Here is a 45,531-nt window from a genome sequence, read left to right as displayed (position 1 = left end):
GGTGCCGCCGCCTGCGCCGTTGCGGCGGGCTGCGGGGCGGGCGCGGCTTCGGGTGCGGCCGCAGCGCGCGCGGGCGGATTGTCGATGCCCGTCGCCACCACGGAGACGCGGATGCGGCCGTTGAGCGAGGTATCGATGGCGGAACCGAAGATGATGTTGGCGTCTTCCGCCACTTCCTCACGGATGCGGTTGGCCGCCTGATCCACCTCGAACAGGGTCAGGTCCTCGCCGCCGGTAATGTTGATCAGCAGGCCCTGCGCGCCCGCCATGGACGTATCTTCCAGCAGCGGGTTGGAAATCGCGTCCTCGGCGGCGGCCACGGCGCGGTTTTCGCCCTCGGCCTCGCCCGTGCCCATCATCGCCTTGCCCATTTCCGCCATGATGGTGCGGATATCGGCAAAGTCCAGGTTGACCAGCCCCGGCGCCATCATCAGGTCGGTCACGCCACGCACGCCCATGTACAGCACGTTGTCCGCCATCTTGAAGGCGTCTTTCCAGCTCGTGCGCTCATTGGCCAGCCGGAACAGGTTCTGGTTGGGAATGACGATCAGCGTATCGACAAACTGCTGGAGTTCGGCAATGCCCGCTTCCGCCGACTTGGAGCGGCGCTGCCCCTCGAACGTGAAGGGCTTGGTCACCACGCCCACCGTCAGGATGCCCCGCTCGCGCGCCATGCGGGCGATGACGGGGGCCGCCCCGGTGCCGGTGCCCCCGCCCATGCCGGCGGTGATGAACACCATATGCGCGCCGTCCAGATGGCGTGACAGTTCATCGCACGCTTCCTCGGCGGCGGCGCGGCCGATCTCGGGCTTGGCGCCGGCGCCAAGCCCCTGCGTCAGGTGGGGGCCAAGCTGGATGCGGCGGTCGGCGCTGCTGTGGGAAAGCTGCTGCGCATCGGTGTTGGCAACAACGAATTCTACCCCCTGCAACTGCGAATGGATCATGTTGTCCACCGCATTGGTACCACCGCCGCCAACCCCGATCACAGTGATGCGGGGCGTGAAATCGGAATGATTCTGTTGCGGGATGGTCAGGTTGAGGGTCATGCTTGGCTCCCGATGGATTGGGGTAGGCGTGCGGGCATTCTAGTAGTCAAAGTACAATAAATGGTTTCCGTACAAGTTTATACCCTGTCACGGATGAAATCTACAAAACGTCTCACAAGGCTGTCAGGCCGCGCGTCGCGCGTGTCGGGTTCGCCCATTTCATCGGCGGCACCGGCCGCCCAGGCCAGCAGCCCCGCCGAGGTGGAGAACATCGGCCACGTTGCCGGGTTTTCCGGCAGGCCCACAATCCGGCGCGGGCGGCCAAGCCGGACCTGACGGTTGAGGATGCGCGCCGCCATCGGCCCGATTCCCTCCAGCAGTGAGCCACCCCCCGTCAGGATGACCCGCCCGTCGGATGCGGGGCCGACTGCGGCCATTTCCAGCCTGTCACGTACCATTTCCAGGGTTTCCTCGACACGGGGGTGGATGATCGAGACAATCTTTGCCCTTGGAATTTTGACGTAATGATGGTCGTTGTCCCCGATCAGCTGCACAAGGATCGGGTCATGGTCGTCGCCCGCCAGCAGTTCGGCCGAGCCGTGGATGGTCTTGAGCCGCTCGGCATTGTCGATCGAGGTGGACAGCCCGTGGGCGATGTCGCGCGTGATGTGCAGCCCGCCCACCGGAATCGTCGCGGTATGGAGCAGCCGCCCCTCGCCAAACACGCCGATGGAGGTGGTGCCGCCGCCCATGTCCACCACCGTGGCGCCAAGGTTGCGTTCGTCCTCGTTCATCACCGCAAGGCCGGAGGCAAGCGGGGAGGAGACCATGCCCTCGATCTTGAGTTCAACGCGCGAGAGCACCGCCTCCAGGTTGCGCAGCGCCGTGGTGTTGGCGTCGATCACATGCAGGCGGGCCGAAAGCAGGTCACACAGGTGGCCACGCGGGTCGAGCACTTCCTGCGTGTCGTCCACCGCGTAGTCCAGCGGCAGGGTATGGATGGCCGAACGCCCTTCGGACAGGGCGCGGGCGCGGGCTTCGGCAATGATGCGGCTGACATCGGTTTTCGTGATCTCGCGCCCGCCTATGGGCCAGCGCGCGTTGATGTGCCGGCTTTCGGGATGGCCACAGGACAGGTTCACGAAAATGGAGTCCCGGCGTTCCGTCGCCATGTCCTCCGCCTGCGCCACGGCGGCGCGGATGGCGCTTTCCGCCTCGCGCAGGTCCACGATCCCGCCCGAGCGCACCCCGTGCGAACGCCGCCACCCGTGGCCCAGGATGCGGATGGTATTGTCAGGCTCCCCCCGCCCGATCAGGCAGACGATCTTGGTCGAGCCGATATCAAGCACGCTGAACGGCCCCGTCCGCAACCTGCGCGTGGGCGCGCGTTCGGTCGCGGGCACAAGGGCTGTGGCCGCACGGGCACGGGGTGCGCGCGCGGGCAGGCCGCCCGGCCCCTTTATGGCTGGTACGGGGGGTGTGGCTGCCGTGCGTGTTGCGGGAAGCCCCGCCTTGAGCGGTCCCGGCGCTGGATAGGTCATGCCCGCCTCCGTCTTGGGCCGGTATCAGGTGAAGAAAGCCATGGCGCATCAGGCGCCTGCAGGCCCGTCGGGTCCGCCTGTGGCTGCGAGTCGCCCTTGTCGCGCTCATTGTCGTTCGGGGCAAGGGGGGATTCGCGTATGATCAGGCGGTCGGGCAGGCGCATGTCGATGGCGATGACCGGCCGATCCAGTATTTTGATATTTTCCTGCAATTGTGCAAGCCGCTTCAGGGCCGCGACTTCCTGCCCCTCGGGCAGCAGCACGGTGGTGCCGTTGCGCAGGGTCAGGTTCCACCGGCGCTGGCCCACGCGTGATGCCGCCACCACATGGGCGCGGACTTCCGGCTGGGCGGAGAGTTCATCAATCAGGGCGGCGGCGGCCGTGTTGGCGTCCGGCCCCACCACCAGCGGCAGCTGCATGAAGGCTTCCGCATCCTTGCCGGTCATGCCCTGGTCGCGCACCTGTCGGCCCTCACGGTCGATCAGCATGAAGTGACCATGGTTCTGCCATACGGCAAAGGGGCTGCGTTCGAACAGGTGGATGATGATGGTGCCCGGCAGGTGCCGCTCCACCACGGAATGGTCGACAAAGGGCAGCGCATCAATGCGTTCGCGCGCGGCGGTGATGGAAAAGCCCAGGATGAAATCCCCCGTCCGCACCCCCAGCGCCTGCTGGAGTGCCGCCTGACTGGTCAGCACGCAGCCGGTCACGTCAATTTCGGTAATGCGCAGCGGCAGCATGTTGATGATGCGCGCGCGCAGGGCGGCGAACCGCTCATCGGACCCGACATGCCGCAATGCCGTCATCCCTCCGGCCCCCAGCGCCACCACCGCCACCAGCACCAGCAGCGGCCGCAGCAGGCGCTTCTGGCGGCGCAGGAAGATGGAAAGCCGCGATGGGCGGTCATTGCTGTCGGTCGGTCGCCTCATGTACGGCAGGTCGCGTGGTCGATCATCCACTGGCACAGGGTGGCGTAATCCATGCCGCAGTATGCTGCCTGTTCCGGCAGGAGGGACGTGGGCGTCATGCCCGGCTGCGTATTGGTTTCCAGGATGACCAGCCGCCCCGGCGCCTCCGCGCCCGCCGTGTCATCATAGCGGAAATCGGTGCGGCTGGCCCCCCGGCAACCCAGGGCGCGGTGGGCGGCCAGTGCCAGGTCGCAGGCCCGGGCGAAGGCTGCGGGATGGATTCGCGCGGGCAGTTCGTGGCGGGAGCCACCGGCGGCGTATTTGGCCTCGTAGTCATAGAAGCTGGGGCCACTGGCGGCGGGCGTGATGTCGGTTACCGTCAGGGCGCGATCATCCAGCACGCCCACGGTCAGTTCCCGGCCGGGAATGTATTCTTCCACCAGCACATGCGGGCCATGGGACCAGCCCCGTGCAATCGCGCCGCGGCGGTTGCTGCCCGCATGCACGATTTCCACCCCCACCGACGAGCCTTCATTGACCGGCTTGACCACATAGGGCGCGGGTAGCGGGTCGGCAGGTTCCAGTTCCGCCGGGGTCAGCAGCATGCCGGTGGCTACGGGCAGGCCAGCGGCGGCAAACACGGTGCGGGCGGCATCCTTGTCCATGGCCGTGGCCGAGGCGCGCACGCCGGAATGGGTGTAGGCAATGCCCATCCAGTCCAGAACGCCCTGGATCGCGCCGTCCTCGCCCAGGCGGCCATGCAGCGCGTTGAACACGGCATCCGGCCCGTAATCGCGCAGGTCGCGCACGATGGCCAGCAGGTCGGCGCCCGCGTCGATGCAGCGGACATCGTGGCCCAGCCCGCGCAGGGCCTCGGCCACGTTGCGCCCGCTGTTCAGGCTGACGTCGCGTTCGGCCGACAGGCCGCCCATCAGCACGGCAATCCGGCGGCACGTCATGCGGGTATTCCCTGCGTGGCGGGGGCCGGGCGGCCGATGCGCCGGATTTCCCAGCGCAGTGTCACGCCGGTATGGGCGTGCACGCGCTGGCGCACCGCGTCCCCCAGCCCTTCCAGGTCGGCGGCGGTGGCGTTGTCTGTGTTGAGCATGAAGTTGCAGTGTTTTTCACTCATCTGCGCGCCCCCCAGCCGCAGGCCGCGACAGCCCGCGGCATCAATCAGTTCCCATGCCTTCCGCCCCGATTCGTCGGGGTCGGGATTGCGGAAGGTGGACCCGCCGGTGCGCGCGCGTACCGGCTGGGCGGCCTCACGCGCGGTGCGGATTTCGGCAATGCGCTGGCGGATCACGGCGGGGGACGCGGGCAGTCCCGCCAGCCGTACCCGCACCACCACCGATTGCGGCGGCAGGGTTGCGTGCCGGTAGCTGAAATCCAGCGAGGCCGCGGGCAGGCGCAGGAGCCGCCCGTCGCGCGTGACCACTTCCACCCAGTCCAGCACCGCCGCCATGTCCGATCCGTAGGCCCCGGCATTCATGGCCACCGCCCCGCCAATGGAGCCGGGAATGCCCGCCAGGAATTCCAGCCCCGCCAGCCCCGCTTCCGCCGCGTGTTCGGCCACCGTCATGTCCAGGCAGGCGGCCCCCGCAACCAGCCCGTCACCCTCACGCGTGAGGGTGGCAAAACCGCGCGCCAGCCGTACCACCAGCCCGTCAATCCCGCCATCGCGCACGATCACGTTGGAACACGCACCCAGCGGCAGGACCGGCACCTCCAGCGGCAGGCACTGCATGACCTGCGCCAGGTCCTCGGCGCTGGCGGGCTGGAACAGGAGTTCCGCAGCCCCGCCCACGCGGAACCATGTGCGCGCGCCAAGGGCGGCCTGCGGCGTAAGGCGACCGCGCGGGCGGCAGGCATCCGTGTCCAGGGCCCGGGCCCATTGCGGCAGGGGGGCGGTGTCGGTCATGAATGGGCATCCGCCTTCTGGGCCGGGGCATGGGCAATGCCCTGCAGTTCCGCCAGCTGGGCCGGCAGTGCCTGCGCCCAGTTGGTGATGCTGCCCGCCCCCAGGCAGACCACGAAGTCACCGGGCCGGGCAATGGCGTTGATCATCTCCGCCAGGTGTTCCGGGCCGGGCAGCGGCACGACGGAGCGGTGGCCCCGCTCGCGCAGGCCCTCGACCAGTGCATCGCGGTCAATCCCCTCGATCGGCGATTCGCCCGCCGCGTACACATCGGCAATGATCACGGTGCCCGCGTCGTTCATGCAGGTGCAGAATTCATTGAACAGGCTTTTCAGGCGGGAATAGCGGTGCGGCTGCATCACCGCGATCACATTGCCCGCACCCGCCTGGCGCGCGGCCTTCAGCACGGCCGCGATCTCGACGGGGTGGTGGCCGTAATCATCGATGATGGTGATGCCCCCGGTCTCGCCCGTGCGGGTGAAGCGGCGCTTGACCCCGCGGAAGGCGGCAAAGGCCGAGCGGATGGTCGCGTCGTCTATTTCCATCTCGGTGCCCACCGCAATCGCGGCCAACGCGTTCTGCACGTTGTGGTGGCCCAGCATGGGCAGCCGGAACGGCCCCGCCCGGCGCGAACGGTTGCGGTTGCGGTTGGTGATCACGACCTCGAACGTGGCCCCCAGCTTGTCGGTAATCACCTTTTCCGCCCGCACGTCGGCCTGGGGGGAGAAACCGTAGGTGATGATGCGGTGGTCCGACAGGCGCGGGATCATCTGCTGGACGGCCGGGTGGTCGATGCACAGCACCGCGAAACCGTAGAACGGGATGTTGGAGACAAACTGGTCATACGCCGCCTGCATGGCCTCTTCCGTGCCCCAGTGGTCCAGGTGCTCGGGGTCCATGTTGGTCACGACGGTAATGACGGAGGGCAGGCGCAAAAACGAGCCATCGCTCTCATCGGCTTCCACCACCATCCAGTCGCCCGAACCCATGCGGGTATTGGTGCCGTAGGCTTCGATAATGCCGCCATTGATGACGGTGGGGTCCAGCTTCGCCGCTTCCAGCACGGCGGCGACAAGGCTGGTGGTGGTGGTCTTGCCATGCGTGCCGCCAACCGCCACCGACCAGCGCAGGCGCATGAGTTCGGCCAGCATCTCCGCCCGCCGCACCACCGGGATCAGGCGCGCGCGCGCGGCCACCACCTCGGGGTTGTCGCGCTGCACGGCGGTCGATGTCACCACCACCTGCGCATTGCCCAGGTTGGCCGCGTCATGGCCGATGGTGACCGGAATGCCCGAGGCACGCAGGCGGGCGACATTGGCGCCCTCGGCAATGTCGGAACCCTGCACGGCATAGCCAAGCATGTGCAGCACTTCGGCAATGCCGGACATGCCGATGCCGCCGATGCCGACAAAGTGAATGGTGCCAATGGAAAGGGGCAGGGCTCTCATGGGGTCAGGTCTCCGTATTCGGGCAGGCGGGATCAGGCGGCGTGGGGCAGGTCAGGCAGGCGGGATTCGATCATGTCGGCCAGACGGGCGGCGGCATCGGGGCGGCCAAGGCGGGCGGCGGCCTGCGCCGTGCGGGCCAGCAGGTCGCGGTCGGCCAGCAGGCTGACCAGCCGTTCTGTCAGGGTGGCGGCGGTGAACCGGGGCTGGCGGATCATCCATGCCGCCCCCGCATCGACCAGCGCCTGTGCGTTCGCACCCTGCTCGTCACGTGCGGCAATGGGCAGCGGCACCAGCAGCGACGGGCGGCCCGCCACCGTCAGTTCCGCCACTGATGACCCGCCGGCGCGGCCAATCACCAGATGCGCCGCATGCAGCCGCTCGGGCACATCGCTCAGGAACGGGGCGACGATGGCGGGAATGCCGGCTTCCCGGTAGGCGGTGCCGACACGCTCCACATCCTCGGCGCGGGCCTGCTGGGTCACCTGCACGCGCGCGCGCAGGGCGGGCGGCAGGGCGGCCAGGGCAGGGGGCACCACGTCGCTGAACACGCGCGCGCCCAGCGACCCGCCCCAGACCAGCAGGTTGATGACTCCGTTGGAGGGGACATAGCCCTCCCCACCCAGTGCCGCGATGTCGCGCCGCACGGGCATGCCCGTCTCGGTGGCGGGCACGCGCGCGGGTACGCCGGCCACCACGGGGAAGGACGTGGCGATCCCGTCCATCCTGCCCGCCAGGAAGGCATTGGCCTTGCCCAGTACCGCATTGCCTTCATGCAGGAACAGGAGGGGCCGCCGGCCTTTGGGCAGCAGGCTGCCCGCCAGCAGCGGCGGCACGGACGGATACCCCCCGAAGCCGATGATGGCGGCGGGCCGCAGGCGCGCCAGTATGCCCCGTGCCTGCATCGTGCCGCGTGCCAGCGCCAGGGCGGCGCGCGTGGCGCGCACCACCCCGCGCCCGGCAATGCCCGCGCCGGGCAGGACAAACTGCTGGCGCCCGGCAAAGACGCCCGTCCTGCGCGTACCGGCCCGCCGGTCGGTCATGAGGATGATGTCATGCCCCCGGCGCACCAGTTCACAGGCCAGGGCTTCGGCGGGAAAGAAGTGGCCGCCGGTACCACCGGCCGCGACGGCAATGCAGTGACGGGTCATGACGGGACTTTCTGCGATGGTGGTGGAGAGGAGGCGGAGCCGAACAGCAGGTCATCCCCCACCCGGTTGCGGGTCAGGGCCAGCACCATGCCGATTGTAAGCGCAACCGACATGGCAGAGGAACCACCATAGGAAATGAAAGGCAGCGTCATGCCCTTGGTCGGGATAAGGTGCAGTGTCGAACCCATGTTGACGAAGGCCTGCAGCCCGAACCCCGTGACCAGCCCCGCCGTGGCCACCGCGATGAAGGGGTCCTTTTCATGCAGCAGCTTGAGCAGCGTGCGGATGACGATGGTGGCGAACACACCGATGATGAACAGGCACACCAGCATGCCGAATTCCTCCCCCGCCACGGCAAACACGAAGTCGGCATGGGCGTCGGGCAGCAGGTCCTTCACCCGCCCCTCGCCGGGGCCACGGCCCAGCAGGCCGCCATTGCCAAAGGCGCGCAGCGCGGTATCGATCTGGTAATGGTCCCCCACGGCGGGGTGCAGGAAGCGTTCCACGCGCGAACGCACGTGCGGAAAGACCATATACGCCCCCACGAACGCCGCCGCCATGCCGGCCACCCCGGCCCCCACCAGGAACAGGCTCATCCCGTCCAGGAAGAGCTGGGTCAGGAACACCGTGGTGATCACGCTCAGCATGCCGATATCGGGCTGGGACTTGAGCAGGAACAGCACAAGCCCGAACAGCCCGAGGGAGATGGCCATGCCGGGAAAATAGGCTTTCACCCCGCGCCGGGTCAGGAGCCAGGCCGTGATCACGGCAAAGAACGGCTTGAGGAATTCCGACGGCTGGATCGACATCATGGGCAGCGCGATCCATCGCCGCGCGCCCTTGATCTCGATGCCATGCACAAGGGTCAGGAACGTCGCCCCCAGCGCCAGCACGAATCCGATCCACGCCGTAAGCCGCACCCCGCGCAGGGACAGCAGGGACGTAGCCATGACGATAAACAGCGCAAGGACCAGGAAGCAGACCTGCTTGAAGATGAACATGTCGCGCGAGGCACCGATGCGCACCGCCACCGCGGGGCTGGCCGCCAGCATCAGGATATAGCCGAACCCGATCAGGATGCCCACGCAGATCAGCGTGACCCGGTCGATGCTCCGCCACCACTTCGCCACCCATGAGGTGTTTATGCGCGACAGGCCGCTCATGCGCCCGTGGGTCCGCCCGCCGTGCCGTCCAGATCCCGCACCAGTGCCGCGAAATGCGCGCCGCGTGCCTCAAACCCGCTGAACTGGTCAAAACTGGCGCAGGCGGGAGAGAGCATGACCACATCAACCCCCAGTGCCCGCGCAGCCTCCCGCGCTTCGGGCACCGCGCGTTCCAGCGTGTGGACGATGCGATGGGGCACGCCATGGCGGGTCAGGGTTGCCGCCAGAACCGGGGCGTCGCGCCCGATCAGCAGCGCCAGCGCCACATGGCCGAACAGGGGGGCCAGTTCCTCTATCCCGCCCGCCTTGGCCGTGCCGCCCGCAATCCAGACCAGCCGGTCGTGGCAGGCCAGGGCGCGCGCGGTCGCATCGGCATTGGTGGCCTTGCTGTCATTGATGAAGCGCACGGTGCCAATCCGGCCCACCAGCTTCTGCCGGTGGTCCAGCGCGCTGAATGTGGCAAGCGCGCCCTCCACCGCCGCGCGCGGCATGCCCAGATGCAGCGCCATGGCCGTTGCGGCGGCCGCGTTCTCGCGGTTATGGGTGCCGGGCAGGTCGGTGGCACCGTCCAGGCCGGCGATCACGCCGCTATGGTCGCACAGCGCATGGTCCGTGCAGTAATAGTCGCACTGTTCCACATCCGCCCCGCTTACGCAGGCAATGCGCACGCGGGTTGCGGCCAGCCCGCGGTGGATGCGTGCGTAATCGGGCAGGGTCGCGCCCAGCACCGCCAGGTCGCCCGCGTGCTGGTGGTCGAATACATGCAGCTTGGCTGCGGTATAGCCCGCCATGTCGCCATGGCGGTCAAGGTGGTCGGGTGTCAGGTTGAGCAGGCAGGCGGCACTGAAATGCAGCTGTTCCAGGCGTTCGAGCATGTAGCTCGACATTTCCAGCACGTACACCCCGTCATCGGGCAGGAGCGGCAGGGCAAGGGCGGCGGGGCCAAGGTTGCCACCCGCCGCCACCGGTATGCCGCAGCAGGCCAGCATATGGGTCAGCAGGACCGTGGTGGTCGACTTGCCATTGGTGCCGGTAATGCCCGCGAACCGTGCCCGGCTGCCCGCCGCCCGCACGGCGCGGAACAGCAGTTCCGCATCCGACACGATCGGCACCCCGGCCTCCACCGCCATGCGCGCCAGCGGGTGCGGGCTGGGCAGGATGTGGGGAATGCCCGGCGAAAGGACCAGACCGGCAAGCCCGACCATGCCGGTGAAGGGGGCAAGCGTCAGCCGCTCATGGGTGGGCAGGGCATCACGGCTGGCGGCATTGTCATCCCATGCCTGCACGCTGGCCCCCATGGCCAGCAGGGCGCCCACGGCCGCGTTGCCGTTGCGGCCCAGCCCGGCCACCCCGTAATGGTGGCCGGCGAACAGGGTGGGGGGGAAGGACGTGCTCACCGCAGTTTCAGCGTGGCCAGACCACACAGCCCCAGCACGATGGACACGATCCAGAACCGGATCACGATCTTGGATTCCGCCCAGCCCTTTTTCTCGAAATGATGGTGCAGCGGCGCCATCAGGAAGACCCGCCGCCCGGTGCGCTTGTACCAGAACACCTGGATGATGACCGACAGTGTCTCCACCACGAACAGCCCGCCCACGATGCACAGCACCAGTTCATGCTTGACCGCAACCGCTACCGCCCCCAGCGCGCCGCCCAGCGCCAGTGATCCTGTATCGCCCATGAACACGGCGGCGGGCGGCGCGTTGAACCACAGGAAGCCAAGCCCCGCGCCCACAAGCGCCGAGCAGAACACCCCGAGTTCCCCCGTGCCGGGCACGGCATGCAGCTGCAGGTAATCGGCAAAGACGTGGTTGCCCACCAGGTAGGAAATCAGCGCAAACACAAGGGCCGCCACAATGACCGGCACGATGGCCAGCCCGTCCAGCCCGTCGGTAAAGTTCACGGCATTGCCGAATCCCGTAATCGTGATCATCGCGAATAGCGGGAAGGCGTAGCCCAGCGGCAGCAGCAGGTCCTTGACGAACGGGAAGGCAAGGTGGTTGGCAAGCTCCGGCGGCATCATGTGTTCCAGCCAGATCCCGCCAAGCAGCGAGGCCCCGAACTCGCACCCCAGCCGCATCCGCTTGGATACGCCATCGGTATTGCGGCGCGAGAGCTTGAGATAGTCATCGGCAAAGCCCACCGCGCCAAAGGCCAGCGTGACCAGCATCACCGCCCACACGAACCCGTTGGTCAGGTCAGCCCACAGAAGGGTGGAGCCGAACAGCGACAGCAGGATCAGCACGCCGCCCATGGTGGGGGTGCCCACCTTTTCGATCAGGTGGCGCTCCGGCCCCAGCGCGCGGATGGGCTGGCCGCCACGCTGGATGCGGCGCAGCTGCGCGATCAGCGGGTTGCCCAGGCACAGGCTGATCACCAGCGCGGTCAGGCACGCGGCCCCGGCGCGGAAGGTGATGTAGCGGAACAGGTTGAACACGGATGTATGGGCCGTGGCATGATGCTGGAACAGGTCATACAGCATCAGGCCGGTCCCACCCGGGCATCATCGGCCTGCAGGCTGGCAACGACGTGGCGCATGCGGCTGCCAAGGCTGCCCTTGACCATGACCGTGTCACCCGCGCGCAGGGCCGCGCGCACCAGGGGGGCAAGCTGTCCGGAATCAGGGGTCCATGCCCCCCGCAGGGAAGGAGGCAGGGTATCGAAGAGTGTTTTCATATTCGGGCCGCAACAGAAGACGATATCCGCGTTCGCGCGGACGGCAGGGAGAAGGGAGACATGCTCATGCCCCGCAAACGCGCCCAGTTCAAGCATGTCACCCAGAACGGCAACGCGCCGCCCCGGCGCCACCAGGCCCAGAAGATCCAGCGCCGCCTGAACGGATGCGGGGGAGGCATTGTAGCTTTCATCCAGCAGGGCAACCTTGTCCTGCATCACCTTTGTCATGGCGCCACGCCCGGCACCGGGGCGGAAGGTGGCCAGCCCCGCCACCGCGCGCGCCATGTCCGCCCCGGCCGCACACGCCGCCCCCAGTGCCAGCATGGCGTTGGCGGCCATGTGCCGGCCCGGCGCGCTGACATGCGCCTCCCCCGCCCAGCCGGGCAGGCGCAGGCTGAAATCGCTGCCTGTTGCGGTGGCCCGTACGGGACCGGGCACGATGGCGCAGCCTTCACCCGTGCCCGCCCGCCACAATGCCGCGCCGACCCGGGCCGCATTGCGCTCAAAATGCGCCTGGCCACTCACCCCATCGGGGATGATGCCGATGCCGCCCCTGTGCAGGGCCAGCAGGATCTCGGCCTTCTCGCGCGCTATGGCCTCCACGCTGCCCATAAGCCCGAGATGGGAGGAGGCAACCGTGGTCACCACCGCCACGTCGGGCCGCACCATGGCGGCCAGCGGCGCGATCTCGCCTGCGTGGTTCATCCCGATCTCGCACACGCAGTAGGCCGCACCCGCGGGCAGGCGCGCCAGCGTAAGCGGCACGCCCCAGTGGTTGTTGTAGGATGCCACGGCGCAATGCGTGGGGCCGCAGGCGGCCAGTGCCGCGTGCAGCATGTCCTTGACCGATGTCTTGCCCACGCTGCCGGTCACGGCCAGCATGCGGCCCCCAAAGCGCGCGCGGGCGTAACGCGCCATGGCCTGCATGGCGGCCAGCGTGTCGTCCACCCGCAGGATGCGCGGGTCCGTGCCACAGTCCTCATGCGCCACCACGCAGGCGGCTCCGGCTTCCAGTGCGCGGGCCACATGGTCATGCCCGTTGCTGTTTTCGCCCCGCAGCGCGATGAAGATGTCGCCCGGATGTAGCGTGCGCGTATCGATCGAGACGCCGGTGCCGGCAATATCGGCGCCGGAGGCGGCTGCGAAATGCCCCGATGTGGCGGCCAGCAGGTCCGCGCGGTTCCATAACAGTGTCATTCGGTCCCCAACAGGTCACGGATTACCGTGGCATCATCAAATGGCAGCACGTCGTGGCCGATCGTCTGGCCCTGTTCGTGGCCCTTGCCCGCCACCACCATCACGTCGCCCGGGCCCAGCAGTCCCAGCCCCGCCGCGATGGCCTGCCGCCGGTCATCAATCTCGACCGCACCGGGGGCGGCGGCCATGATGGCGGCGCGGATGGCGGCGGGCTGTTCCGTGCGCGGGTTGTCATCGGTCACGATCACCCGGTCGGCCAGGCGGGTCGCGATCTCGCCCATGACCGGGCGCTTGCCCCGGTCGCGGTCCCCGCCCGCGCCCATCACGATCACAAGCCGGCCCGGCGTGTGGGGGCGCAGGGAGCACAGCAGGCGTTCGATGGCATCGGGCGTGTGGGCGTAATCGACATAGGCGGCGGCCCCGCTGTCCAGCACCGCCGCCCGTTCCATCCGCCCGCGCACGCCATGCAGGCGGGGCAGCAGGCTGACGGCGTGGTCGGCCGCCCCTTCATCGCGGCCCGCCATGGCGCAGGCCAGCAGCATGTTGTCCACCTGGAAACGGCCGACCAGCGGCACTTCCATTTCCCGCGCGCCCGCCGGGGTCATGACATGCAGGACCTGGCCTGCGGGCGTGGGCCGCGCATCCAGCAGCCGCAGGGCCCCGCCCCGCAGGCCGGTGGTGCGCAACACCAGACCGCGCCGGGCGGCAATCGCGCGCAGGGCGGCGCAGGTGGCGTCGTCCATGTCGGCATTGAAGGCGGCAATCCCCCCTTCGGGCAGCACCGTGTCGAACAGGCGCAGCTTGGCCGCGCGGTAGTGTTCCGTCGTGCCGTGATAGTCCAGGTGGTCGCGCGTCAGGTTGCTGAAACCCGCCGCGTACGGGGCCAGACCGTCCAGCCTGCGCTGTTCCAGCCCGTGCGAGGATGCCTCGATCGCCACATGTTCCACCCCCGCCTGCGCCATGGCGCCCAGCAGGGCCATAAGCCCCACGCTGTCCGGCGTGGTCAGCACGGGGCCGCAATCGGGCAGGGGGCAGGGAGCCACGGCCCCCAGCGTGCCGATGGTGCCCGCGGGCAGCGCCTGCACTGTCCAGATCTGGCGCAGGAATTCCGCCGTGCTGGTCTTGCCGTTGGTGCCGGTGATGGCGGCGATATGCGCGGGCACGCGGGGTGTCAGCGCGCGCGCGATGCGGGCAAGGGCCGCGCGCGCATCCACCGCCACAAGGTACGTCGCGTCCGGTGGCGGGGTAAAGCCCGGGTCGGCCTCCAGCAGCACGGCCGCCGCCCCCTGCGCGTGGGCCTGCGGGATATAGGCGCGCCCGTCCCGGTGCGTGCCGCGCAGGGCGGCGAAGATCATGCCCGGCCCCGCCTGGCGGCTGTCGGCCGTAATGCCGTGGATGTCACACGCGCGCGCGGTTGCGGGCAGCGCGATGTCCAGGCCCGCGCGACGGAGGAGTTCAGGCAGCAGCATCCGTTTCAACCCCTGTCATGCACGCGGTGGCCGGGCGGGCCGGGCAGGTCGTTGGCGGCATGTTCCGTATGGCCCGCAAGCTGGGCCGCCTGTGCCGCGTCATGGCTGCGGGCGGCGTGGCCGCGCGGGTGGGCTGTGGCCTCGGTTTCGCGCTCATGTTCATGCAGGCGGGCGGTGCCGGGGTCATTGCCCGGCCCCAGCGCGCGGTAGCCGCGTGGCACGGCGGGCTTCATGGGAATGGCCAGCGCGGCCTCGATGGCGGTCTCATGCTGCGTATCGGGGAACAGCCCCAGCATGGGCGCGATGCGCGTGATCATGTGCGATGCCGTGGGGGCCGCGTTCCATCCCGCCGTGGTCCAGCCGTGGGTCTGGGCGGTGGGCTTGGGGCTGTCCAGCATGACATAGATGGCATAGCGCGGCGCGTTCATGGGGAAGATACCGGTAAAGGCCGAGACGTTGACATGCTTGAGATAGCCGCCATGCGGGCCGATCTTTTCCGCCGTGCCGGTCTTGCCCCCTACATAATAGCCCGGTGATTCCGCCTTCTGTCCCGTGCCCTTGGCCACGTCCAGCCGCAGGATCTTGCGCAGGATGTCGGAATTGGCGGCCGAAATCAGCCGCTCCGCATCGGGGGGGATGGTCTGGCCGGCATCGGGCGCGCCATCGGTGGCATCGGCGCTGGCGGCCTGGCCTGCCACCAGCGTGGGCCGGAGCAGGAAGCCGCCATTGGCCGTGGCCGCCGTGCCGCGCACGATGGAAAGCGGCGGCTCGGCCACGCCATGGCCGAACGCCACGGTCATGGTGGTGGACACGCCCCAGTTGGCGACAGAGGGGATGATGGGCCGCCCGGCTTCGGGCAGTTCGATCGGCACGCGCGAGAAGAAGCCCATCCGTCGCAGCCAGTCCTGCTGGCGCGCGGCACCCGCGTCCAGGGCGATGTGGGCGGCGGCGGGGTTGGAGGAATAGGCCATCACCTCGGGCAGGGTCAGCCACGGGTCGAAATGGTCACTTTTCATGTCCGAGATGGTGAAGCGCCCGATCTTGATCGGCGTGCTGGAAAAGCGGTCCCAGATATGGGCCACCCCTTCCTGCAGCGCCATGGCGGTGGTCTGGAGCTTGAAGGTCGAGCCGGGTTCGTACATGCCCGTCACGGCGCGGTTGAAGCGGGCATCGGGTGCGGCGCGGCCAAAATCGTTGGCGTCGTAATCGGGCAGGCTGACCATGGTTATGATCTCGCCCGTATGCACGTCCATCACGATGGCGCAGGCGCCGATGGCCTGGAACATGTCCATGGCGGCCTGAAGCTCGTCATGCACCACGTTCTGCACGCGCACATCCACCGACAGGCGCAGCGGCGTGCGGTCCGCGTCCAGCCGCCTGTCAAAGAAGCGCTCGACCCCCGCCACGCCGTGGTCGTCAATGTCCACCCCGCCCAGGATCTGCGCGGCAACCCGGCCCATGGGGTAGCGGCGGCGCTCACCGGGTTCGAAATAGATGCCGGGAATGCCCAGGTTGTTGACCGCCAGTTCCTGTGCGGGGGAAATGTCACGCGCCAGGTACACGAACTGCTTGTTGAGCGACAGCCGCCGCCGGGTCTCGGCTTCGTCCAGCGTGGGCAGCGCGCCCTTCAGCTTATGCGCCGCATCCGCCGCGTCGATCATTTCCTGCGGGTTGGCATAGACCTGCGCCACGGGCAGCGACATGGCCAGCACCTGCCCCGTGCGGTCGATGATCGAGGCCCGGTGCACCTGCGGCAGCGCCACATCCCCCGCGATCATCCCCTTGGGGTCGCTTTTGGGAATGGGGGGGACCTGCGGGGCGATCTGCTGCTGCTGGGGCGGCATGGGCCGGATGATGGTGGCGACCGTAAGCTTGATGCCAATGGCCAGGAACAGGATACAGAACACCCCCGCCACAACCAGCAGCCGCGCATGCATGCGCTGCTGCGCCAGGCGGGCACGCATGCCTCCCGTTACGGGCCGGGAAGCCTGCGCGCCCTGGGCGGTTGGGTCATGGGGGAAGAGGTTCATTTATGTTCCGGGCCGACAAGCCGGTCGAGGGGTGGGTATCAGTTGCTGACGGGCACCGGGGGCGGCAGGGCGGTCACATGCGGCGTGCCCAGCGAACTGCCGCCCATCAGGCGCGGGGCCGCCGGGTGCCACGCCGCATCCGCTATGTTCGCGGCACGCGGATGGTAGCTGGCGGTGGTCACATGCGGGGTGGGGACAAGACTGTCACGCAGGCTGGGGGCGTGGGGCGTGTCCACCGCCGCCACGCGCTCGGGCGGGCGGGGGTGTTCCACCACGCGCGGGGCGGGGCGGATGTCGTTCTGCGCCAGCGCGCGGGCCGGCGCGTCATGCGCCACGGGCTGCGGTTCGGCATGGCGGGGGGCAGGAGCGGGGACCGGCGCGCGGGCCACCTGGACGGGTGCCGGGGCCGGGGGCACGGCGGGGGGCGCATGTACGGGCAGCGCCACGGCGGTCTCGTGCGGCGTTTCCTGTACATGGTCAGCCGCCAGCGTCGCCACCATGGTGGCGCGCGGCGCGGGGACGGGCCGGACGGACGGGCTGCCCACGGCGGGCAGGTGATCGGTCAGGGCGGACATCTGCACGAACTGGGCGGGCGTGACCGGCTGCAGCCCCCTGTCGTAACGGCTGGCAAGCGTGCCCAGGCGGTCGGGCTGGTTCAGCATCGCCCATTCGGCGCGCAGCATGGCCGTCTGGGAACGGGTATGTTCCGTCTGTTCCACGATCTGGGCAATCTGGTGGTCAAGCGCGGTGGTCTGCTGCTTCTTGTCGTACAGAAACAGGCCAGACACCGCTGCCACCATGGCAAAGAAGAGGGTGACTAACCGACTCATCCGGCAGGGTCCGATTCTGGCAGGGGGAGGGGGGCAATGCATTCCAGCGCGCGCAGTCTTGCGCTGCGTGCACGCGGATTACGGCGGGTTTCTTCTTCTCCGGGCCGGATGGGGCGTCCGGTCAGGAGCCTGAAGCCTGTTGGCCCCGCGCGCTGTGTCATGGCGCGGGGGTCATGGCGGGAGGGGGCGGGGGTGCGGCCCGCGGCAAGCGCCATGGCCTGCTTGACCAGCCTGTCCTCCAGCGAATGGAACGACACGACGACCAGCCGCCCGCCCGGGGCCAGCAGGCGCGGGGCCTCTTCCAGCACGCGCCGGATCTGGCCCAGTTCGTCATTGACGTGAATGCGCAGCCCCTGGAACGTGCGCGTTGCCGGGTCGATGCCCGAACGGTCGGGCCGGACGACCGAGCGCACGACATCGGCCAGCTGCGTGGTGCGCAGCAGCGGGGCTTCGGCGCGGGCGGCCACGATGGCACGCGCGACCCGGCGCGAGAGCCGTTCCTCCCCATAATGGTAGATGATGTCCGCCAGTTCGTCCTCGGGCAGGGTGTTGACCACATCGGCCGCCGTGGGGCCGGTATCCCCCATGCGCATGTCCAGCGGCCCGTCCATGCGGAAGGAGAAGCCGCGCTCCGCCTGGTCGATCTGGTAGGACGACACCCCCAGGTCCAGTACGATCCCGTCCACCCGCGCCACGCCCGCTTCCGCCAGCAGGGCCGCCATGTCGGCAAAGCCACCATGGAGCAGGTGCAGCCGGGGCGTGCCATCGGGGGCCGTACAGGTGTGGGCGAGCGCCTGCCCGCGGGCGATGGCGGCGGGGTCACGGTCGATCCCCCAGAGCTGGCAGGCGCATGACGCCAGGATGGCGCGCGCATAGCCGCCGCCGCCAAACGTGCCATCGACGTACCGGCCACCGTCGCGCGGGGCAAGGTAGTCCATCACCTCGGCCAGCATCACGGGCACATGTCCGGGGTCATGGGGGGGGAAGGCCGCATTCATGATGGCGTATCCGTCCGTACGGCGCCGCGGCCCGCCGTCAGGGTGCGGGCGCGGGCGCGGGCGGCGGTGCGGCGTTCCTCCGCCGCCTGCGGGTTCCAGATCTGGAACGTGCGGCCCAGCCCCATGAACGTGACCTGATCGGTCAGGCCGGCATGGCCGCGCAGGGATTCGGGCAGCAGGATGCGGCCTTCCCTGTCCGCCTCGAACGGGTAGGCATCGGCGTAGAGCGCGGTGGCGAGGTCGTCATGGTCTTCGGAAAAAATGTCCATTTCATCCAGCGGGCGGGTCAGTGCGGCAAAGGCATCGGCGGGCCATGCCTCAAGGCAGGGATGCAGATGGGACGGACGCAGGATGGCCAGCGGTTCGCCCGATTTGGCCCTGGCACGCAGCGCCGTGCGGAATGCGGAGGGGATGGAAACCCGTCCTTTTGCATCCAGCCGGTTGAGGTGTGTGCCCAGGAATACACTCACGCTGCGCGATGCCCTCCCTTGGCATGAATTTCAGGAGCCGTGGATTGCGTGCCTGCGAGGACCGCCCGTGGGCCGCAGCCATCCTTATCCGGCATGCGCATGGGATAACATGGGATTTCATGGGCGGTCAATTAAAGATGTAGGAAAGATGGCTGAAAACTACTGCTATTTCAGCACAGACACGCCGCATGGCAGGTAAAGAGCCCAACTGGCATGCAATATGGCAGCAATGTGCCGTGTTTATGGTTTGTTCTTTATTGTTAATACTTGTAAACAACTCTGGGTAGAGTAGCCCTGTGGCGGGCCGATGCGATGGAAACAGGAAAAAATGCCAGACGGTCTGTAAGCCGGGTTCTGTCCGCCCTAAGGCGGGGCGATCATTCCTCTGAGATGGGCCTTGCGGCACACCTTGCGCGACCAACCCGAACGACGGGGCGGAAAACCCCTGATGGCACCCTGCGGCCCATCCGCCGTTCCTATTCGGTCTTGCTCCCGGTGGGGTTTGCCCTGCCATCCATGTTACCATGCATGCGGTGCGCTCTTACCGCACCGTTTCACCCTTGCCCCCAACGCCACCCGCATTGCTGCGGGCACCGCCGTGGGGGCGGTCTGTTTTCTGTGGCACTGTCCCTGGGGTCGCCCCCGCCGGCCGTTAGCCGGCACCGTTTTTCCGTGGAGCCCGGACTTTCCTCCATCGCGTGGCGCAAACCACCCGACAGCGACCGCCCGACCGTCTGGCATGCGGAAACTGGCGGTGCATGCGCGCAGCGTCAAGCGATAAATGATACGGCGGCGTTCTGGTCATGCCCGCGCGCCCCTTTTTTCCTGCCGGAGTGCCCATGCCCCAGCCCACGCCCCCCTCACGCCCCGGCCTGCTGACCCGCCTGCTGCTGGGTGGCATGAAATGGGCGGCGTCGCGTCGCCATGACGAAACCCCGCATACGCTGGAGGACATGCGCCGCAAGCTTGACCGCCCATGTTTTCCCATGGGGCTGTCGGCCCTGCAGGTCCGTCGTGTGATCGACTGCCGTGTGCCGGGCCATGCGGGCCTGCTGCCCGCGCGGTTATACGTGCCCTATGGCCGGGTGCATGGGGTGGTGCTGTTCATGCACGGGGGCGGGTACGTGCATTGCGGGCTGAACTCGCATCACGGCATATGCTGCAGGCTGGCGCGGCAGTCGGGTGCCGCGGTGCTGTCCATTGCCTACAGCCTGGCGCCTGAAAACCGTTTTCCCGTCGCGGTGGAGGACTGCTGGGCCGCCCTGCGGTGGCTGGCGGGGGAGGCCCATCGCTGGGGCGGGCCGATTGCGGTGGCGGGCGACAGCGCGGGCGGCACGCTGGCCGCCGTGCTGGCGCAGATGGCGCGCGACCGGGGCGGGCCGGAACTGGCCATGCAGCTGCTTTATTATCCCTCCCTCTATGGGGAGCGTGACGTGCCTTCGCGGGCGGCCTATGCCCATGGCTACGTGCTTTCGACCCGGCTTATGGAATGGTATGCGGAGCAGTATATCCGCACACCCGCCGACCTGTCCGATCCAAGGCTTGCGCCCATCTGCGCCCCCTCGCTCGCGGGGTTGGCGCCTGCGGTCATCGGGCTTGCGCAGTGTGATCCGCTGCATGACGAGGGCACGGGTTATGCCGCCGCCATGCAGCAGGCCGGCAGCCCGGCCCGGACCCGCACATGGCGGGGCACCGTGCACGGGTTCCTGAATTTCTATTCCGTCCTGCCCGCCGGGCGGGAGGCCATCCATTATGGCGCTGGCGCGCTGCGCGCCGCGCTGCGGGCGCGCGGCAAGGCTAGTGGGGCAGGGGGTGGAACACGCCCGGGCTCTGCCAGTCCGTCAGCGCCTTCTGGTCAATCCGGTCGATCTGGAGCGTGAACAGCTTGGGCAGGGTGTTGCGGTCACCGGGGCAGGTGCCGGAATGCTTTTCCATCACGTCGATATGCGTGGCATCGGGCGGGTCGTTGCCGTTGAGCACGAACAGCAGGCAGTTGCCCGGTACGGCCGTCATGCCGTTATGGGTGACAAGGGTGCGGTAATGTTCGACCAGGGCGGTGTTATCGAACCAGCTTGTGCGTGAGAAGGTGAGCCTGTCCGCCGCCTGGTCCAGCCAGCCCATGCGGCCGACCACGAAAACAAGGGCCGCCATCGGCACGATCATGAGCACCCGGCGCACGATGCGCTGGCGCAGCGTGACCGGCCCGCGCCTGCGGGTCAGGCGCGGTGGCGGGGTGGGGGATGATGTGGCCATGGGGCTAGTTCTTCATGTCCTCATGCCACAGGTGCCCGGACTGGGAGAGCAGGTTGCGCGCCCCCTCCGGCCCCCATGTGCCGGCGGCATAGGGTTCCAGCGGGGCCTTGTTTTCCTTCCAGCCCTGCAGGATCGGGTCGATCCAGCGCCACGCGGCGGCTACCTCGTCACGGCGGATGAACAGGATCGGGTCACCACGCACCACGTCCAGCAGCAGCCGTTCGTAGGCATCGGGGTAGCGGATGTTGAACGCCTTCTCGAACTCGATGTTGATGTCGGCCTTGCGCAGGGCCAGGCTGTCGGTTGGCGTGGGGTCCTTGGTCGAGACCGAGAGCATCATCCCCTCATCGGGCTGGATGCGGATGATCAGGCGGTTGGCGTCGGGCCGGTTGGCGAAGATCGACCACGGCGCGCCACGGAACTGGATCACGATCTCGCTTGACTTCTCGGCCATGCGCTTGCCCGAACGCAGGTAGAACGGCACCGTGCCCCACCGCCATGTCAGGATCTCGGCCTTCAGCGCGACAAAGGTTTCCGTCTCGCTGGTCACACCTTCGCCCAGGTCCTCCAGGTAGCTGCCGACCGTGCGCCCGCCAATGGTGCCGCGCATGTACTGCCCGCGCGCGGTATAGATGGCCACGTCATTCGCCTCGATCGGCTTGAGGGCGTGCAGCACCTTCAGCTTTTCATTACGCACGCTGTCGGCCGCCAGTGATACGGGCGGGTCCATGGCCACAAGGCAGAGCACCTGCAGCAGGTGGTTCTGGATCATGTCGCGCAGCGCGCCGGAGCGGTCGTAATAGGGGCCGCGGTTTTCCACGCCCACGGTCTCGGCCGCCGTGATCTGTACGTAATCGATCGCATCGCACGACCACAGCCGCTCGAACACCGGGTTGGCGAAGCGCAGGGCGATCAGGTTCTGCACCGTCTCCTTGCCCAGATAGTGGTCGATGCGGAAGATCTGGTTTTCGGGGAAGTGGCGGCCCACGCTGTCATTGATCGCTTCCGCGCTGGCAAGGTCGGTGCCGATCGGCTTTTCCAGCACCACGCGCGACTGGGGCGTGATCAGGTCCTCGCGGCTCAGGTTCTCGCAGATCTGGCCATACAGGGCAGGGGAGGTGGCCAGGTAGTAGACCCGGATGCGCCCCGGCGGCACGCTGCCCAGCAGGGTCTGGAGCGTGGGCCAGTCGCTGTCCGCCTCCGCCCCGTTCAGGCTGACGTAATGGACCATGTTCACGAAGCGGGCGACGGTTGCGTCATCCAGCGCCTCGGGCTTGACATGTTCATGCAGGGCCGCCGTGGCGCGCTGCTGGTAGTCAGCGCGTGAAAGGGCGGAGCGCGCCGTGCCGATGATGCGGGAATCATCAGGGATCTGGCCGTCACGGTAACGGTGGTAGAGCGCAGGCAGCAGCTTGCGCATGGTCAGGTCACCTGTTCCGCCGAAAACGATGTAGTCAAAGGTCTCAACGGGGGGAAGATGTGCCATGGAAGGTGGCCTCCTGCCTGTATCGGTGTGCCATGACTGCCGGTGGCACGCATGGGGATGGGGCATGCCGCAAAAGCTGCATACCGGCTGCCGCTTCGATTACGGCCCGGCTCTCCGGCCTGTCAAGTTGGCATTGACCATCGGGCGGCGGCGCGATAATCCCGCCGTTCCACCCCATCGCCTAGTGACATTCCCTTCATGTTGCTGATGGGCGCCTAACGGGACAATCACGATATCTGGAGACATCTGCCATGAATGCTGACAATTTCGGGGCGGACGATACGTCTGCCGCTGTCGGTGGTATCGCAGCCGATCGCCTGCGCAGCATTATCGAGCGCGTTGAACGCCTTGAGGAAGAACGCAAGGCGCTGGCCGGCGACATCAAGGATATTTTCACCGAGGCGAAGTCCGCCGGTTTCGATGTCAAGGTGATCCGCCAGATCATCCGCCTGCGCAAGCAGGAACCCGCGGAAGTGGAAGAGCAGGAAACCCTGCTTGACATCTATCGCCGCGCGCTGGGCATGTAACGGTACGGCCCTGTCATGCCCTGATGGCGCGGGTGGCAGCGGCCCGTGCCGCCGGGTAACTTCAGTTCAGGGTGCATAGGTACATGCTGTCGTCCCTTTTTCCGCAATGGATGCCGCCATGGGCACAGGCCGTGCTGCTGGTGGGGGGCATCCTGTTCGCGCTGGTCTGGCTGTTCGTGCCCTTTGCGGTCTTTGGCGTGAAGGGGCGGCTGGACAGCCTTGCCATCCAGCTTGATGACCTGCAGGCCGAACTGCGGGTCATGGCGATGGGGCTGAATACGCCACCCGCGCCATCCGCCAATCCCGACCCGGCCCCCGCCGCCCGGCCGCCCGAACCCGCGCCCGTGTGGGAGCCGGAACCCGCATCCCGCCCGGCCGCGCGTCCCGTGCCCGATCCCGATGCGGACGGGCATGACATTCCCGCCTATGAACGCCGCGCCACCCGCGCGCCGCAGTCCGCCCCCGTGGCACCGCCCCGGCAGCCCGACCCGCCCCCCGTGCGGGTGCGTGAGGATGGCGATGAATGGCCGCCGCGCGCCGGTATCCGCCCGGCTGCCGCCCCCGCGCCCCGCCCCGGGCGGGAAGACGAAGCCCCCAGCCTGTCGGAATGGAGCCGTGGCGCGTCGCGCGCGGCCCCAGAACCCACGGGTCACCGCCCGCTGCGCGCGTCCGTCTGGCCGCCTGAACGCGGGCAGCGGGCGGAACCGACCCTGCGCTGGCCGCCCCGCCCGGATGCGTGAAAAGCTGGTTTCGTAAAGCGTGGAAGGACGCCGCCTTTTTGGAAAAAGGCGGCCCCGGAAACTTTTATTGTCTTGAGTGCAGTGGTTCAGTCGGTAGCGGATTCCGCGCGGGTGAACAGCACCAGGTCATCGCGGTGAATCACCTCATCCGTGCCCTGCCAGCCCAGGCGGGACTCGATTTCATCCGACCGGCACCCCGCGATCCGGCGCGCATCCTCCGCCGCATAGGCCGCCAGCCCGCAGGCCACCCGGCGGCCATGGCGGTCCAGCACCGCAATCAGGTCGCCCCGGTCAAAATCCCCCGCGACATCACTCACGCCCGCGGGCAGCAGGGAAGACCCCTGCATCAGCGCCACAAGCGCGCCGTCATCAATCACCATGTGGCCTGACGGCGTCAGGCTGCCCGCGATCCAGTTCTTGCGTGCCGAACGGGCATCGGTCGTGGGCAGGAACCAGGTGCAGCGCGCGCCATCGCGCAGGCGGCCAAGCGGGTGCAGGTCCTGGCCGCGTGCGATCACCATGGCGCAGCCCGCCTGGGTTGCGATGCGGGCCGCCATGAGCTTCGTGCGCATGCCGCCCGATGAATAGCCCGGTGGCGGCGCGCCGCCCATGGCCTCGATACTGTCGGTCAGGGCGGCTACGACCGGCAGGTGCCGCGCATCGGGGTTGCTGCGCGGGTCGGCCGTATAAAGCCCGTCAATGTCGGACAGCAGCACAAGCTGGTCCGCATTGATCATTTCCGCCACCCGGGCCGCCAGGCGGTCGTTGTCGCCAAAGCGGATCTCGGTCGTGGCGATGGCGTCGTTCTCGTTGATGATGGGAACGCAGCCCAGTGCCAGCAGCGTGTTGAGCGAGGCGCGGGCGTTGAGGTAGCGGTTGCGGTTTTCTGTATCATCGGGGGTGAGCAGAAGCTGGGCGGCCGTCAGGCCCAGGCCGGACAGCGCATCGGTCCAGGCCTGCGCCAGCCGGATCTGGCCGACGGAGGCGGCGGCCTGCTTTTCCTCCAGCCGCAGCACGCGGCGCGTCAGCCCCAGCTGGTGGCGGGCCAGGGCAATTGCACCGGATGAGACCACAACCACTTCCGTTCCCTGCGCGCGCAGGTCGGCTATGTCCTGCGCCACGCTGTCCAGCCAGGCCTGCCGGGGCGCGGCCTGCTCGGGGTCCACGATCAGGGCGCTGCCAATCTTCACGACAACCCGCCGGGCCGTGCGCAGGTGGGGCAGGGGGACGGTCATGTCGCGGGGGTCTCCGCCTCTGCGGCCTGCGCGCGTTCGGCACGGTCGCGGGTGACGAAATCCTGCAACCGGCGCAGGACCGCATCCACATTCATGTGGGCGACGGAGGACATGGTCATGACATCCTGCCCGCTGGCCTGTTCCAGGGCGGTGCGGCGTTCGTCAATTTCCTCGGGCAGCAGGGCGTCGATCTTGTTCAGCACGATGATTTCGGGCTTGTCCGCCAGTCCGCCGCCATATTCCGACAGTTCATGGCGGATGGTGCGCCATGCGCCCACCACCTCCTCTACCTCTGCCGTGCCATCAATCAGGTGCAGCAGTACCGCGCAGCGTTCGACATGGCCCAGAAAACGGTCGCCCAGCCCGCTGCCCTCATGCGCGCCTTCGATCAGGCCGGGAATGTCGGCAATCACGAATTCTTCCGTAACCGACAGCCTGACCACGCCAAGCTGCGGGTGCAGCGTGGTAAACGGGTAATCCGCGATCTTGGGCCGTGCCGCCGATACGGTGGACAGGAAGGTGGACTTGCCCGCGTTGGGCAGGCCGACCAGCCCGACATCGGCAATCAGCTTGAGCCGCAGCCAGACCCAGCGTTCCTCCCCCGGCCAGCCCTTGTCCGCCCGGCGTGGGGCGCGGTTGGTGCTGGTCTTGAAATGCGCGTTGCCGCGCCCGCCATCACCGCCCCGGCACAGCAGCAGGCGCTTGCCCGCCACGTCCAGGTCGCCCAGCATGGTCTCGCGGTCTTCATCGAAGATCTGGGTGCCGATGGGCACCTTGATCACAACCGTCTGGGCCGCGGCACCCGTGCGGTCGGACCCCGCGCCATTGCCGCCCTTGCGCGCGCGGAAATGCTGGGTATAGCGGAAATCGATCAGGGTATTGAGGTTATCGACCGCCTCGAACACGATATCGCCGCCCCGGCCGCCATTGCCCCCGTCCGGACCGCCAAATTCGATATATTTCTCACGCCGGAAGGCAACGACCCCGTCACCCCCATCGCCTGATTTTACATAGATTTTGGCCTGGTCAAGAAACTTCATTGCCTGCGATCCGGTGGGGGGTGCGGCACAAGCGCGCCCTGTGTGCGTGCATGATACCAGAGAATACGCCCCGGCATCATACGAAAAAGGGGGCGGCCAGAATGACCGCCCCCCCTGAATATAGGGTAATCCCGCAGTGTTGAAGGCGTTGGGCCTTATTCCGCTGCCAGCGGCAGGGCCTGCACGGATACATGCACCCGGCCTTCCGCACGGCGTTCGAACTTCACATGTCCGTCCACCAGCGAAAACAGGGTGTGGTCGCGGCCAACGCCAACGTTCACACCGGGCTTCATCTTCGTGCCGCGCTGGCGGACGATGATGTTGCCTGCGATGACGCTTTCGCCACCAAACTTCTTGACGCCAAGACGGCGCCCGGCGCTATCGCGCCCGTTACGGGACGAACCGCCTGCCTTTTTTTGTGCCATTGCCTGAACTCCTTAAAACTGAAATCTCTGATCGAACCTGCCCGGCCTGTGGCCGGGCGGGGATCAGGCGGCGTTGATCGCGGAGATGCGCACCACGGTCACCGGCTGGCGGTGGCCATTCTTGCGGCGGCTGTTCTGCCGGCGGCGCTTCTTGAAGATGATGACCTTCGCCAGACGGTCCTGCGCGATGACGGTGGCCGTGACGGTGGCACCCTTTACGGTGGGGGCGCCGATGGTCGTGCCGCCTTCGCCGCCAACGGCCAGGACCTGGTCGAAGGTGATCGTGGCGCCGGCTTCGCCTTCCAGCTTTTCAATCTTCAGGACGGCGTCCTTGGCAACGCGGTACTGCTTACCGCCGGTACGGATAACTGCAAACATGTCTCTATCTGTCTTTCCGATCTCTTGGCGTGTGCGGCACCGTGGGTGGTGCAGGCGACACGGCCCAGTCGCTTTTTTATATTGGCCGCAATTGCAGCGGCGCCCCGTCCGCGCGGGGTGAGTGCGGGCTTTTACTGGCTGGGGGGGCGCAGGTCAATGTTTTTTATGGGGTGCGGCCAGCGGCAAAAAGACCCCTTGCGCCCGTCCGCGCACGCCCCTATAAGCCGCTGCATCACCGCGTGCAGATGGAGAGGTGCCGGAGCGGTCGAACGGGGCGGTCTCGAAAACCGTTGTGCGTGCAAGCGTACCGTGGGTTCGAATCCCACCCTCTCCGCCACTGCACCGCGTGTGTATTTCCCCAATTCAGGTCATTAGCCTGCCGTCGCAATCATGCGCTGGACATGATTGCCCGGGTGGTCACGGCATGGCGTATGGTTTCCGCCTTACGCCCCGGCCCTGTCGCGGTCATGTGCCAGGCGCCCGCCCACATAGGTGGCGCGGATGCTGCGGTCATCGCCCAGCATCATGAGTGTGAACATCAGGTCCGCCGTGCTGTCGCACATCTGCGTACGCAGCGCCTGCAGGGGCGTGGCCGCAGGGTCCAGGATGCACAGGTCCGCATCCATGCCGGGGGCCACCGTGCCGATCTGTCCATCCAGGTGCAGGGCGTGCGCGCCGCCTGCCGTGGCCAGCCAGAAAGCCTGTACGGGGTGCAGCGTGTGGCCGGTCATCTGTGCGATCTTGTAGGCTTCGTTCATGGACTGCAGGTGCGACAGGCTGGTGCCGGCCCCCACATCCGTGCCCAGGCCCGTGCGCACCGGCCGCGCGGGGGCCAGGGCGTCGAACAGCCGGAACGCGCCACTGCCCAGGAACAGGTTCGAGGTGGGACAGTGCGCCAGCGCGCAGCCGGTGGCGTGGCAGCGCCGCATGTCGTGTTCATCAATATGGATGGCGTGTCCCATCACGCTGCGCGGGCGCACCAGTCCCGCGCGGTCATAGACATCCAGATAGGAGCGGCTGTCGGGGAACAGTTCGGCCACCCAGGCCACTTCCGCCCGGTTTTCGGCCAGATGGGTCTGCATGAACAGCGTCGCGTCACGCGCCAGCAGGCTGCCCGCCGCTTCAAGCTGCGCGGGGGTGCTGGTGGGGGCGAAGCGTGGGGTGACGGCGTAATGCTGGCGGTTTTTTCCATGCCAGCGTTCGATCAGCGCCAGCGACTCATCGTAACCCTGCTGGGCCGTGTCGCGCAGGTAATCGGGGGCGTTGCGGTCCATCAGCACCTTGCCCGCGACCATCAGCGTGCCAAGGCGGGTGGATTCGCTGAAGAACGCATCGACCGATTGCGGGTGGACGGTGCAGTACACCGCAGCCGTAGTGGTGCCGCAGCGCAGCAGCGTGGACAGGAACTGCCGGGCGATGGTGGCGGCATAGGCTTCATCGGCAAAGCGGCGTTCGGTAGGGAAGGTGTAGCGTTCCAGCCATTCCAGCAGCTGTTCGCCGTAAGCTGCGATCATGGGCAGCTGCGGGTAATGGACATGGGTATCCACAAACCCTGCCGAGATCAGGCAGCCGCGGTAATCCGTCACCGCCAGATCCGGCGGCAGGTGGGCCACCGTCCGGTCATACGGGCCGACATGGGTGATGCGCCCCGCCTTTATGATGACCAGACCATCTGGTTCATCAACCAGCGCCGCATCGGGCGGCATGAGGAAGGGATTGCCGCAAAAGGTAATGACATGGCCGCGCAGGGCGGCATCGGCGGGAAGGGGGGAAGGGGTCATGTCTGGCTCCGTTTCCGGGTCCGCCGCGTGTCAGGCCACGTTCATGACACGTCGCTTGCACGATAGGGCTGGGAGGCATCAAGGAAGGCTGCGTTGGCCCCCAGTTCATAGGAAATGACCAGCAGATAGGCAATGGCGCGCGTCATCTCGATGCGCGAGGTGATGTTGGCTTCCGCCGCTTCCAGCCTGCGCAGGCTGCGGGTGGCCCCGCGCGCCACCCGCGCCGTGCGGCCAAAGCGGCCGTAGCGGCCGCTGAACTGCGACATGCGGGTCAGGAACAGCTCGATGGCGCGGTGGGCGGCGGGGGGTAGCTGCCCGCGTTCCAGCACCACGCGCAGGCGGATGATGTTCAGCCCGATGGTCATGGCCGAAAGCGTGCCCTGCAGATAGGCCTCGATGGTGGGCGTGGGCGTGGGACCGGCATGGCGGATCAGGCGCGAGAAACGGTCGGTATTGCGCCCGATCCACGACTGGGTGCGCGGCATGGGCTGGGCGGAAGCCAGGTGGCGCAGGTCATGCAGCGTGCGGTTGCGCATGCGCCAGCGTTCCTCGTCATTGTCAAACGGCAGCACCGCGCGGAAGATCAGCACCGCGAAGCCGATGCTGCACAGGAGCGCGAAGGAGGCGTTGAAATACGCGATCTCGTTCAGGCGGCTCTGGTTGCCCGGCCCCACCAGATTGGGCAGGAACAGGGAATAGGACGCCGCCGCCCCCGCCGTTGCCGGATTGCGCGCGGCAAGGCCGCCCGCGATCATGGGCAGGGCAAGGACGGCTGCAAGCATTTCGAATTCCGCCGGTCGCGGCAGGAACAGCAGTACCAGGAAGCCCGACACCAGTACCGACCAGCATGCCCCGCGCAGGAAGCTCATGGTGCCCACCACCGGATTCTCACGCGTGGCGAACAGCCCGCATGTGACCGCGACCATGGTGATGAAGCCGATGCCGTTGGCCCAGGCCGTGACCTCCCATATCAGGGCCGAGGTGCCGATGGCCACGGCGGCGCGGATGCCGTTATAGGCCGCTTCCTTGAAGTCACGATGCGCTTCGATGCGGAAATGGAAGTGGTCGCCCCGGATCTCGTGCTGGCTGGCGTCGAATTCCTGGATCGCCTGTTCCAGTTCGCCCAGCAGTTCATCCAGCGCGTTATGCAGGATGCGGCAGTTGAGCAGGTCGTCCACCTCGGCCGTTTCCGTGGTGGCGCCACTGCTGATTTCCTGCGTCAGCGCGTCGATGATACGCTGGCGGCACACGCCGCGCAGGTCCTGCAGGTCCTGCTGGATATGCGGGATCTCGGCATCGTTCTCCAGCCGGGTGGATACGCCCAGCAGGAAGGTGCGGGTCAGCAGCGAGGTCTCGGTAAACTGTTCGTTGCTGGTTTCCAGCGCCTTGATGCGCGCCATCATGCCCAGCCCGCGTGACAGCAGGACGGACACGGCCGCAAGGGCTGCGCGCGCGTGGTCGCCCTCATGCCCGTGGGGACCCATCTCGACTTCACTGAACTCGATCTGGTCATTGATGGTCAGGATCGTGCCGAACAGCGCGCGCGAGCGGATGAAGGCCGCTTCATCCCCCGCCAGCAGGTTGGCCACGGCGTCGGTGGCGCTGCTCAGGGCCATCTGGATCTTCTGGCGCATGTTGCGCCGGGCGCTTGCGGCCAGATTATGCGCGAACAGCACCGCCACCAGCGTCTCGCAGGTGATGCCCAGCACGATATAGGTCGTGCGCGACATGGTGATCATGAAGATGTTGTCCGGGTCGCGCGTGGCGGCCAGCGCGATGATGGCGCAGGTATAGCCCGACAGCACCAGCGCATAGGACCGGAAGTTGCGCACCAGGGTTGCGCACATGCAGCACAGCCCGATCCACAGGCTGATGGCCGGGAAGAACAGCCACGGCGCCTGCGGGAAGGAGCAGACCAGGATGACGGCGCTGATCGCCCCCACCGCCGTGCCCACCAGCCGCCACCGCGCCTTGGACAGGCTTTCCCCGCGTGAACCCTGTGCCACGATCCACACGGTCATGGCCGCCCATGGCGGGTCGTCCAGTTCCATCCACATGGCGATGGTCAGTGCCATCAGTGCCGCAACCGTGGTCCGCACGGCAAAGGCCAGGGCTTCAGGCGTGGGGGCGTAAAGCCATTTCAGCCCGCTCATCCGCGCGTAGCCGGGCGCGCGGATGGTGGGAAAATGCTTTCCACTGAACAGGCGGGTCAGGAAGGAGGGCAGAAGATTCAGGTCAGCAGGCACGATATGCGGCTTCCGGCGACAAGGGGCGCGTTATCCATAACGCATCTTGCCATCACGTAATGGTGCCACGCATGCATATCTGGCATCGGCTTTCCTCGTGGCGGGTCAGGGGGTGGCCGGGGGCAGGTGCGACGCCGCCAGCCGCAGGTCGGCTACGAAGCGGTCATATTCGCGCGTCCGCGCATCCGCGTCGGGCAGGCGCAGCAGGTAGGAAGGGTGTACGGTCACGACCCCCGTGCTGCCGTCGTCCTCCATCGGGATGGGGCGGGAACGCTCGTGGCCAATTGTAACGCTGCGGCCCAGCAGGGCGGATGCCGCCGTGGCGCCCAGCATGACCAGTACGCGCGGGCGGATGATGCGCCGCTCGGCCGCAAGCCATGGCGCGCAGGCCGCTATCTCCTCCCGCCCCGCCTTTTCATGGATGCGGCGGGTGCCGCGGCGGATGAACTTGAAGTGCTTGACGGTATTGGTCACATACGCATCCGCGCGGTCGATGCCGGCTTCCGCCAGCGCGCGGTCGAACAGCTGCCCCGCCGGGCCGACGAAGGGGCGGCCGGCCTGGTCCTCGCGGTCACCGGGCTGTTCGCCCACGAACATCATGCGCGCGGTGGGTTCGCCCTCGCCAAACACCGTCTGGGTCGCATGGCGGGCCATGGGGCAGATCAGGCAGGTCCGGGCGGCCAGATAGGCCGCGCGCAGGCTGGTGATCTGGCCGATGTCCAGATCCGTCACCAGCGGCAGGGCGGGCGGGGGCAGGGTGTTCAGCGCCAGCGGGCGCAGGGGGGCGGCCGGACCATACAGCAGCGTCTCGCCCGTCCAGTGCAGCATGCGCCCCGGCAGGGAAAGCCGCCAGGGCGCCAGCGAGAGCTGGAGGGTGATGAAGCGCGCATTGCTTTCGGGCGCATGGGTCCGGGCGGGGAAGGTTGCCTCGCGTGTCGCGCCCGGCTGCATCAGGGCCAGCAGGTTGCGGCGCAGTTCTTCGGTTTCCGCGCGCACCGCTGCCGCCGCCGCCTCGATACGTTCAAGGTCCGCAGGGTCGGGCGTGGTGGCGGTGACATGGGCGTAGATCAGGCCATAGGCCAGCGCAAAGCGGTCGGCCAGAGTGGACTGGATCGTGGCGGCGGCCAGGCGCATGGTCTCCCGCGGGATGGAAAAGCCCGGCGCGTCCGATGGGGCCGGTGGCGGGGATGCCTGCGTTCCGTCAGGGGCGACCTGCCAGGTAATGGCGGCGGGCGGGACATGCCGGGCCACAAGCGCGCGGGTCATGGCGCGCCATGTCGCGAAATCAAGCGGGTGGGCAAGCGTTACGGTGGTCTGCTGCATGGCGGCGGAGGTCCGGTCATGGGCGCGGGGCAACGGGCGGGGATCAGGCAAGGCCCAGCGCGCGGGCGCTGCGCCACATCATGTACAATGCCACAAGGAAGATCAGGCACGCAAAGATCAGGCGCAGGTGCTGCGGCCGGCTGCCCAGCCGACGCGCCAGCAGGGTGCCCCCCATGCCCCCCGCCACGCCGCCCGCCACCAGGATGCCCACCATGGGCAGGTCCACCATGCCCGCCATGGCGTAGCTGGCCGAGGTTGTCAGCCCGAAGGCGCATACGGCCACGAGCGAGGTGCCGATGGCATTGAGCATGGGCATGCCGGTGGCCGCCAGCAGGGCCGGCACGATCAGGAAGCCGCCGCCAATGCCGAAGAACCCGGAACAGAATCCGGTCGCGATGCCGTAGCCCAGCACCGGCAGCGGGCTGTCGCGTTCCGGTCTGGCCGCCGCCTGCGCCGGCATGCGGCAGCCACGCAGCATGAGCGCCCCCACCCCCAGCATGACCAGGGCAAACAGGAACAGGAGCCGCTGCCCGTTGATGATCTTGCCGCAACTGGCGCCCCCCAGCGCGCCGATCACGCCCGCGCCGGCAAACACGGTGGCGCATTTCCACCGCACGTTGCCCGTGCGCGCGTGCTGGGCCAGGTTGGACAGGGCATTGATGGTCACGGCCAGCGCGCTGGTGCCAATGGCCCGGTGCGGGTCGGGCATGCCCACCACATACAGCAGCAGCGGCACCGCCAGGATGGACCCGCCGCCGCCCACCAGCCCCAGCGTGAAGCCGATCACGCCCCCGCTGCACAGGCCCAGCAGCCCCTGGATCAGGTCAGGCACGCCGGCACCGGGCGCGCCGGGGCGGCATTGGGGTGGCGGGCAGGGGGCGTGTCATGGCGTGGTTCCCGATATGGGTATGGCATATGATTATTTAATTATTTATTATATTATGTATATGTTTTGGCAAGCCCCTGCATCGTGATGCGTGTGCTGTCGGCCATCAATGGTGGTTGGCAGGGCGTTATGGTACGATGGGGCGATATGTTTGAGGGGAATTGAGTCAATGCCCAACCTGCCCAGAACGCGTGAAAACGCGGAAGGCCTTGTGCAGCGGCTGCGCCTGCTGGCACAGCCGCAGCGCCTGATGGTGCTGGCCTGCCTGCTTGATGGTGAAAAGAGCGTGGGTGAGATCGAGGCCCGCACCGGAATAGGCCAGCCCACATTGAGTCAGCAGCTTGCGGAACTCCGGCGTGCGGAAATTGTTGTAACACGCAAGGAGGCCCGACAGGTCATATACAGCATCAGGGACGGAATGGAGGAGATGCGCCTGCGCCTGATCTGCGCCGTCTGTGACCCGGATTTTGACATGGAAAACCTGGGCGGCCTGCTGCGCGGCCAGAAAACCCCGCCCCCGCCCGAGCGCGAGGTGGACGCCGCCTGCTTTGCCCGCATCGGGCTGGATTCCTGAGCCGGGTCAGGGGATGTGTGGCGGAATTAAGAAGTTTTGTATCAATTTCATACAAAACAATACATTTTGACTAACGGGTATTATTTAATACTATTCTGCGAAAAGAAATAGTTAAATATTGTATCGCGCCAATAGGAAAATGTTCCGCGATTGATGTTGTAAATATTGATGTGCTGGTATATGAACCTGCCTTGATGGTTCGTGAATATATCACGGCTATTGGTTGATATGGAGACACGGAATACGTTATGTCTGATACCGAGCAGGATTTTTCATGTCTGGAACTCACGACACAGATCGTGTCGGCGCATGTTTCCAACAACAGTGTCGCGGCGGATGTGCTGCCTGACCTGATACGGCAGGTGTACCAGGCGCTGGCCAATGTCAGCCGCCCGGTCGAGGAACCCGAGAAGCTCCAGCCTGCCGTGCCCATCAAGCGTTCGGTGTTTCCTGACTACATTGTCTGCCTGGAAGATGGCAAAAAGCTCAAGATGCTCAAGCGCCACCTGCAGAGCGCCTATGGCATGACGCCGGAACAGTACCGTGAGCGCTGGGGCCTGCCCGCGGAATATCCTATGGTCGCCCCCAATTACGCCGAACGCCGCTCCAGCCTTGCGCGTGAGATCGGGCTGGGCCGCAAGATCACCGCCGCGTCTGCCGGCATGACCGCCAGCGGGGGGGATGCGCCCGCCCGGCCGGGCCGCCGCCGCAAGGCCTGATGGCCCGCATGCCCTGAATCCTGCCTTCGGTGTTTACGGTATCCATGATATTGCACCCCCATGGATACTGACCCAGACATATGCCTGCGCGCCACGTCGCTCCACCGCCGCCTGCTGTTATGGCGGGGTGGGGCCGTGGCTTTTTTTGTCCTTGCCTGCATCGTGGCCTTCGGGCGTGCGTCCGGGGGTGGGTGGACGGGCCATCAGGCGCCGCATCTGGTGCATCTGAAGGTGCAGGGGGTCATTGGCGCCGATGAGCACGAGAATGTCGAGGCCCTGAACCGGGCGCGCGATGACGCGGCGGTCCGGGGGCTGCTGCTGGAAGTGAACAGCCCCGGCGGCGCCGTAACGGGGGGCGAGGTGCTGCATGATGCCGTTGCCGCCTTTGCGCGGCGCAAGCCGGTGGTCGTGTCCATGGGCAGTGTCGCGGCCTCGGCGGGGTACATGGTGTCAACGCCGGCCAGCCGCATCTTTGCCAATCGCTCGACCCTGACCGGCTCCATCGGGGTGATTCTGGAATCGCCCGATGTCTCCCCCCTGCTGGACCGGGTGGGGGTGCGGGTGGACCAGCTTGTCTCCGGCCCGATGAAGGGACAGCCTTCCGTCGTGAAGCCCCTATCCCCCGAAGGGCGCGCGATGCTGCAGGGGGTTGTGTCCGATCTGTACGATTTTTTCGTCACTGTCGTTGCACAGGACCGCCACATGCCCGCCGGGCGCGTGCGGGAACTGGCCGATGGCCGTCCCTTTACCGGCCAGCAGGCCCTGCCGCTTGGCCTGGTGGATGAGATCGGCAATATGGACGACGCGCGTAAATGGTTGGTCAAGAAGGCGATTCTGCCCGATGATGCGAAGGTGACCGATATCGGCCCCGCCGCCACGCGTACCCGGTGGCAGCGTCTGCTCTCGGGCATTCTCTCCGTTGTGCCGGGTGCGGAATTCGTGCTGAAGGGAAGCAGTGCGCTTGACGGAGCCGTTGCGATCTGGAAACTTTAATTTCTTGTTTAAACAGGGGAACAGGATGACCAGGTCGGAACTGATTGCTGAACTTGCCGCTGCCCGTCCCCATCTTCCGGTCCGGGAAGTGGAACGTATTGTCCAGGTCATTTTTGCTGAAGTCAGCAATGCCCTGATGCGGGGGGACCGGGTGGAACTGCGGGGCTTTGGCGCGTTTACCGTCAAGAAGCGCGATGCGCGCACCGGGCGCAACCCCCGCACGGGGGAGACCGTCTCGGTTGATGAAAAGGTCGTACCGTTCTTCAAGGCAGGCAAGGAACTGCGTGAGCGCGTCAATCGCGCCCATGGCACGAAGGAATAACCATCCGCCTGCCACGCATGGCCCGCCATGCATTATCCCGGTTCAATCAGGGCCAGGATGTGGGCCGCGCCGGCCGCCACGGCCGGAACCGGACGCGGGGCGGGCCGGGCGGGGCCTAGTGGCGGGCGTTGATTTCCGCCAGCAGGAAGTCGCGGAAGACAGCCACGCGCTTGGACGTGCGCAGTTCTTCGGGATAGACGAAATAGGCATCCACCGTGGGCAGCGGCACTTCGGGCAGGATCTTGACCAGGTTGGGATACTGTGACGCCGCGTAAAGCGGAATCGACCCGATCCCGATCCCGGCCGCGATTGCCCCCGCCATGGCCGCCAGGCTGTTGACTTCCAGCCGCGCCTGACGCCGCTCATCCGACGGCACGCCGGTTTCCGCCAGCCAGTTGATATGCGGCACCGGCGGGTGATAGCCGCCGAACAGCACCAGCTTGTGGGCGTTCAGTTCCTCAAGCGTGCGGGGGGTGCCGTAATCATTCAGATACGACTGCGAGGCATAGATCGGCAGCGGGAAATCGGCCAGGTGGCGCTGGATCAGGTCCGGCTGGCGGGGCGGATGCATGCGCACGGCCACGTCCGCCTCCCGCATGCCCAGATCCAGGTCGTTATCTTCCAGGATCAGGGTGATCGAAATGTCTGGATTGGTTTCCATGAACCGGTGCAGCCGTGGCGTGAGCCAGCAGGTGCCAAAGCCGGTTGTTGTGGTAACCCGTAGCCGTCCGGCCGCCTTTTCCTTGCTTTCCGTCAGCAGGGACTGGGTCATGGCCAGCTTGGAGAAGACTTCCCGAACCGTCTGGTTCAGTGTCTCCCCCTGTTCGGTCAGGATCAGCCCCCAGGCATGCCGGTGGAAGAGGGGAACCTGCAGTGCCTCTTCCAGGGCTGAAATCTGCCGCGATACCGCAGACTGGCTCAGGTTAAGCACGTCGCCGGCATGGGTGAAGGACCCAGCCTCGGCTACAGCATGAAATATCCGGAGTTTATCCCAGTCCACGCGTTGACTCCGCTTTGCTATCTAAATAAGGGCGCGCCAGATGTTATGACACTATTCGTTGTGGTGAAGGAAATAACGGTGCAGGTCAAGGACTCTTACTGGTCCATTACGGCGCTGCGGCAAGAAAACGCTCGGCCTCCAGCGCCGCCATGCAGCCCGTCCCGGCTGCGGTTACCGCCTGGCGGAATATCTTGTCCTGCACGTCTCCCGCGGCAAAGACGCCTGGCACCGAGGTGCGCGTGCTACCCGGTGCCGTAATGATGTAACCGTCTGTATCGATCTCCACCACATCACGGAAAATTGTGGTGGTGGGGGCATGTCCGATGGCAACGAACACGCCATCCACGGCGATATCACGGGTTGCGCCCGTTTTCGTGTCGCGCAGTTCCAGCCCGGTTACGACCGGGGGCGTGCCACTGCCGGTTATGCGCTCTACCGCGCTGTTCCATATGACGGAAACCTTGGGATTGGCGTGCAGCCGGTCCTGCAGGATCTTTTCCGCCCGCAGGCTGTCACGGCGGTGGATCAGGGTGACGTGGCTGGCGTGATGGGTCAGGTAGAGCGCTTCCTCCACCGCCGTGTTGCCGCCGCCAATCACGGCGACATGCTTGCCACGATAGAAAAAGCCATCGCATGTGGCGCAGGCCGAAACGCCGGAACCCTGGAATTCCTTCTCCCCCGGAACGCCCAGCCATTTTGCCTGCGCGCCGGTAGCGATCACCACGCTGCGTGCTTCGTACAGCATGCCGGAATCGCCGGTGGCGTAAAAGCGGCCCGTGCCGTCCCTGCGGCTGAAATCACAGGACACGATTATGTCATCCATCAGCCGCGTGCCGACATTGCCCGCCTGTTCGGCCATCTGCATCATCAGGTCCGGCCCCTGGATGCCCTTGCCAAAGCCGGGGTAGTTCTCGACATCGGTCGTGATCATGAGCTGGCCGCCGGGCTGGAGTCCGGCCACGAGCACGGGCGAGAGGTTGGCGCGCGCGGCATAGATGGCGGCGGTGTAGCCTGCGGGGCCGGCACCGATGACAAGCAGGTCGGTAGAACAGGTCTGGGGCATGAGATCCTAAAAACCCTATGGTCGGAATTTCCTTTGGTATGGTCGTCCACTGGCGTCCGTGCAAGGGTTGGAGTAGGTAGGGCTGGATTATTGTGGCGCGGAAAGACCCGTTTCGCGCCTTTATCGAGAGATGGAACACGTATGGCGGAACGGATGGCTGATCTTGATGCGATTGACCGTCGGATTGTGGCCGAGCTTCAGCTGGACGGACGCATGACGAACGTGGAGCTGGCCCGGCGCGTGGGTATTTCGGCCCCGCCCTGCCTGCGCCGCATGCGCCGGCTGGAGGAAGACCATGTGATCCGTGGCTACCACGCCGATACGGATGGGGCGCGGCTGGGCTGGTCGATCACGCTGTTTGCCCTGATCGGGCTGGACAGCCAGAAGGAGACCGTGCTCTCCGCCTTCGAGACCCAGGTCTCGGCCTGGCCGGAGGTGCGTGAATGCCATATGATCCGGGGCGGGGGCGATTTCCTGGTCCGGCTGGTGGCGCGCGACGCAACCCATGAGAACCTGCTGACCCGCCAGCTGACGGAAGCCCCGCATGTGGTGCGCGTGCAGACGCTGCAGACCATCCGCACCAGTCTCAACCGCCCCGGCGTGCCTGTGTGAGTGCCGGATACAGCCCGCGCCGGTGGCTGTATCCGCTTGGACTGCTGGCCTGTGTGCGGCTGGCTGTGGCGGGGTGGCTGCCACTCTCGCCCGATGAAGCCTATTACCGTGTCTGGGCGCTGGCCCCGGCCGCCAGCTACCTGGACCATCCGCCCATGGTGGCCGTGTGGCTTCGGCTGGGCCTGCTGCTGGCGGGTGACAGCCCGCTTGGCGCGCGGCTGGTGGGGGTGCTGGCCGGGTGTGGCCTGTCCTTTTTCATAATCCGTGCGGTGCGTGACCTTGTGCCCGATGGCGGACGGGAACGGGGCTGGCGGGCGGCCTTGCTGCTGCAGGCGACTCTGGCGCTGGCAATTCAGTCAGTTGTCATAACACCGGACATGCCGGTGCTGTTTTTCGTGGCCATGCTGCTGTGGTGCATGGGGCGCATCGTGGCGGGGGCAGGGACATGGTGGTGGGGACTGGCCGGTCTGGCCGCGGGACTGGCCTTTGACAGCAAATACACCGCCATCCTGCCTGTGGCGGGAATCGGGCTGTGGCTGGGCCTGCAGGCGCTATGGGGCCGGTGGGCATGGGTGCGCGGGCAGGCGGCCGGCGTGGCGGGCGCGCTGGGGCTGGTGGCGCTGGTCGTAGCGCCGGTGGTGTGGTGGAACGCACGGCATGACTGGGCCAGCTTTGCCCGGCAGGGTGGCCGGACAGCGGACTGGCATCCCGCGCGCGCGTTCCAGTACCTGACGGAACTGACGGTGGGGCAACTGGGGCTGATGACCCCGGGCATTGCCGTTTTTTTTGTGTGGGGGCTTGTGTGCCTGCTGCGCCGTGCCCGCAATGATCCGGGCGCGGCCCTGCTGGCCTGCATGACCTGCGTGCCCGCCTGCGTGTTCGTGCAGCATGCGCTGGGGGACCGGGTGCAGGCCAACTGGCCACTGGTCATCTATCCCCTGCTGGCCGTGGGCACGGCGGTGCTGGGCTGGCGGTGGGGGCGCTGGGCCGTGGGTGGTGGCATGGCGATGGGGGCCATGGTGTATGCGCAGGCCCTGTTCGCGCTGCTCCCGTTATCCGCCCATACGGATGTGGCGCTGCGGCAGATGGCGGGATGGCGGGATCTGGCCGCCCGGATCAATGACGTAGCCCGTCCGGGAGAATTCATCGCGGCATGTGATTACGGCACGGCGGCGGAACTGGCCAGTGTCATGCCCGGCCGGGTGGTGGTGGGCATGGAACCACGCTGGGCGCTGTTCAGCCTGCCCCATGGTGTGGCGGGGGATGGGGTGATGGTGTGCAACCCGCGCCGTGAATTCGAGCGGGCGGACTTTACCCTTGTGCAGCCCCTGGGCGTGGTGATGCGGGGCCGCCATGGCCGGGTGGCGGAACCGGTCGGCCTTTACCGGGTACACATGCGCGAAGACCTGCCTGCCGCCCGCGTGCAGTCCATCGCTCGGTTGCCGGTTCCCCCGTAATCGTAAGAAAGTTTTTGGTGAAGCTTTTTTCAAAAAGCTTCGAAGGATGAGCCCCTTTTTGAAAAAAAGGCACCCAAAAACTTTTATTATTTGAAAACGGTTCTCAGTTCGGCACAGGCACCGCCTGACGCACCTGTTCCAGCAGGGCTTTCATGCGGAAGGGTTTTTCCAGCAGGGGCAGGGGGGCGTAACTTGCCAGCCGGTCCGGGTCGCCGCTCATGGCAATGACCTGACTGCCCCGTGCGCGCGCCGCCTGGATGAAGGCATCGGGTTCCCCATCGGGCAGGGTCAGGTCAACCAGCGCAAGCGTGTAGGCAGTGGTTTCGATGCGGTGCATGGCATCCGCCACGCTGGGGCTGATGGTGGCGGCAATGCCCTGGGTTTCCAGCATGGTTGCCACCAGTTCGGCTATCGTGGCCTCGTCCTCGACAATCAGGGCGGAAATCTGGGTCATGACAGGATGCTTTCGGGCCGCTGTGCGGTGATGGTGTTTTCAGGCATGCGGGTCTGCTGCGCGACGGGCCACGGGGCAATCCCGCGCGGGGAAAGGGCCAGCGCCCCCAGTTCGGGCAGGCCGGGGCTGAAGGCCGCCGGATTGGCATGGACCTGGGTCATGTCAAACCAGCCCACATCGCAGGCATCATCGCCTGCCCGTATGGCGGTCCAGCCGTTATCGTGGCATTTCACCGCGACAATCAGGTAGTGGAAGCGGATCTGTCCATGCCCATCGCGGTCAATCAGGTCAAAGGCGGTCAGCGTGCCTTCGGCGTGGGTTTCAAAGCCGGTTTCCTCCCGCAGTTCGCGCACGGCCGCGGCCAGATAGCTTTCACCATGTTCGATGCGGCCGCCAGGAAAGCCCCACAGCCCCTGATCGGGCGGATTGCGCCTGCGCACCAGCAGCATGCGTCCGTCGCGCACCACAATGGACAGGACCGCCCCGGCAAGTGTCGTTCTGTCAGACATACAGGGAATATAGAGGATCAGGCCCGCGCATCCATGCCAATGTCAGACCGGCCTGTTCCCGATTGCGTGAACGCCTTGTCCACGCGGGGGGCGGCCTAGCGTTTCAGCACGATATGGGCACGGCAGCGCGGGGTGCCGTACGTGCCGACTATGGTCCTGCCTTCCGGGTGGGCTTCGAACACCATGGGAAAGGGCGCGCCGGAGGGCTGCTGGATCAGCGCTTCGGCATGGTAGTGGGCATAGCCCTTTTCCGGCACGCCGGTCAGCAGGATCGAGCCGTCGGCAGGGGTGAAGGTGATGTGCCTGGTCTCGATCTGGAATGTGGAGGTGTCGCGGGTTTCATCATCACAGCTGCCCCGGTCGGCAACAAGCCGGCCGGTCCATAGTCCCAGCGGGCTTTCGGCCATGGCCGGAAACGGCAGGGCGCACAGGCAGGCAAGCAGGGCAAGGAAGGCAGGCGCAGGCAGCGCGGAATGGCGCGTCGTCATGGAACAATCCCGGGGTCCGGTTTTATGTGGGCAGGGGCACGGGGCGGCCTGCCGTGATGCCGTATATTGTGCTATCCGGGCACGAAAGACTATCCCGCCCTTGCACTCTGTTGCCAGATCATGCTGGAAGCCTAGCCTATCGATAATGCCGCGACCGAAAGACACATGATGACCGATACCGTGAAGACCGCCCCCCCGGCAGCCCTTGATGAAGCCCTGCACGAGGATCGGATCCTGATCCTCGATTTTGGCAGCCAGGTCACGCAGCTGATTGCCCGCCGCGTGCGCGAAAGCGGGGTGTATTGCGAAATCTGGCCGTATTCCGCCAGCGCGGAAAGAATCCGTGCCTTCGCGCCGAAGGGGATCATCCTGTCCGGCAGCCCGGCCAGCGTGCTGGATGCGAATGCCCCCACCATCCCCGATGTGGTCTTTGCGCTGAATGTGCCGGTACTGGGCATCTGTTACGGCCAGCAGGCCATGTGCCGCCAGCTTGGCGGGGCGGTTGAATCGTCCGAACACCGCGAATTCGGTCGCGCGCATATCGATATCGTCAAGGACTGTGCCCTGTTCCGTGGCACATGGGCACGCGGCGGGCGCGAACAGGTCTGGATGAGCCATGGCGACCGCGTGACAAAACTGCCGCCGGGTTTCCAGGCCGTGGCCGTAAGCGAAGGCGCGCCGTACGCGATCATCGCCGATGAAGGCCGCCGGCTGTACGGCATGCAGTTCCACCCCGAAGTGGTGCATACCCCCCACGGTGCGGCCCTGCTGCGCAACTTTACCCATGATGTGGCGGGCTGCCGGGGCACATGGACCATGGCGGGCTTCCGGGATATGGAAATCGCCCGCATCCGCCAGCAGGTGGGCAAGGGGCGGGTGATCTGCGGCCTGTCGGGCGGTGTGGATTCATCGGTTGCCGCCGTGCTGATCCATCAGGCGATTGGCGACCAGCTGACCTGCATCTTCGTCGATCCCGGCATCCTGCGCGCGGGTGAGGCGGATGAGGTGATCCGTACCTTCCGTGACCGCTTCAACATCCATCTGATTCACCGTGATGCGTCCGATCTGTTCCTGAATGCGCTGGAAGGGGTGAGCGACCCCGAAATCAAGCGCAAGACCATTGGCCGCCTGTTCATTGAGGTGTTCGAGGAAGAAGCGGCCAAGCTGGGGGGGGCCGACTTCCTGGCGCAGGGCACGCTGTACCCCGATGTGATCGAGAGCGTCAGCTTTACCGGTGGCCCGTCGGTGACCATCAAGTCGCACCACAACGTGGGCGGCCTGCCGGAACGGATGAAGATGCAGCTGGTCGAGCCGCTGCGCGAACTGTTCAAGGATGAAGTGCGCGAACTGGGCCGCGAGATGGATATTCCCGAAGCCATTGTCGGGCGCCATCCGTTCCCCGGTCCGGGGCTGGCCATCCGCATTCCCGGTGCCATCACGCGTGAAAAGCTGGCCCTGCTGCGGCGCGTGGATGCCATCTTCCTGGAGGAAATCCGTTCGGCCGGGTTGTACGATGCCATCTGGCAGGCCTTTGCCGTGCTGTTGCCCGTGCGCACCGTGGGCGTGATGGGGGATGGCCGTACCTATGATTATGCCTGCGCCCTGCGCGCCGTTACCAGCACGGATGGCATGACGGCGGATATCTACCCGTTTGACATGTCATTCCTTAACCGCGTGGCGGGACGGATTGTTAATGAAGTGCGGGGAGTGAACCGTGTAACCTATGATATTACTTCCAAGCCGCCTGGCACGATTGAGTGGGAATGATCCCGCGTCTGGCATAGGGTGGCACCACCCGGCATGGAAGTGCCTTAAAGCCCGCAGAAATGCGGGCTTTTTTGTTTTTGGGCCCGGCATTGTCTGGCACCAAACGGTATCGCCAAGCAGTTATTTTTTATGGCATAGTGCGTGGCACTGACTGAGTCTGATGCCATGATTTTTGTTGATACCATGTCAGGCACTTTGCGGGTGTCATGGTATCAATTGTTTATAACCAATTGAATAAAAAGAGATTTCTCTGATTATTTTGGTGGTTTTTGATCATGGTATCGTTGTGTGGATGCCACGAACCGATGCTGACCGATACCAAACTGCGCAACCTCAAGCCTGCGGATAAGCTCTACAAGGTAAATGACCGCGATGGGTTATACGTCGCAGTAACACCGGCGGGGAGCATTTCGTTTCGCTACAACTACGCGATCCACGGCAGGCAGGAGACTTTGACTTTCGGACGGTACGGCGTTGGAGGCATCACTCTGGCCGAAGCCCGTGAGCAATTAGGAGAGGCTAAAAAGCTGATTGCAGCAGGTAAGTCACCTGCGAAGGAAAAAGCTCGCGAAAAGGCGCGTATCAAGGGCGTGGAGACGTTCGGAGCGTGGGCCGAGAAGTGGCTGCGCGGATATCAGATGGCGGACTCAACTCGTGACATGCGCAAATCCGTCTACGAGCGTGAGCTGAAGCCTAAATTCGCCAGTCAGAAGCTTGTGGAAATTACCCATGAAGACCTGCGGGCGCTGACTGACGCCATCGTCGAACGTGGCGCTCCGGCAACTGCGGTCCACGCAAGAGAGGTGATGTTCCAGGTCTACCGGTGGGCTATCGAACGAGGGCAGAAGGTCGAAAATCCGGCTGAACTGGTTCGTCCGATCAGCATAGCAAAATTTGAGCCAAGGGATCGCGCTCTGACGCCTGAAGAGATCGGCCTGATGTATCAGTACATCGAGCGCATTGGCACGACCCCCTCGATCCGGGCCGCAGCCAAGCTGCTTTTGTTGACGATGGTCCGAAAGAGCGAGTTGACCAATGCAACGTGGAGCGAGGTCAGTTTTAGTCAGGCGCTTTGGACGATCCCTAAAGAGCGGATGAAGCGGCGTAATCCCCATTTAGTATTTCTGTCGCGACAGGCGCTCGATATTTTCATCGCCCTGAAGACGTTTTCCGGTGGCTCAGATTACATATTGCCGTCCCGCTACGACACCGATCAGCCGATGAGTAGCGCAACGCTCAACCAAGTACTCACGCTGACCTACAAGCTCGCTCAGAAAGAAGGAAAGCCGCTCGCAAAATTTGGTCCTCATGATTTGCGCAGGACGGCAAGCACTCTGCTGCATGAGGCCGGCTACAATACCGATTGGATCGAGAAGTGCCTCGCCCACGAACAGAAAGGCGTAAGAGCCGTTTACAATAAAGCTGAATATCGTGAGCAGCGCACCGCTATGCTGCAAGACTGGGCTGACATGATTGATGAATGGACACTCAGGCAGCGATGACATTGGCGTTATTCGGCTGATTTCTTGGCGCGTCGTCTGATAGCTGCTGAAACTGCCTGGCGAGATACGCCAAGGTGACGCGCTATTTCAGCCTGATTCATAGTCCCTTGAGTTAGAAAATCGCCGATCATGCTGGTGGGCGATTTAAGGGCCTGAAGTTGGCGGCGAGCTTCTCTCCTGACGTGAGCATGGCTTTCAATATCCCATGTTGGGTGAGAACCGGCGTTAATGACTTGGCTCCAGATTTTCTCAATGAAATCATGATACTCTAGTATGAAGCGTCTATCTCGCTGGTAAGCGCGACGGGCATCATCGCTGCGTCTTGGATTATGTGTTTCGCAATAGAGCTTGCTGGGTTTTGCATCTCCGTCCGTCTGCCCCAGTAGTCTAGTGGTCCAAACGGGCTCACCATGCCGAGCCCATTCTGCAAATAGCATTTTTCTTTCAATTTGTTCTCGAAAGCCATCTACAGATCGACCTCCCTGCATTTCAGGAATATCGCAATAGTGCATCAACATGCGGGCAGCCTCATAGGGGCCAAATTTGCCTTCGCATGCCTGCTCATAACGCAAGACTAATGCATCAGCTCTTTCCTGAGCAGCGACATATATAGTCTCTCTCTGCGATACAACTTTGGCATTTCTTCTTTGGAGGCGTTTAACGACCTTTGGTGCCTCTAAAATTGCTGAATATTCAGTAGGTTTTTCGCAGAATTCGCAGAAACACCATGCATAACTGTCACTGAGCTTGGCTTTGATGCGACGTGAGGAAGTTTCAGACTGTGAAACCATACGTTCAAGATACGGATCAAAAGCGTCCTGCATCTTCATGCTCTTTTTCATCGTTCCACTATATCCTGAATGACAACTAGTGTCCTGATCGAGAAGTTTATATGATTATCCTGATGGCAGGGGTAATCGAATGGGACGTGTAGCGGTTGCGATTGAACTGACGGCATTGGAGCGT

General features: G+C 65.8%; 43 protein-coding genes, 1 tRNA gene and 1 other RNA gene. 12 read left to right on the top strand and 33 right to left on the bottom strand.

The window, feature by feature from the left end; genetic code table 11:
- The 17 genes from ftsZ to rnpB form a co-directional block, all read right to left on the bottom strand.
- Positions 1–1,046, bottom strand: a 1,046-nt coding sequence (ftsZ, locus tag CFR78_RS12985; RefSeq protein ID WP_110581250.1) for a cell division protein FtsZ, incomplete at its 3' end; no start/stop codon positions are given.
- Positions 1,047–1,123: 77 nt separating this feature from the next.
- On the bottom strand, positions 1,124–2,527 hold the full coding sequence (ftsA, locus tag CFR78_RS12980; protein WP_034930762.1) for a cell division protein FtsA: 1,404 nt from the start codon (positions 2,525–2,527) through the stop codon (positions 1,124–1,126).
- Entirely contained in the window at positions 2,524–3,456 is a 933-nt protein-coding gene (locus CFR78_RS12975) for a cell division protein FtsQ/DivIB (protein WP_034930764.1), read from the bottom strand. The genes ftsA and CFR78_RS12975 overlap by 4 nt, the downstream gene beginning before the upstream one ends.
- Positions 3,453–4,394, bottom strand: a complete 942-nt coding sequence (locus tag CFR78_RS12970; protein ID WP_034930767.1) for a D-alanine--D-alanine ligase — start codon at positions 4,392–4,394, stop codon at positions 3,453–3,455. Before CFR78_RS12970 ends, CFR78_RS12975 begins: the two co-directional genes overlap by 4 nt.
- Positions 4,391–5,356 (bottom strand): UDP-N-acetylmuramate dehydrogenase, encoded by a 966-nt coding sequence (murB, locus tag CFR78_RS12965; RefSeq protein ID WP_007400176.1) that lies wholly within the window; start codon positions 5,354–5,356, stop codon positions 4,391–4,393. Before murB ends, CFR78_RS12970 begins: the two co-directional genes overlap by 4 nt.
- On the bottom strand, positions 5,353–6,801 hold the full coding sequence (gene murC, locus CFR78_RS12960; protein WP_007400177.1) for a UDP-N-acetylmuramate--L-alanine ligase: 1,449 nt from the start codon (positions 6,799–6,801) through the stop codon (positions 5,353–5,355). Before murC ends, murB begins: the two co-directional genes overlap by 4 nt.
- 32 nt (positions 6,802–6,833) lie before the next feature.
- On the bottom strand, positions 6,834–7,949 hold the full coding sequence (locus CFR78_RS12955; RefSeq protein WP_034930770.1) for a UDP-N-acetylglucosamine--N-acetylmuramyl-(pentapeptide) pyrophosphoryl-undecaprenol N-acetylglucosamine transferase: 1,116 nt from the start codon (positions 7,947–7,949) through the stop codon (positions 6,834–6,836).
- Positions 7,946–9,112, bottom strand: coding sequence for an FtsW/RodA/SpoVE family cell cycle protein (locus CFR78_RS12950; RefSeq protein WP_034930772.1), 1,167 nt, complete (start codon positions 9,110–9,112; stop codon positions 7,946–7,948). The genes CFR78_RS12955 and CFR78_RS12950 overlap by 4 nt, the downstream gene beginning before the upstream one ends.
- Entirely contained in the window at positions 9,109–10,509 is a 1,401-nt protein-coding gene (murD, locus tag CFR78_RS12945) for a UDP-N-acetylmuramoyl-L-alanine--D-glutamate ligase (protein WP_034930775.1), read from the bottom strand. The genes CFR78_RS12950 and murD overlap by 4 nt, the downstream gene beginning before the upstream one ends.
- On the bottom strand, positions 10,506–11,597 hold the full coding sequence (gene mraY / locus CFR78_RS12940) for a phospho-N-acetylmuramoyl-pentapeptide-transferase (protein WP_007400181.1): 1,092 nt from the start codon (positions 11,595–11,597) through the stop codon (positions 10,506–10,508). Before mraY ends, murD begins: the two co-directional genes overlap by 4 nt.
- Entirely contained in the window at positions 11,597–12,988 is a 1,392-nt protein-coding gene (locus tag CFR78_RS12935; protein WP_034930777.1) for a UDP-N-acetylmuramoyl-tripeptide--D-alanyl-D-alanine ligase, read from the bottom strand. Before CFR78_RS12935 ends, mraY begins: the two co-directional genes overlap by 1 nt.
- Positions 12,985–14,457 carry a UDP-N-acetylmuramoyl-L-alanyl-D-glutamate--2,6-diaminopimelate ligase gene (locus CFR78_RS12930; RefSeq protein ID WP_034930779.1) on the bottom strand — a complete coding sequence of 491 codons (1,473 nt, stop codon included), beginning with the start codon at positions 14,455–14,457 and terminating at the stop codon, positions 12,985–12,987. Before CFR78_RS12930 ends, CFR78_RS12935 begins: the two co-directional genes overlap by 4 nt.
- Positions 14,458–14,462: 5 nt before the next feature.
- Entirely contained in the window at positions 14,463–16,487 is a 2,025-nt protein-coding gene (locus tag CFR78_RS12925; RefSeq protein WP_007400184.1) for a peptidoglycan D,D-transpeptidase FtsI family protein, read from the bottom strand.
- Positions 16,488–16,525: 38 nt separating this feature from the next.
- Entirely contained in the window at positions 16,526–17,317 is a 792-nt protein-coding gene (gene ftsL / locus CFR78_RS12920; RefSeq protein ID WP_034930780.1) for a cell division protein FtsL, read from the bottom strand.
- Positions 17,314–18,315: a 16S rRNA (cytosine(1402)-N(4))-methyltransferase RsmH gene (gene rsmH, locus CFR78_RS12915; RefSeq protein ID WP_034930783.1), complete on the bottom strand. Its 1,002-nt coding sequence runs from the start codon at positions 18,313–18,315 to the stop codon at positions 17,314–17,316. The genes ftsL and rsmH overlap by 4 nt, the downstream gene beginning before the upstream one ends.
- The gene (mraZ, locus tag CFR78_RS12910; protein WP_007400187.1) at positions 18,312–18,785 is read right to left on the bottom strand and encodes a division/cell wall cluster transcriptional repressor MraZ; all 474 of its coding nucleotides are present in this window, start codon (positions 18,783–18,785) and stop codon (positions 18,312–18,314) included. Before mraZ ends, rsmH begins: the two co-directional genes overlap by 4 nt.
- Before the next feature lie 327 nt (positions 18,786–19,112).
- An RNA gene (gene rnpB, locus CFR78_RS12905) (RNase P RNA component class A) lies at positions 19,113–19,523 on the bottom strand.
- 101 nt (positions 19,524–19,624) lie between these two features.
- Between rnpB and CFR78_RS12900 the strand changes: the two genes are divergently transcribed.
- Positions 19,625–20,665 (top strand): alpha/beta hydrolase, encoded by a 1,041-nt coding sequence (locus CFR78_RS12900; RefSeq protein WP_034930826.1) that lies wholly within the window; start codon positions 19,625–19,627, stop codon positions 20,663–20,665.
- Here the strand turns inward: CFR78_RS12900 and CFR78_RS12895 are convergent.
- A complete protein-coding gene (locus tag CFR78_RS12895) occupies positions 20,583–21,038 on the bottom strand; it encodes a hypothetical protein (protein ID WP_034930786.1) in 456 nt (151 codons plus the stop codon). The genes CFR78_RS12900 and CFR78_RS12895 overlap by 83 nt on opposite strands.
- A 4-nt stretch (positions 21,039–21,042) precedes the next feature.
- Positions 21,043–22,524 carry a glucose-6-phosphate dehydrogenase gene (gene zwf / locus CFR78_RS12890; protein ID WP_110581249.1) on the bottom strand — a complete coding sequence of 494 codons (1,482 nt, stop codon included), beginning with the start codon at positions 22,522–22,524 and terminating at the stop codon, positions 21,043–21,045.
- A 251-nt stretch (positions 22,525–22,775) separates the two neighbouring features.
- Between zwf and CFR78_RS12885 the strand changes: the two genes are divergently transcribed.
- On the top strand, positions 22,776–23,051 hold the full coding sequence (locus CFR78_RS12885) for a DUF2312 domain-containing protein (protein WP_007400192.1): 276 nt from the start codon (positions 22,776–22,778) through the stop codon (positions 23,049–23,051).
- Between the two features lie 83 nt (positions 23,052–23,134).
- Positions 23,135–23,791 carry a hypothetical protein gene (locus CFR78_RS12880; protein WP_034930789.1) on the top strand — a complete coding sequence of 219 codons (657 nt, stop codon included), beginning with the start codon at positions 23,135–23,137 and terminating at the stop codon, positions 23,789–23,791.
- Positions 23,792–23,877: 86 nt separating this feature from the next.
- Here the strand turns inward: CFR78_RS12880 and proB are convergent, their stop codons facing one another.
- From proB to rplU, 4 genes are all read right to left on the bottom strand, one after another.
- Positions 23,878–25,026, bottom strand: coding sequence for a glutamate 5-kinase (gene proB, locus CFR78_RS12875; RefSeq protein WP_034930792.1), 1,149 nt, complete (start codon positions 25,024–25,026; stop codon positions 23,878–23,880).
- Entirely contained in the window at positions 25,023–26,066 is a 1,044-nt protein-coding gene (obgE, locus tag CFR78_RS12870; RefSeq protein ID WP_007400195.1) for a GTPase ObgE, read from the bottom strand. Before obgE ends, proB begins: the two co-directional genes overlap by 4 nt.
- A gap of 155 nt (positions 26,067–26,221) precedes the next feature.
- Entirely contained in the window at positions 26,222–26,491 is a 270-nt protein-coding gene (rpmA, locus tag CFR78_RS12865; RefSeq protein WP_007400196.1) for a 50S ribosomal protein L27, read from the bottom strand.
- Positions 26,492–26,554: 63 nt separating this feature from the next.
- Positions 26,555–26,869, bottom strand: a complete 315-nt coding sequence (gene rplU, locus CFR78_RS12860) for a 50S ribosomal protein L21 (RefSeq protein WP_007400197.1) — start codon at positions 26,867–26,869, stop codon at positions 26,555–26,557.
- 247 nt (positions 26,870–27,116) lie between these two features.
- Between rplU and CFR78_RS12855 the strand changes: the two genes are divergently transcribed.
- Positions 27,117–27,206, top strand: a tRNA-Ser gene (locus CFR78_RS12855).
- Positions 27,207–27,312: 106 nt separating this feature from the next.
- Here the strand turns inward: CFR78_RS12855 and guaD are convergent.
- From guaD to CFR78_RS12835, 4 genes are all read right to left on the bottom strand, one after another.
- The gene (gene guaD / locus CFR78_RS12850; protein ID WP_034930794.1) at positions 27,313–28,650 is read right to left on the bottom strand and encodes a guanine deaminase; all 1,338 of its coding nucleotides are present in this window, start codon (positions 28,648–28,650) and stop codon (positions 27,313–27,315) included.
- A 41-nt stretch (positions 28,651–28,691) separates the two neighbouring features.
- A complete protein-coding gene (locus CFR78_RS12845; protein WP_007400199.1) occupies positions 28,692–30,896 on the bottom strand; it encodes an FUSC family protein in 2,205 nt (734 codons plus the stop codon).
- A gap of 105 nt (positions 30,897–31,001) precedes the next feature.
- Positions 31,002–32,219 (bottom strand): UdgX family uracil-DNA binding protein, encoded by a 1,218-nt coding sequence (locus tag CFR78_RS12840; RefSeq protein ID WP_034930828.1) that lies wholly within the window; start codon positions 32,217–32,219, stop codon positions 31,002–31,004.
- A 43-nt stretch (positions 32,220–32,262) separates the two neighbouring features.
- Entirely contained in the window at positions 32,263–33,051 is a 789-nt protein-coding gene (locus tag CFR78_RS12835) for a sulfite exporter TauE/SafE family protein (protein WP_007400201.1), read from the bottom strand.
- A 223-nt stretch (positions 33,052–33,274) separates the two neighbouring features.
- Between CFR78_RS12835 and CFR78_RS12830 the strand changes: the two genes are divergently transcribed.
- The 4 genes from CFR78_RS12830 (at position 33,275) to CFR78_RS12815 (ending at position 35,713) form a co-directional block, all read left to right on the top strand.
- Entirely contained in the window at positions 33,275–33,679 is a 405-nt protein-coding gene (locus CFR78_RS12830) for an ArsR/SmtB family transcription factor (RefSeq protein WP_007400202.1), read from the top strand.
- 248 nt (positions 33,680–33,927) lie between these two features.
- Positions 33,928–34,398 (top strand): MucR family transcriptional regulator, encoded by a 471-nt coding sequence (locus CFR78_RS12825; RefSeq protein ID WP_007400203.1) that lies wholly within the window; start codon positions 33,928–33,930, stop codon positions 34,396–34,398.
- A 60-nt stretch (positions 34,399–34,458) separates the two neighbouring features.
- Positions 34,459–35,391, top strand: a complete 933-nt coding sequence (sppA, locus tag CFR78_RS12820; RefSeq protein ID WP_034930797.1) for a signal peptide peptidase SppA — start codon at positions 34,459–34,461, stop codon at positions 35,389–35,391.
- A gap of 25 nt (positions 35,392–35,416) precedes the next feature.
- Positions 35,417–35,713, top strand: coding sequence for an integration host factor subunit beta (locus CFR78_RS12815; protein WP_034930799.1), 297 nt, complete (start codon positions 35,417–35,419; stop codon positions 35,711–35,713).
- Positions 35,714–35,828: 115 nt separating this feature from the next.
- Here the strand turns inward: CFR78_RS12815 and CFR78_RS12810 are convergent, their stop codons facing one another.
- On the bottom strand, positions 35,829–36,713 hold the full coding sequence (locus CFR78_RS12810) for a LysR family transcriptional regulator (protein WP_110581248.1): 885 nt from the start codon (positions 36,711–36,713) through the stop codon (positions 35,829–35,831).
- Between the two features lie 106 nt (positions 36,714–36,819).
- Positions 36,820–37,776, bottom strand: a complete 957-nt coding sequence (gene trxB / locus CFR78_RS12805; protein ID WP_034930802.1) for a thioredoxin-disulfide reductase — start codon at positions 37,774–37,776, stop codon at positions 36,820–36,822.
- 141 nt (positions 37,777–37,917) lie between these two features.
- On the opposite strand from trxB, the gene CFR78_RS12800 reads away from it, so the two are divergent.
- Positions 37,918–38,388 (top strand): Lrp/AsnC family transcriptional regulator, encoded by a 471-nt coding sequence (locus CFR78_RS12800; protein ID WP_007400208.1) that lies wholly within the window; start codon positions 37,918–37,920, stop codon positions 38,386–38,388.
- On the top strand, positions 38,385–39,845 hold the full coding sequence (locus CFR78_RS12795) for an ArnT family glycosyltransferase (RefSeq protein ID WP_034930805.1): 1,461 nt from the start codon (positions 38,385–38,387) through the stop codon (positions 39,843–39,845). Before CFR78_RS12800 ends, CFR78_RS12795 begins: the two co-directional genes overlap by 4 nt.
- 103 nt (positions 39,846–39,948) lie before the next feature.
- On the opposite strand, the gene CFR78_RS12790 is transcribed toward CFR78_RS12795, so the two are convergent.
- From CFR78_RS12790 to CFR78_RS12780, 3 genes are all read right to left on the bottom strand, one after another.
- Complete coding sequence (locus tag CFR78_RS12790; RefSeq protein ID WP_034930807.1) at positions 39,949–40,299, bottom strand: response regulator; 351 nt, start codon at positions 40,297–40,299, stop codon at positions 39,949–39,951.
- Positions 40,296–40,808, bottom strand: coding sequence for an NUDIX hydrolase (locus CFR78_RS12785; protein ID WP_034930810.1), 513 nt, complete (start codon positions 40,806–40,808; stop codon positions 40,296–40,298). The genes CFR78_RS12790 and CFR78_RS12785 overlap by 4 nt, the downstream gene beginning before the upstream one ends.
- A 95-nt stretch (positions 40,809–40,903) precedes the next feature.
- Positions 40,904–41,296: a hypothetical protein gene (locus CFR78_RS12780; protein WP_034930812.1), complete on the bottom strand. Its 393-nt coding sequence runs from the start codon at positions 41,294–41,296 to the stop codon at positions 40,904–40,906.
- A gap of 165 nt (positions 41,297–41,461) precedes the next feature.
- On the opposite strand from CFR78_RS12780, the gene guaA reads away from it, so the two are divergent.
- Entirely contained in the window at positions 41,462–43,063 is a 1,602-nt protein-coding gene (gene guaA / locus CFR78_RS12775; RefSeq protein ID WP_034930815.1) for a glutamine-hydrolyzing GMP synthase, read from the top strand.
- A gap of 305 nt (positions 43,064–43,368) precedes the next feature.
- Positions 43,369–44,565, top strand: a complete 1,197-nt coding sequence (locus CFR78_RS12770) for a tyrosine-type recombinase/integrase (protein ID WP_110581247.1) — start codon at positions 43,369–43,371, stop codon at positions 44,563–44,565.
- A gap of 8 nt (positions 44,566–44,573) precedes the next feature.
- Here the strand turns inward: CFR78_RS12770 and CFR78_RS12765 are convergent, their stop codons facing one another.
- Positions 44,574–45,407 (bottom strand): MarR family transcriptional regulator, encoded by an 834-nt coding sequence (locus tag CFR78_RS12765; protein WP_110581246.1) that lies wholly within the window; start codon positions 45,405–45,407, stop codon positions 44,574–44,576.
- Positions 45,408–45,531 lie beyond the last annotated feature (124 nt).

Origin of the sequence: Komagataeibacter rhaeticus (assembly GCF_003207855.1) — a bacterium.
Lineage (GTDB): Bacteria > Pseudomonadota > Alphaproteobacteria > Acetobacterales > Acetobacteraceae > Komagataeibacter > Komagataeibacter rhaeticus.
The sequence above is the reverse complement of the archived record's forward strand: the minus strand, read 5'-3'. Positions and strand labels throughout refer to the sequence as shown.

What these genes read in the sequence shown, in the direction of transcription:
- ftsA (WP_034930762.1), bottom strand. Translation starts at nt 2,527, where the DNA reads ATGACCTATCCAGCGCCGGGACCGCTCAAGGCGGGGCTTCCCGCAACA.
- CFR78_RS12975 (WP_034930764.1), bottom strand. Translation starts at nt 3,456, where the DNA reads ATGAGGCGACCGACCGACAGCAATGACCGCCCATCGCGGCTTTCCATC.
- CFR78_RS12970 (WP_034930767.1), bottom strand. Translation starts at nt 4,394, where the DNA reads ATGACGTGCCGCCGGATTGCCGTGCTGATGGGCGGCCTGTCGGCCGAA.
- murB (WP_007400176.1), bottom strand. Translation starts at nt 5,356, where the DNA reads ATGACCGACACCGCCCCCCTGCCGCAATGGGCCCGGGCCCTGGACACG.
- murC (WP_007400177.1), bottom strand. Translation starts at nt 6,801, where the DNA reads ATGAGAGCCCTGCCCCTTTCCATTGGCACCATTCACTTTGTCGGCATC.
- CFR78_RS12955 (WP_034930770.1), bottom strand. Translation starts at nt 7,949, where the DNA reads ATGACCCGTCACTGCATTGCCGTCGCGGCCGGTGGTACCGGCGGCCAC.
- CFR78_RS12950 (WP_034930772.1), bottom strand. Translation starts at nt 9,112, where the DNA reads ATGAGCGGCCTGTCGCGCATAAACACCTCATGGGTGGCGAAGTGGTGG.
- mraY (WP_007400181.1), bottom strand. Translation starts at nt 11,597, where the DNA reads ATGCTGTATGACCTGTTCCAGCATCATGCCACGGCCCATACATCCGTG.
- CFR78_RS12935 (WP_034930777.1), bottom strand. Translation starts at nt 12,988, where the DNA reads ATGACACTGTTATGGAACCGCGCGGACCTGCTGGCCGCCACATCGGGG.
- CFR78_RS12930 (WP_034930779.1), bottom strand. Translation starts at nt 14,457, where the DNA reads ATGCTGCTGCCTGAACTCCTCCGTCGCGCGGGCCTGGACATCGCGCTG.
- CFR78_RS12925 (WP_007400184.1), bottom strand. Translation starts at nt 16,487, where the DNA reads ATGAACCTCTTCCCCCATGACCCAACCGCCCAGGGCGCGCAGGCTTCC.
- ftsL (WP_034930780.1), bottom strand. Translation starts at nt 17,317, where the DNA reads ATGAGTCGGTTAGTCACCCTCTTCTTTGCCATGGTGGCAGCGGTGTCT.
- rsmH (WP_034930783.1), bottom strand. Translation starts at nt 18,315, where the DNA reads ATGAATGCGGCCTTCCCCCCCCATGACCCCGGACATGTGCCCGTGATG.
- CFR78_RS12900 (WP_034930826.1), top strand. Translation starts at nt 19,625, where the DNA reads ATGCCCCAGCCCACGCCCCCCTCACGCCCCGGCCTGCTGACCCGCCTG.
- CFR78_RS12895 (WP_034930786.1), bottom strand. Translation starts at nt 21,038, where the DNA reads ATGGCCACATCATCCCCCACCCCGCCACCGCGCCTGACCCGCAGGCGC.
- zwf (WP_110581249.1), bottom strand. Translation starts at nt 22,524, where the DNA reads ATGGCACATCTTCCCCCCGTTGAGACCTTTGACTACATCGTTTTCGGC.
- CFR78_RS12885 (WP_007400192.1), top strand. Translation starts at nt 22,776, where the DNA reads ATGAATGCTGACAATTTCGGGGCGGACGATACGTCTGCCGCTGTCGGT.
- CFR78_RS12880 (WP_034930789.1), top strand. Translation starts at nt 23,135, where the DNA reads ATGCTGTCGTCCCTTTTTCCGCAATGGATGCCGCCATGGGCACAGGCC.
- proB (WP_034930792.1), bottom strand. Translation starts at nt 25,026, where the DNA reads ATGACCGTCCCCCTGCCCCACCTGCGCACGGCCCGGCGGGTTGTCGTG.
- obgE (WP_007400195.1), bottom strand. Translation starts at nt 26,066, where the DNA reads ATGAAGTTTCTTGACCAGGCCAAAATCTATGTAAAATCAGGCGATGGG.
- rpmA (WP_007400196.1), bottom strand. Translation starts at nt 26,491, where the DNA reads ATGGCACAAAAAAAGGCAGGCGGTTCGTCCCGTAACGGGCGCGATAGC.
- rplU (WP_007400197.1), bottom strand. Translation starts at nt 26,869, where the DNA reads ATGTTTGCAGTTATCCGTACCGGCGGTAAGCAGTACCGCGTTGCCAAG.
- guaD (WP_034930794.1), bottom strand. Translation starts at nt 28,650, where the DNA reads ATGACCCCTTCCCCCCTTCCCGCCGATGCCGCCCTGCGCGGCCATGTC.
- CFR78_RS12840 (WP_034930828.1), bottom strand. Translation starts at nt 32,219, where the DNA reads ATGCAGCAGACCACCGTAACGCTTGCCCACCCGCTTGATTTCGCGACA.
- CFR78_RS12830 (WP_007400202.1), top strand. Translation starts at nt 33,275, where the DNA reads ATGCCCAACCTGCCCAGAACGCGTGAAAACGCGGAAGGCCTTGTGCAG.
- CFR78_RS12825 (WP_007400203.1), top strand. Translation starts at nt 33,928, where the DNA reads ATGTCTGATACCGAGCAGGATTTTTCATGTCTGGAACTCACGACACAG.
- sppA (WP_034930797.1), top strand. Translation starts at nt 34,459, where the DNA reads ATGGATACTGACCCAGACATATGCCTGCGCGCCACGTCGCTCCACCGC.
- CFR78_RS12815 (WP_034930799.1), top strand. Translation starts at nt 35,417, where the DNA reads ATGACCAGGTCGGAACTGATTGCTGAACTTGCCGCTGCCCGTCCCCAT.
- trxB (WP_034930802.1), bottom strand. Translation starts at nt 37,776, where the DNA reads ATGCCCCAGACCTGTTCTACCGACCTGCTTGTCATCGGTGCCGGCCCC.
- CFR78_RS12800 (WP_007400208.1), top strand. Translation starts at nt 37,918, where the DNA reads ATGGCGGAACGGATGGCTGATCTTGATGCGATTGACCGTCGGATTGTG.
- CFR78_RS12790 (WP_034930807.1), bottom strand. Translation starts at nt 40,299, where the DNA reads ATGACCCAGATTTCCGCCCTGATTGTCGAGGACGAGGCCACGATAGCC.
- CFR78_RS12785 (WP_034930810.1), bottom strand. Translation starts at nt 40,808, where the DNA reads ATGTCTGACAGAACGACACTTGCCGGGGCGGTCCTGTCCATTGTGGTG.
- CFR78_RS12780 (WP_034930812.1), bottom strand. Translation starts at nt 41,296, where the DNA reads ATGACGACGCGCCATTCCGCGCTGCCTGCGCCTGCCTTCCTTGCCCTG.
- guaA (WP_034930815.1), top strand. Translation starts at nt 41,462, where the DNA reads ATGATGACCGATACCGTGAAGACCGCCCCCCCGGCAGCCCTTGATGAA.
- CFR78_RS12770 (WP_110581247.1), top strand. Translation starts at nt 43,369, where the DNA reads ATGCTGACCGATACCAAACTGCGCAACCTCAAGCCTGCGGATAAGCTC.
- CFR78_RS12765 (WP_110581246.1), bottom strand. Translation starts at nt 45,407, where the DNA reads ATGAAAAAGAGCATGAAGATGCAGGACGCTTTTGATCCGTATCTTGAA.